General features: G+C 55.7%; 52 protein-coding genes, 1 tRNA gene and 1 riboswitch (2 of these 54 running past the window's edge). Of the genes, 26 read left to right on the top strand and 27 right to left on the bottom strand.

Annotated features, from left to right (window positions below; all coding sequences use genetic code 11):
• From ACR0DU_RS01125 to ACR0DU_RS01140, 4 genes are all read right to left on the bottom strand, one after another.
• Positions 1 to 340, bottom strand: partial view of an FG-GAP repeat domain-containing protein gene (locus ACR0DU_RS01125; RefSeq protein WP_480872007.1) — the beginning only. The gene continues 365 nt to the left of window position 1, outside the view; the window shows 340 of its 705 coding nt (coding positions 1-340); its start codon is at positions 338 to 340; its stop codon lies beyond the left edge, outside the window.
• A gap of 17 nt (positions 341 to 357) precedes the next feature.
• Positions 358 to 681 carry a 2Fe-2S iron-sulfur cluster-binding protein gene (locus ACR0DU_RS01130; protein ID WP_010439247.1) on the bottom strand — a complete coding sequence of 108 codons (324 nt, stop codon included), beginning with the start codon at positions 679 to 681 and terminating at the stop codon, positions 358 to 360.
• 158 nt (positions 682 to 839) lie between these two features.
• The gene (locus ACR0DU_RS01135) at positions 840 to 1,544 is read right to left on the bottom strand and encodes a creatininase family protein (protein WP_480872009.1); all 705 of its coding nucleotides are present in this window, start codon (positions 1,542 to 1,544) and stop codon (positions 840 to 842) included.
• A gap of 188 nt (positions 1,545 to 1,732) precedes the next feature.
• A complete protein-coding gene (locus ACR0DU_RS01140; protein ID WP_480872011.1) occupies positions 1,733 to 2,422 on the bottom strand; it encodes a glutathione S-transferase N-terminal domain-containing protein in 690 nt (229 codons plus the stop codon).
• Positions 2,423 to 2,551: 129 nt separating this feature from the next.
• Positions 2,552 to 2,629, top strand: a riboswitch (SAM riboswitch).
• Between the two features lie 62 nt (positions 2,630 to 2,691).
• Between ACR0DU_RS01140 and metZ the strand changes: the two genes are divergently transcribed.
• The 5 genes from metZ to ACR0DU_RS01165 all read left to right on the top strand — a co-directional run bounded on the left by metZ (position 2,692) and on the right by ACR0DU_RS01165 (position 9,290).
• A complete protein-coding gene (gene metZ, locus ACR0DU_RS01145; RefSeq protein ID WP_480872013.1) occupies positions 2,692 to 3,882 on the top strand; it encodes an O-succinylhomoserine sulfhydrylase in 1,191 nt (396 codons plus the stop codon).
• Positions 3,883 to 4,063: 181 nt separating this feature from the next.
• The gene (gene folE2 / locus ACR0DU_RS01150; RefSeq protein WP_480872015.1) at positions 4,064 to 5,167 is read left to right on the top strand and encodes a GTP cyclohydrolase FolE2; all 1,104 of its coding nucleotides are present in this window, start codon (positions 4,064 to 4,066) and stop codon (positions 5,165 to 5,167) included.
• Between the two features lie 281 nt (positions 5,168 to 5,448).
• Entirely contained in the window at positions 5,449 to 6,216 is a 768-nt protein-coding gene (locus ACR0DU_RS01155) for a hypothetical protein (protein ID WP_480872016.1), read from the top strand.
• A 51-nt stretch (positions 6,217 to 6,267) separates the two neighbouring features.
• A complete protein-coding gene (locus ACR0DU_RS01160; protein WP_319546907.1) occupies positions 6,268 to 7,716 on the top strand; it encodes a TrkH family potassium uptake protein in 1,449 nt (482 codons plus the stop codon).
• Positions 7,716 to 9,290, top strand: a complete 1,575-nt coding sequence (locus ACR0DU_RS01165; protein WP_480872018.1) for a thiamine pyrophosphate-binding protein — start codon at positions 7,716 to 7,718, stop codon at positions 9,288 to 9,290. The genes ACR0DU_RS01160 and ACR0DU_RS01165 overlap by 1 nt, the downstream gene beginning before the upstream one ends.
• Positions 9,291 to 9,346: 56 nt before the next feature.
• Here the strand turns inward: ACR0DU_RS01165 and ACR0DU_RS01170 are convergent, their stop codons facing one another.
• A complete protein-coding gene (locus ACR0DU_RS01170; protein ID WP_480872020.1) occupies positions 9,347 to 11,086 on the bottom strand; it encodes a serine protease in 1,740 nt (579 codons plus the stop codon).
• Between the two features lie 207 nt (positions 11,087 to 11,293).
• On the opposite strand from ACR0DU_RS01170, the gene ACR0DU_RS01175 reads away from it, so the two are divergent.
• The gene (locus ACR0DU_RS01175) at positions 11,294 to 12,235 is read left to right on the top strand and encodes a glycine--tRNA ligase subunit alpha (RefSeq protein ID WP_480715163.1); all 942 of its coding nucleotides are present in this window, start codon (positions 11,294 to 11,296) and stop codon (positions 12,233 to 12,235) included.
• On the opposite strand, the gene ACR0DU_RS01180 is transcribed toward ACR0DU_RS01175, so the two are convergent.
• Entirely contained in the window at positions 12,232 to 12,864 is a 633-nt protein-coding gene (locus tag ACR0DU_RS01180) for a MarC family protein (protein WP_480872022.1), read from the bottom strand. The two genes, ACR0DU_RS01175 and ACR0DU_RS01180, sit on opposite strands and share 4 nt — an antisense overlap.
• A 78-nt stretch (positions 12,865 to 12,942) precedes the next feature.
• Here ACR0DU_RS01180 and ACR0DU_RS01185 point away from each other — a divergent pair, with 78 nt between their 5' ends.
• The 9 genes from ACR0DU_RS01185 (at position 12,943) to glmM (ending at position 25,171) form a co-directional block, all read left to right on the top strand.
• On the top strand, positions 12,943 to 13,464 hold the full coding sequence (locus ACR0DU_RS01185) for a DUF6446 family protein (protein ID WP_480872024.1): 522 nt from the start codon (positions 12,943 to 12,945) through the stop codon (positions 13,462 to 13,464).
• A gap of 5 nt (positions 13,465 to 13,469) precedes the next feature.
• Positions 13,470 to 14,678, top strand: a complete 1,209-nt coding sequence (gltS, locus tag ACR0DU_RS01190) for a sodium/glutamate symporter (RefSeq protein ID WP_480872733.1) — start codon at positions 13,470 to 13,472, stop codon at positions 14,676 to 14,678.
• Positions 14,679 to 14,687: 9 nt separating this feature from the next.
• Positions 14,688 to 16,907, top strand: a complete 2,220-nt coding sequence (glyS, locus tag ACR0DU_RS01195) for a glycine--tRNA ligase subunit beta (protein ID WP_480872026.1) — start codon at positions 14,688 to 14,690, stop codon at positions 16,905 to 16,907.
• A gap of 12 nt (positions 16,908 to 16,919) precedes the next feature.
• Positions 16,920 to 19,505 (top strand): putative PEP-binding protein, encoded by a 2,586-nt coding sequence (locus tag ACR0DU_RS01200; RefSeq protein WP_480454634.1) that lies wholly within the window; start codon positions 16,920 to 16,922, stop codon positions 19,503 to 19,505.
• 186 nt (positions 19,506 to 19,691) lie between these two features.
• Complete coding sequence (locus tag ACR0DU_RS01205; RefSeq protein ID WP_029621754.1) at positions 19,692 to 20,330, top strand: cell wall hydrolase; 639 nt, start codon at positions 19,692 to 19,694, stop codon at positions 20,328 to 20,330.
• Between the two features lie 73 nt (positions 20,331 to 20,403).
• Positions 20,404 to 21,777: a multicopper oxidase family protein gene (locus ACR0DU_RS01210; protein WP_480872029.1), complete on the top strand. Its 1,374-nt coding sequence runs from the start codon at positions 20,404 to 20,406 to the stop codon at positions 21,775 to 21,777.
• A gap of 102 nt (positions 21,778 to 21,879) precedes the next feature.
• Positions 21,880 to 22,800, top strand: coding sequence for a dihydroneopterin aldolase (locus ACR0DU_RS01215; RefSeq protein WP_010439296.1), 921 nt, complete (start codon positions 21,880 to 21,882; stop codon positions 22,798 to 22,800).
• Positions 22,797 to 23,795: a dihydropteroate synthase gene (folP, locus tag ACR0DU_RS01220; protein WP_480872031.1), complete on the top strand. Its 999-nt coding sequence runs from the start codon at positions 22,797 to 22,799 to the stop codon at positions 23,793 to 23,795. The genes ACR0DU_RS01215 and folP overlap by 4 nt, the downstream gene beginning before the upstream one ends.
• 32 nt (positions 23,796 to 23,827) lie before the next feature.
• Complete coding sequence (gene glmM / locus ACR0DU_RS01225; RefSeq protein ID WP_480872033.1) at positions 23,828 to 25,171, top strand: phosphoglucosamine mutase; 1,344 nt, start codon at positions 23,828 to 23,830, stop codon at positions 25,169 to 25,171.
• Here glmM and ACR0DU_RS01230 read toward each other — a convergent pair.
• Positions 25,168 to 26,070, bottom strand: coding sequence for a DMT family transporter (locus ACR0DU_RS01230; RefSeq protein ID WP_480872034.1), 903 nt, complete (start codon positions 26,068 to 26,070; stop codon positions 25,168 to 25,170). The genes glmM and ACR0DU_RS01230 overlap by 4 nt on opposite strands.
• Before the next feature lie 78 nt (positions 26,071 to 26,148).
• On the opposite strand from ACR0DU_RS01230, the gene ACR0DU_RS01235 reads away from it, so the two are divergent.
• A complete protein-coding gene (locus ACR0DU_RS01235; protein WP_480872036.1) occupies positions 26,149 to 26,460 on the top strand; it encodes an ArsR/SmtB family transcription factor in 312 nt (103 codons plus the stop codon).
• Positions 26,457 to 26,912, top strand: coding sequence for an SRPBCC domain-containing protein (locus tag ACR0DU_RS01240; protein ID WP_480872037.1), 456 nt, complete (start codon positions 26,457 to 26,459; stop codon positions 26,910 to 26,912). Before ACR0DU_RS01235 ends, ACR0DU_RS01240 begins: the two co-directional genes overlap by 4 nt.
• 45 nt (positions 26,913 to 26,957) lie before the next feature.
• On the opposite strand, the gene ilvC is transcribed toward ACR0DU_RS01240, so the two are convergent.
• Positions 26,958 to 27,980 carry a ketol-acid reductoisomerase gene (gene ilvC, locus ACR0DU_RS01245; protein WP_170779055.1) on the bottom strand — a complete coding sequence of 341 codons (1,023 nt, stop codon included), beginning with the start codon at positions 27,978 to 27,980 and terminating at the stop codon, positions 26,958 to 26,960.
• Between the two features lie 132 nt (positions 27,981 to 28,112).
• On the opposite strand from ilvC, the gene ACR0DU_RS01250 reads away from it, so the two are divergent.
• The gene (locus ACR0DU_RS01250; protein WP_480872734.1) at positions 28,113 to 28,568 is read left to right on the top strand and encodes an Lrp/AsnC family transcriptional regulator; all 456 of its coding nucleotides are present in this window, start codon (positions 28,113 to 28,115) and stop codon (positions 28,566 to 28,568) included.
• Positions 28,565 to 29,023, top strand: coding sequence for an Lrp/AsnC family transcriptional regulator (locus tag ACR0DU_RS01255; RefSeq protein WP_010439313.1), 459 nt, complete (start codon positions 28,565 to 28,567; stop codon positions 29,021 to 29,023). Before ACR0DU_RS01250 ends, ACR0DU_RS01255 begins: the two co-directional genes overlap by 4 nt.
• Here ACR0DU_RS01255 and ACR0DU_RS01260 read toward each other — a convergent pair.
• Positions 29,020 to 29,721 carry a GntR family transcriptional regulator gene (locus ACR0DU_RS01260; protein ID WP_170469317.1) on the bottom strand — a complete coding sequence of 234 codons (702 nt, stop codon included), beginning with the start codon at positions 29,719 to 29,721 and terminating at the stop codon, positions 29,020 to 29,022. The two genes, ACR0DU_RS01255 and ACR0DU_RS01260, sit on opposite strands and share 4 nt — an antisense overlap.
• A 231-nt stretch (positions 29,722 to 29,952) precedes the next feature.
• On the opposite strand from ACR0DU_RS01260, the gene ACR0DU_RS01265 reads away from it, so the two are divergent.
• Entirely contained in the window at positions 29,953 to 31,080 is a 1,128-nt protein-coding gene (locus ACR0DU_RS01265) for an aminotransferase class V-fold PLP-dependent enzyme (RefSeq protein WP_480872736.1), read from the top strand.
• A 32-nt stretch (positions 31,081 to 31,112) separates the two neighbouring features.
• Here ACR0DU_RS01265 and ACR0DU_RS01270 read toward each other — a convergent pair whose 3' ends face one another.
• The 3 genes from ACR0DU_RS01270 to ACR0DU_RS01280 all read right to left on the bottom strand — a co-directional run bounded on the left by ACR0DU_RS01270 (position 31,113) and on the right by ACR0DU_RS01280 (position 33,362).
• Positions 31,113 to 32,309: a UbiH/UbiF family hydroxylase gene (locus ACR0DU_RS01270; protein ID WP_480872039.1), complete on the bottom strand. Its 1,197-nt coding sequence runs from the start codon at positions 32,307 to 32,309 to the stop codon at positions 31,113 to 31,115.
• A gap of 72 nt (positions 32,310 to 32,381) precedes the next feature.
• The gene (locus ACR0DU_RS01275) at positions 32,382 to 32,630 is read right to left on the bottom strand and encodes a hypothetical protein (protein WP_010439320.1); all 249 of its coding nucleotides are present in this window, start codon (positions 32,628 to 32,630) and stop codon (positions 32,382 to 32,384) included.
• An 87-nt stretch (positions 32,631 to 32,717) separates the two neighbouring features.
• Complete coding sequence (locus ACR0DU_RS01280) at positions 32,718 to 33,362, bottom strand: pyrimidine 5'-nucleotidase (RefSeq protein ID WP_319546920.1); 645 nt, start codon at positions 33,360 to 33,362, stop codon at positions 32,718 to 32,720.
• A 100-nt stretch (positions 33,363 to 33,462) separates the two neighbouring features.
• On the opposite strand from ACR0DU_RS01280, the gene ACR0DU_RS01285 reads away from it, so the two are divergent.
• Entirely contained in the window at positions 33,463 to 34,110 is a 648-nt protein-coding gene (locus ACR0DU_RS01285; RefSeq protein WP_170469329.1) for a GntR family transcriptional regulator, read from the top strand.
• Here ACR0DU_RS01285 and ACR0DU_RS01290 read toward each other — a convergent pair.
• Positions 34,067 to 35,971 carry a glycosyltransferase family 2 protein gene (locus ACR0DU_RS01290; protein ID WP_480872042.1) on the bottom strand — a complete coding sequence of 635 codons (1,905 nt, stop codon included), beginning with the start codon at positions 35,969 to 35,971 and terminating at the stop codon, positions 34,067 to 34,069. The genes ACR0DU_RS01285 and ACR0DU_RS01290 overlap by 44 nt on opposite strands.
• Positions 35,972 to 36,050: 79 nt before the next feature.
• Positions 36,051 to 37,217, bottom strand: a complete 1,167-nt coding sequence (carA, locus tag ACR0DU_RS01295; protein WP_480872043.1) for a glutamine-hydrolyzing carbamoyl-phosphate synthase small subunit — start codon at positions 37,215 to 37,217, stop codon at positions 36,051 to 36,053.
• Between the two features lie 183 nt (positions 37,218 to 37,400).
• Between carA and ACR0DU_RS01300 the strand changes: the two genes are divergently transcribed.
• Positions 37,401 to 37,883 (top strand): GatB/YqeY domain-containing protein, encoded by a 483-nt coding sequence (locus ACR0DU_RS01300; protein ID WP_170539063.1) that lies wholly within the window; start codon positions 37,401 to 37,403, stop codon positions 37,881 to 37,883.
• Here the strand turns inward: ACR0DU_RS01300 and ACR0DU_RS01305 are convergent, their stop codons facing one another.
• The 3 genes from ACR0DU_RS01305 to ctaD all read right to left on the bottom strand — a co-directional run bounded on the left by ACR0DU_RS01305 (position 37,884) and on the right by ctaD (position 40,821).
• Positions 37,884 to 38,369 (bottom strand): DUF2244 domain-containing protein, encoded by a 486-nt coding sequence (locus tag ACR0DU_RS01305; protein WP_170770412.1) that lies wholly within the window; start codon positions 38,367 to 38,369, stop codon positions 37,884 to 37,886.
• A 45-nt stretch (positions 38,370 to 38,414) separates the two neighbouring features.
• Positions 38,415 to 39,014 (bottom strand): 2-hydroxychromene-2-carboxylate isomerase, encoded by a 600-nt coding sequence (locus tag ACR0DU_RS01310; RefSeq protein WP_170539067.1) that lies wholly within the window; start codon positions 39,012 to 39,014, stop codon positions 38,415 to 38,417.
• 148 nt (positions 39,015 to 39,162) lie between these two features.
• Positions 39,163 to 40,821, bottom strand: a complete 1,659-nt coding sequence (gene ctaD, locus ACR0DU_RS01315; protein ID WP_010439338.1) for a cytochrome c oxidase subunit I — start codon at positions 40,819 to 40,821, stop codon at positions 39,163 to 39,165.
• 279 nt (positions 40,822 to 41,100) lie between these two features.
• Here ctaD and ACR0DU_RS01320 point away from each other — a divergent pair, with 279 nt between their 5' ends.
• On the top strand, positions 41,101 to 41,520 hold the full coding sequence (locus ACR0DU_RS01320; RefSeq protein WP_480872044.1) for an HIT family protein: 420 nt from the start codon (positions 41,101 to 41,103) through the stop codon (positions 41,518 to 41,520).
• 395 nt (positions 41,521 to 41,915) lie between these two features.
• On the opposite strand, the gene lipB is transcribed toward ACR0DU_RS01320, so the two are convergent.
• Together lipB and ACR0DU_RS01330 are read right to left on the bottom strand one after the other, a co-directional pair.
• The gene (lipB, locus tag ACR0DU_RS01325; RefSeq protein WP_480872046.1) at positions 41,916 to 42,572 is read right to left on the bottom strand and encodes a lipoyl(octanoyl) transferase LipB; all 657 of its coding nucleotides are present in this window, start codon (positions 42,570 to 42,572) and stop codon (positions 41,916 to 41,918) included.
• 39 nt (positions 42,573 to 42,611) lie between these two features.
• Positions 42,612 to 43,271, bottom strand: coding sequence for a DsbA family oxidoreductase (locus ACR0DU_RS01330; protein ID WP_480872048.1), 660 nt, complete (start codon positions 43,269 to 43,271; stop codon positions 42,612 to 42,614).
• 130 nt (positions 43,272 to 43,401) lie between these two features.
• On the opposite strand from ACR0DU_RS01330, the gene ACR0DU_RS01335 reads away from it, so the two are divergent.
• A tRNA-Leu gene (locus tag ACR0DU_RS01335) sits at positions 43,402 to 43,488 on the top strand.
• Between the two features lie 835 nt (positions 43,489 to 44,323).
• Here the strand turns inward: ACR0DU_RS01335 and ACR0DU_RS01340 are convergent.
• Positions 44,324 to 45,757, bottom strand: coding sequence for a sensor histidine kinase (locus ACR0DU_RS01340; RefSeq protein WP_480872049.1), 1,434 nt, complete (start codon positions 45,755 to 45,757; stop codon positions 44,324 to 44,326).
• Positions 45,758 to 46,142: 385 nt separating this feature from the next.
• On the opposite strand from ACR0DU_RS01340, the gene ACR0DU_RS01345 reads away from it, so the two are divergent.
• The gene (locus ACR0DU_RS01345) at positions 46,143 to 47,393 is read left to right on the top strand and encodes a cytochrome P450 (protein WP_480872051.1); all 1,251 of its coding nucleotides are present in this window, start codon (positions 46,143 to 46,145) and stop codon (positions 47,391 to 47,393) included.
• 63 nt (positions 47,394 to 47,456) lie between these two features.
• Here ACR0DU_RS01345 and ACR0DU_RS01350 read toward each other — a convergent pair whose 3' ends face one another.
• Entirely contained in the window at positions 47,457 to 48,593 is a 1,137-nt protein-coding gene (locus ACR0DU_RS01350; protein WP_480872052.1) for a response regulator, read from the bottom strand.
• A gap of 404 nt (positions 48,594 to 48,997) precedes the next feature.
• The gene (locus ACR0DU_RS01355) at positions 48,998 to 49,738 is read right to left on the bottom strand and encodes an acyl-homoserine-lactone synthase (RefSeq protein ID WP_319546932.1); all 741 of its coding nucleotides are present in this window, start codon (positions 49,736 to 49,738) and stop codon (positions 48,998 to 49,000) included.
• 565 nt (positions 49,739 to 50,303) lie between these two features.
• Here ACR0DU_RS01355 and ACR0DU_RS01360 point away from each other — a divergent pair.
• Positions 50,304 to 51,245, top strand: a complete 942-nt coding sequence (locus ACR0DU_RS01360) for a response regulator (RefSeq protein WP_480872054.1) — start codon at positions 50,304 to 50,306, stop codon at positions 51,243 to 51,245.
• Between the two features lie 760 nt (positions 51,246 to 52,005).
• Here the strand turns inward: ACR0DU_RS01360 and ACR0DU_RS01365 are convergent.
• The 5 genes from ACR0DU_RS01365 to ACR0DU_RS01385 all read right to left on the bottom strand — a co-directional run.
• Complete coding sequence (locus ACR0DU_RS01365) at positions 52,006 to 53,001, bottom strand: ABC transporter ATP-binding protein (RefSeq protein WP_170539088.1); 996 nt, start codon at positions 52,999 to 53,001, stop codon at positions 52,006 to 52,008.
• Positions 52,998 to 54,032, bottom strand: a complete 1,035-nt coding sequence (locus ACR0DU_RS01370) for a Gfo/Idh/MocA family protein (RefSeq protein WP_480872056.1) — start codon at positions 54,030 to 54,032, stop codon at positions 52,998 to 53,000. The genes ACR0DU_RS01365 and ACR0DU_RS01370 overlap by 4 nt, the downstream gene beginning before the upstream one ends.
• Entirely contained in the window at positions 54,029 to 54,868 is an 840-nt protein-coding gene (locus ACR0DU_RS01375; RefSeq protein WP_170393445.1) for a carbohydrate ABC transporter permease, read from the bottom strand. The genes ACR0DU_RS01370 and ACR0DU_RS01375 overlap by 4 nt, the downstream gene beginning before the upstream one ends.
• A gap of 10 nt (positions 54,869 to 54,878) precedes the next feature.
• The gene (locus ACR0DU_RS01380) at positions 54,879 to 55,793 is read right to left on the bottom strand and encodes a carbohydrate ABC transporter permease (protein ID WP_039534942.1); all 915 of its coding nucleotides are present in this window, start codon (positions 55,791 to 55,793) and stop codon (positions 54,879 to 54,881) included.
• Between the two features lie 67 nt (positions 55,794 to 55,860).
• Positions 55,861 to 56,524 carry the 3' portion of an ABC transporter substrate-binding protein gene (locus ACR0DU_RS01385; RefSeq protein ID WP_010439357.1) on the bottom strand. The gene runs 587 nt beyond the window's last position, so only the last 664 of its 1,251 coding nucleotides appear in the window; its start codon lies off the right edge, out of view — the gene reads right to left on this strand; its stop codon occupies positions 55,861 to 55,863.

Below are 56,524 nucleotides of genomic sequence, written 5' to 3' on the forward strand. Positions count from 1 at the left end.
CGGCGATCAGACCGCCGCCATTGTAGATTGCGAGCCGGGCACCTTTGTCACGATGGCTTTCAACCACAAGCGCTTCGCGACGGCCGTCATTGTCTATGTCGACAAGACGCGGCTTAATATCTTCAAAGACCCGTTCCATGGGCAGGCGGATTGTGTATCGCGCCGAGTTGGGTACGTATTGCAATACAAGCGCACCGTATTCGATCTGATCACCGAGCACGCCGTGCGGGTATCGAGCGGTGGGTTCGGCGTATTCCGCCGATTCCAATGGCTCATACTGCCATGGTTGCTGTGACTGAGCTCTGATCGGACAAATCCCCAGCGCGATTGCTAGGGCCATGACCGACCAGGAAGGCATCAGATTTGTTTTTCGGGCATCTGGACAACCAGCCCGTCCAGCGCATCGGTGACCTTGATCTGGCAGGTCAGGCGCGAGCGCTCAGTGTCGGGCTCATAGGCAAAGTCCAGCATGTCTTCTTCCATGTCGTCCTTGGCTGGGATTTTCTCGACCCAGTCAGGGTGAACATAGACATGGCAGGTCGAGCAGGCGCAGGCGCCACCGCAATCGGCCTCAATGCCGGGAATATTGTTGTCACGGGCCCCTTCCATGACTGTCAGTCCGTTGGCGACCTCGACTGTATGTTCGGTACCGCCATGCTCGACATAGGTGATCTTTGCCATTGCGTGCGTCTTCCTTTTTCGGTTGTCGAACTCTTCCTTAGTGAAGGGAGCCTGATGTTTCCAGTCTCATTTGCGTCTCATCGTATTGAGCTTGGATTCTCCTGGTGAGAATTCCATTTTTGTTCTCATCGCTGCTTTGATTATGAAAGGGTGCATTATTAATTTGCGTCCCTTCGGCGCTGTATCTGTTTCAACGCGGCGTCCACCTTAAGCTGAACCATTTGTTTGCCGATTTCGCGCGTCGCGAGGTCAGGTTGACCGTCGAATCCTGCGCTCCAACCAGGAGGAACCGGTGCTCGTGAGCGACCGACTTCATCTGCATTGACATACATGAGCTCGGAGGTGTCCCGCAACGCAGCATGATTGCCGATTTGCTCTGCACTGAAACCTTGATCTTCCAGAAATGCGATCTGGCCATTTTTCTCATAATAGTCAGAGACATGCTGAACGATTACCCCGGTTGTCGCTAATTCAAGGCTGGTTGAAGTGGCGGCACGGGACTGCGCTGCCTGATTTCCCCCGCTGTCGCCGATCAGGAGGATCTCCTTGAACCCGTGAGAGGCGAGGCTGCGGATTGTTGCTTCTAGCACCTGCTGAAAGACCGGTTCGGGCAATGAAATTGTACCCGGCCATTGCATGTGTCCTGTGGGGTTGGGGGCAACGTCACCTTCAGGTACATAGCGGATCACCGGTGCGATCAGAGTATTGCCCAGTTGTTCGGCAATTTCCCGACTGGCATATTCGACAACGAAATTGTGTTTTCCCAAAGTGACGTCGGGACCATTCTGTTCGGTTCCTCCTGTGGGAATGATGATTGTTCTGTAGCCTTCCTCAAGCGCGGCATACACTTCTGGCCAGGTCATATGTTCAAGAAAAAGATCGTTGGTCGGGTCTGACTTTTGCTGTATCCACATCAAGCTGGCGGTTATGAGCACTGCCCCGACAATGCACACCGCCCAAATGGTTCTGCGCAAACGTGCCTGGCACATATTCATTCCTTTTATAAATGATGATGGAACCCACTAATCGGGTCAGGACAAAGACAACGAATTCACCGATTGAACAAGATCCCCTGGGATTTTTTGTCCCCGTGATCCCCCCTTAGCTCGGCATGCAGCGCGCGACCTGCCTGAACGCCGGGGCGGGTGCCCATCATATCCAACCAACGAGCGAAATGCGGTTTGTCCTTCAGTACCTGCTGCTGACCCTCCCACAAGCTCGCCCAGCCCCAGATCGACATGTCGGCGATCGAGTAGAAATCGCCCGCAACAAATTCATTTTCGGCCAGGCGCCGGTCCAGAACGCCGTATAGACGCCCGACCTCGGTGCGATAGCGGTCTTTTGGATAGGGCAGGTCTTGCGGCGGCTCCAGTTTCGGGGCGTATTTCAGGAAGTGATGCGCCTGACCGGCCATGGGTCCAACGCCGCTCATTTGCCACATCAACCATTCCTCGACTGCAATCAGGTCGCGCTCAGTTTTGCCATAAAAGCGCCCAGTCTTGCGGGCGAGATACATCAGGATCGCGCCGCTTTCGAAAACGGAAACGGGCTCGCCGTCGGGGCCATCCGGATCGACGATAGCGGGCATGCGGTTGTTAGGAGAGATTTTCAGGAATTCAGGGTCGAACTGGTCACCTTTGCCGATGTTGATCAAGTGGGTTTTGTAGGGCAGTTCCATCTCTTCCAGCGCGATGGACACTTTCCAGCCGTTGGGCGTGGGCCAGAAATACAGATCGATCATGGGGCCTCCTCAGGTTGAAGCGATGATGAAGCTTTTTGAGCAAACGGCAAGAGCCTGCTCGGGCCATTTACGAAAGCGTGACCCGAAGCGGGACGGGCTTGACGAGGCCTGGGACGGGGCGTAAACGCATGCCTACCACGTGGCGATTTGTTACCGGATTGCGGGCCACGCTAAACAACACCGCTAAAAGGTCAGGATGAAAGACCCCTTTCGCTTGGCCGCGTCTGGGGTTTTTTGTTTGCCTCCCAAGCGGGGCTGAAAGGAATGAGATGAGCGAGAGCTGGAACAAACGCACCCAAGCAGTCCATGGCGGCATCCGTCGCAGTCAGTATAATGAGGTCAGCGAGGCGATCTTTCTGACCCAGGGGTTTGTCTACGAAAACGCCGAGCAGGCCGAGGCCCGGTTTATCGAAAGCGGCCCGGATGAATTCATCTATGCCCGTTATGGCAACCCCACTGTTTCGATGTTCGAGCAACGTATAGCATCTTTGGAAGGCGGCGAAGATGCTTTTGCCACCGCCTCGGGTATGGCGGCCGTCAATGGTGCGCTGACCTCGATGCTGCAGGCGGGCGACCATGTGGTGTCGGCCAAAGCGCTGTTTGGGTCCTGTCTGTATATCCTTGAAAACATCCTGACTCGGTTCGGTGTTGAGGTGACGTTTGTGGACGGTACCGATCTGGCCGCATGGGAGGCCGCGCTCCGACCTGACACCAAGGCGGTGTTCTTCGAATCCATGTCGAACCCGACGCTTGAGGTGATCGATATCGCCGGAGTGTCGAAACTGGCCCACGCGGTTGGTGCCGTTGTAATCGTAGACAATGTGTTCTCGACGCCGGTGTTCTCGCGCGCGATCGAGCAGGGCGCGGATGTGGTTGTCTATTCGGCAACCAAGCATATTGACGGGCAGGGCCGCGCGCTGGGCGGTGTGATCATCGGCACCAAGGATTTCATTCGTGGCACGGTCGAACCCTACATGAAACACACCGGCGGTGCACTGAGCCCGTTTAACGCCTGGATCATGGTCAAAGGTCTTGAAACCATGGCCCTGCGCGTGAATGCGCAGGCAGACAGCGCCCAGAAGATTGCTGAGGCGCTTGAAGGGCATCCCGCACTAGAAAGGACACTGTTCCCTGGTCTTAAGACGCACCCGCAGAACGCATTGGTGCAGGATCAGCTGGGCGGCAAAGGCGGCACGGTTCTGTCGCTGGATATCAAGGGCGGCAAAGCCGCAGCGTTTGCGTTCCTGAATGCGCTAACGATCCCCGTGATCTCGAACAATTTGGGTGACGCCAAGTCGATCGCGACGCATCCGGCCACCACCACGCATCAGCGCCTGAGCGAAGAACAGCGCGATGAGTTGGGTATTACGCCCGGCCTGATCCGCCTGTCGGTCGGGCTTGAGGATGCCGGGGATCTGCTGACGGATATCCAGCGCGCGCTGGAGGTATCTCAGGGCTAGCGCCGCGCCGGGAATTCATGGTCAGGCGGGTGTGAACCGCCTGATCCGGCGCTTTTGGTTGTAATGTGACGATTTCTCGCCTCGAATTTCGATCCGGGCTGCTATCCCGCGCGTATCGTTCAGGACTGGTAATTAAACCTCGGTGGTATATAACCGTCGGCCTAGCAAGGGATCCGTGCCAATGAACATTCATCCGCGCGACATCAACGAGACACCCGATCACGATCAGGCCGCCGCAGCGCTAAAGGTACTGCGGGAATGGGCGAAATCGGCCTCGGCGGTCGAAATCAGCCAGCTTGATCCTGCGGTGGCGCAGCTTGTTCCGGGGCTGTCTCAGGCGGAATATCCTGCTTTGTCGCGCGACTATCCCGAAAGCTTTGAGGCAGATGTAGCCTACAGGGCCAGCTTGCCCGATTTGCAGAACGGGCCGTCCAGCCTGATCCGGGGGTCGAAGCAGCAGATCCAGCATGTCGGCATCTCGAATTTTCGCCTGCCGATCCGGTTCCACCGCAAAAGCGGTGCCGAGCTGACACTAGAGACCTCGGTCACCGGATCTGTCAGCCTTGAGGCCGAAAAGAAGGGCATCAATATGTCCCGGATCATGCGGTCTTTCTACAAGCACGCCGAGCGTACCTTTAGTTTTGAGGTGATGGAGGCAGCGCTGAACGACTATCTGTCCGATCTGGACAGTTTGGATGCGCGGATTCAGATGCGGTTTTCCTATCCCGACCGGATCGAGAGCCTGCGTTCGGGATTGTCCGGTTACCAGTATTACGACATCGCGCTGGAACTGGTTGATCGGGGCGGAGAGCGTCTAAAGATCATGCATCTCGACTATGTCTATTCGTCCACATGCCCCTGTTCACTGGAACTTAGCGAACACGCACGCGCCACACGTGGGCAGTTGGCAACGCCGCACTCGCAGCGTTCAGTCGCGCGCATTTCGGTCGTGGTAGATTGCAACGCGGATTGCCTGTGGTTCGAAGATCTGATCGCGCTCTGTCGCCGTGCGGTGCCGACCGAAACGCAGGTGATGGTCAAGCGCGAGGATGAACAGGCATTTGCTGAGCTGAATGCGGCCAATCCCATTTTCGTTGAAGATGCCGCGCGTCTGTTCTGCGCCGAGTTGCAGGCCGATCATCATGTCGGCGATTTCCGCGTGATTGCCAGCCATCAGGAAAGCCTGCACAGCCATGATGCGGTCTCGATTTTGACCGAAGGTCCAACGTTCGAAACGGCTAGTCTGGACCCGCGTTTGTTCACGACGCTGTTTCATGTGGGCTGACTGACCCCACGGAAGCTGCTGGAAAAACGATCATAAATCCCGCATGGGCGCTTTTTTGCCGCAATGCAGCAAATAATGCTGCATTTGCACCTCAATTTGCGATAGGTTGCCCCTGAGTGCAGCTGCTGCGCCTCCGCAAAATCCGGATGGTGCAGCCCGAAAGGAAGCCGGGACGTGCAACGCCTTGGACCGCCAACCTGCAAATCCGCCCGGACGATTGGGGCGGGTGGAGTCTTTTACTCATTTTCCCGCTGCCTCGGTTTTATCAGGAGAGACATGCAATGAATCCGATTACTCAACCGCTTGAGTTTCATGCAGCGGCCATCCGGATGGCCGGTTACGCAATGGCCAGTCAGATTGAGATCATGCAGATCATGACCCGCGCCGCTTTTGATCTGCCGATGACATCTCTGCACGGACTGAAGACAGTCGAGGCACCCGCACCGGTTGCCCGCAAAGCGGCGACACCAGCAAAACGAAAGCCAGCCAGGCCGGCTGCTAAAACCAAGGTTGCAGCAAAGCATAAAGCCGAGCCGAAAACCAAAGCGGCACCTAAGCCAAAGGCAGCGGCTAAGTCTGCGGTGGTACCCGTGCCGAAAGCGGCGGCTCCTAAGGTTGCGGCCGCTGCACCCATGGCGACCCCTGCGGCCAAGCCGGCTGTGAAAACAGCACGGGCCAAGGCCATGATGCCTGTGAAACCCGCCTCGAAATCGGCCAAGCCAGTATCAACGGCGGCCAAGGCGGTCGCGGAGTTCAAATCCTCCGCGCAGGCCAAGGCACAACCGGTCGCCGCAGCGCCGAAAGCGTCGGCAAAAACGGCAAAAGCTGGGCCCAAGGCACCTGCGGCAGCTAAGCCTGCCCCCGCAAAGCCCGCGCCGGCCAAAGCTGCGCATCAGGTCACAGTGGCCCCGAAACCTGCCGCAGCAAAGCCTGCGCCGCAGAAACCGGCAGCTGCGTCGGCTGAGCAGGCCAAACCAGCGCAGCGTCGTGCACGCGCCCCGTCGAAGCCACCCGCGATGCCGGGCTCTGAGGCAAAATCCGACAGTTAACGCCGATCATCTGCTTGACACCGTCGGGTTGGCGCGCCAACGCTGCCCGCCATGATGGATCTTCGCCCGGTCGGATATGTGATTGGCCTGCTGGTCGCCATTCTAGGGGCGACCATGCTGCTGCCCATGCTTGTCGACATGATCGAGGGGCGGGGCGAGTGGCATGTTTTCTTTGAAAGCGCGATCATCACACTGCTGACCGGCAGCGTTCTTGCGATGAGTTGTTCGAACGGGGTGGGCGAAGGTCTGACCATCCGTCAGACCTTTTTGCTGACTTCGGGCGTCTGGGTGGCGTTGCCGGTTTTTGGCGCCATACCCTTTGTATTCGGCGAGACCGAGCTCCGCTTTGTTGATGCTTATTTCGAGGCGATGTCGGGGCTGACCACCACCGGGTCGACTGTGATCTCGGGGCTGGATGATCTGCCACGTGGCCTGTTGTTGTGGCGGGGGGTCCTGCAATGGCTGGGTGGCATTGGCATCATCGTTGTCGCAATGGTGTTCCTGCCCGAACTGCGCGTAGGCGGAATGCAGATCTTCCGCTCGGAAGGGTTTGAAACCATGGGGAAGATCCTTCCTCGTGCGCAAGAAATTGCAGGTCAGATTTCCCTGATCTATGTCGTTCTCACAGTGGTCTGCATCCTCGTATATGCCGGTCTTGGGATGAACTTCTTTGACGCTCTGGTCCATGCGCTGACCACGATTTCCACCGGCGGGTTCTCTAACTATGATGCATCATTCGGGACTTTTTCGGGACCTGCCGAATACGCCGCCGCCGTTTTCATGATCCTCGCGGCCTTGCCATTCGTACGCTATGTCCAATTTGCCAATGGCAATACGAGTTCGCTTTGGCAAGACAGTCAGATCAGGGCATTTCTGGCAACGATTGCGGTTCTTGTGGTTCTCATGTCGATATTCCTGACATCGGTCTTTCCACACCATTGGGAACAAGCGTTCCGCGAGTCGCTGTTCAATATCACTTCGATCATCTCGGGTACCGGCTATGCCAGCGTTGATTATATGGGCTGGGGCAGCTTCCCGATCATGCTGTTCTTCCTGATCGGCCTAATTGGCGGTTGTGCGGGCTCTACCGCATGTTCGATCAAAGTGTTCCGCTATCAGTTGCTGTTTGCCTCGATCAAAACGCAGATCAGCCGCATCCGGTCTCCGCATGGTGTGTTCGTGCCGCGATATGACGGGCGACCCATCGGGCGCGATGTTCTGACCTCGGTCATGAGCTATTTTATGTTCTTCGCACTTTCGATGGGGGTGCTGTCATGGGCTCTGGCATTGACTGGACTGGACTTTATAACCTCGGTTTCGGGTGCCGCAACTGCACTGGCCAATGTGGGTCCTGGGCTGGGTGATCAGATCGGCCCTGCAGGAAACTTTGCCGGGCTCAACGACAGCGCGAAATGGATGCTTATTGTAGGTATGTTGGTTGGGCGGCTAGAGCTGCTTGCCGTTTACGCAATATTTACTGTTCAATTCTGGAGAGACTAATGAAGCGACCGCTTGGTGCGCAGATATCGCATATGTTGAAAGATCGCGGCGTTGATGTGATTTTTGGAATTCCCGGCGTTCATAATCAGGAAATGTACCGTGGTATCGAAGAAGCTGGCATAACGCATGTACTGGCGCGCCACGAACAAGGCGCTGGGTTCATGGCTGATGGATACGCGCGCGCTTCTGGCAAGCCTGGTGTGGCTTATGTGATCACCGGTCCTGGCCTGTGCAACATCATGACGCCAATGGGCCAGGCCTATTCGGATTCAGTTCCAATGCTGGTGTTGTCCTCTTGCCTTGACGATGTTCAGTCACGGCGTGGACAGTTGCACCAGATGAAAGATCAACGCGGCGCAGCGGACACCGTGGCAGACTGGTCCTGCCAGGCAGACGATGCTCAGGCCGCATATCTGTTGGTTGAACGAGCGTTCGAAGACTTTGAGTTGTCGCGACCACGGCCCAAGCATATCCAGATCCCGATCGCTCAGCTGGAAGCTGAAGCTGAGCCGGCACCATTCCCTAACCAACCAGCCTTGCGTACCAAGGCGTTGCCGCCCGATGTCGCTCCTGTTTTGTCTTTGCTCAATATTGCGCAGCGGCCATTGTTCATTCTAGGCGGTGGTAGCCGCTCCAACCTGTGGCGGCAGATCCTGACGGAGCTAGGTGCTGCCTGTTTCACCACATTTGCCGGACGAGGGCTTGTTGGGGCCAACTATCCGCTGGATTTCGGATCGATGTTGCCTCGTCCGGGCAGCGCCGAGGTCATCGCTTCGGCCGATCTTGTAGTTGTTGTCGGGGCAGAGCTGGGAGAGGTTGATTTGTGGCGTGATCGATTGGGCCATTCCGCCCAGCTGGTACGCGTTGATATCGACCCCGAAGTGTTGTCCGACCACCATAGGGCGACAGTCAAGATTCAGGCTGATGGCGAAAGCTTCGCATATGGGTTGTGGCAATCCGTCGAAAAGGTTCAACCGGCAGGCGGATGGTCCCAGGATGAAGTAAGTGAGGCACGCGCGCGCTGGCGTGCGGAAATAAACGCCGAACTACCGGGCATCGTTCAGGTGTCCGACGCGCTGTGCGAGGCGATGCCGGTCGAGACGATGATCTATTCGGATATGACGCAGTTCGCTTATGTCTCGAAAGAAATCTGGGACATGCATTATCCTTATCACTGGCATCACCCGACTGGGTTCGGCACGCTGGGATATGCTCTACCCGCAGGCATCGGTGGCGCCATGGCGCGACGTGGAAAACCCACAGCGGTGATCGCGGGCGATTATGGTTTCCACTACACGATGCAAGAGCTTGGCGTCGCAGTGGAGTTGGGCCTGCCTCTGCCGATTATTCTGTGGGACAATGGCAAGCTGAAAGCGATCGAAGACAGCATGGTGCGCAGTCAGATCGCGCCCAACGCCGTGATCGCGCGCAATCCGGATTTCTGCAAACTGGCCGAGGCCTTCGGGGCCCGATCGGCAGAACCGGGTAATCTGGATGAGATGCAGGCGGCAGTTCGCAAGGCGTATACTGCTGACGGTCCAACTCTGATCAGAATTACGCCGGAAATTCTGTGAGGCATGAAAAAAGGCGCTGCACCTCGGTCCAGCGCCTTTTCAGTGATGTCAGATATTCAGTCCCAGCAATGAACTAATACAGTCATTCCACTGGCCCGGCGGCTTAGCTCGTTTGGTGAGATCTGGGTCGAGTTTTGTGCGGTTTGGCCGGAAACACCCGCCTTGTTCAGGACTTCTGTCAGGCGATCGACATTTGCCGCAAGGCTAACCGAGTCGGGCAGGGTGCGCCCCTCAGATGGGGTGGGTAGCAGCATGCCGACCACGTTGCCGCTGTCATCAAAGACCGGCCCGCCCGCATCCCCGGGCTGCGCGGCCAGCGCCAAACGTTTGACGCCATCTTCGCCGTTCAAGCCACGAATATCGGCGATCTCGCCAAAGGTCAGGGTGGGGGCGCCCAAAGCGCCCTCGTAAGAAAAGCCCGAAACCGCAACCTGAGACTGAATGCGGGGTTGGTCTGATTGGAATTCGGCGACGCTGATTGGGGCCAATGTCTGGCTGGGGCGCAGAACGGAAACGCCAAGATCAGCGTCTTGCCACGCGACCTGAACCTCCTGACCACCGTCCAGAGTGATGCGGCTACAGCTGTCGGAAGCCTCCGAAACAGTCAGGACTGTCCCGTTGTTATCGGCGTAGAATCCGGATCGCGACAGTCGCGGTTTGCGGACCTGAAGACCCGAGACCAGATCAATGCGTTGTTCGGCCTCCGCCCCGGCACTGGCATCGAGCACCGCATCCGTGGGGGTGAAGCTAGCGCGCATTGCGGCCATAACGCGGGCGCGTCGCGCTTCATCGCCTTCAGGCCAAACCAGAGTGAATCCCTTGATCTTCCCGTCCTTCAAGGCCGCCTGAGTGTACGAGATTATTCCCTGGCTGCGCCCCTCTATCGTAAAACTGTTACCGCGTAAGGCGCGTTCGCCATCAAGCGGAACAATCTCAAGCGATTGCATCACTTGATACAGCGCCCGAAGGGTGGCGGGTGAACCTTCCTGGCTGATCAACAGCGCTTGGGCGTCCAAATCCGAAGCGGGTTTGAAATGCGCAAAGGGGGCTTCATAGCGGTCAAATGCTAACACGCCCAGAGGCATGTCCAACTCGATCCCGGCTTGAACGTCGGAATATCGCGCCATGCCGACGCTGATCAGCGGTGCGTTGTAGTCGTCCATCAGCGTCTTGCGCTGCAATGTGGTCAGAACGCCAGTTGCCTCAAACCCGTTGAAGCTTTGCCAATCGCTCATCGAGCGACGGGTACCCTGACCAAACGCACCGTCGATGGTCGAGTTGTAGAACCCGGCCGCCTGCAGCGCAGTCTGCAGGTCCTTGCGTTCCTGAGCCGTCAGCAGGCGTTCACCCTGCAAGGCTTCCGAACGCGTTTCGTCTGCGTCCTGCAAGCTTAAACCAATCGCTGGCTGTTCTGGTTGCTGTTCCGGCTGTACGGGTGCGTTGATCACCCCCCGTTCAAGAATGTTGGCTCCAACAGGCCAGAATTGCTGAGCCAGCGCATTGGAGAAAGCGATGAAACTGTCTGACGGTATCTGGCGTTCAGCCCGGTAGACTCGCAATACCTGCTCGGCGTCATCGCGGAGATATGGCCCGATTACAATGGCATACCAGCCCGAGTTTAGGCGAAACCCGTTCACATCTGGCAGGGCGTTTGCGTAAGCCTGAGCACGCTCCTGCGCTTCGCGAAGCGAGGGCTGTGCCTCAATCTGAATCCAAACGCCGGCGTCTTGTTGGGCGAAAGCGGCGCGAAGACCGAAGAAGAGAAAGAATGTAATTACCGTAAATACGCGTGTCATTGTCTGCCCGTTTTATGCAGTGTTTTCACTTTGCCGCAGAGTACGCGGAATCGCGACCCGATGGCCATGCCCGGAATACGGGGAATTCTGGGTGTGGCTGCTCAGCGACAGCCAGTGCCGTTTGGCCCGTTGACGCCCCTTGGTGGCTTGCATAGGAAGGGCCAAACCCACTGAAACAGGGCGCAAATGGCGTCCAAGGGAAATGTCATGACCGAACCCAAAAGCACTCCTCGTTCATTTCAGGAGATTATCCTGCGGCTTCAGACCTATTGGGCGTCGAAAGGCTGTGCGATCCTGCAGCCCTATGACATGGAGGTTGGCGCGGGTACGTTCCATCCGGCAACCACCCTGCGCGCGCTGGGATCCAAGGCTTGGGCCGCGGCCTACGTTCAACCCTCACGCCGCCCGACGGACGGGCGCTATGGCGAAAACCCAAACCGGTTGCAGCATTACTATCAGTATCAGGTGTTGATCAAACCCAGCCCGCCGGATCTGCAAGAGCTGTATCTGGGCAGCCTTGAGGCCATCGGTATCGACATGGACCTGCACGACATCCGGTTTGTTGAAGATGACTGGGAAAGCCCTACTCTGGGCGCGTGGGGACTGGGCTGGGAAGTTTGGTGTGATGGCATGGAAGTCAGCCAGTTCACCTATTTCCAGCAGGTCGGGGGCCACGACTGTACGCCGGTTTCGGGCGAGTTGACCTATGGTCTGGAACGTTTGGCGATGTATGTACTGGGCATCGATCATGTGATGGATATGCCGTTCAACGATCCGCAATCACCCAGTCCGCTAACTTATGGCGACATCTTCAAGCAGACCGAAGAGGAATACGCCCGCTGGAACTTTGATGTGGCCAATACCGAGGTCCTGCTGCGCCACTTCGAAGAGGCCGAGGCCGAATGCGCGTCCATTCTGGCGCAGGAACATGATGACCCGAAGACGGGCAAGCGCATCATCATGGCGCATCCTGCATACGATCAGTGCATCAAGGCCAGCCACATTTTCAATCTGCTTGACGCGCGAGGCGTGATCTCGGTGACCGAACGGCAGGCCTATATCGGTCGCGTCCGCGCATTGGCCAAGCAATGCGCCGATGCGTTCGTGCAGACCGAGGCCGCCGGGTTCGAGGTTTTATGCAACGCCTAGGCCAGACCGGGCAACAACGCCTTCAGGCCGTCTGCGATCATGCTGATTGCGATGGCCGCAAGGATCATGCCCATGAAGCGGCTCATGATCACGCGGGCATTGTCCGACAGCCGCTTGGCCAGCGCCGAGGCGTTCCAGAATGTACCCAGCAGCAAAGCGACGACAAACAGAAATACACCTGCATAGACAATGGCTTCGACCGGTGTCTTGATGTGATGCGCGTAGAGGACCAAGGTCGTGATCGTGCCGGGGCCGACCAGTATCGGAAAGGCCAAGGGATAGAAGGCAACCGTTTCGGGGGCCGGGTAGGATTTCTTTTCTCCGTCGGTCCCATGGTGCGAGCTGCTTTCGTTTCCGTTCAGCATGTTCAGCCCGATCATCAGGACGACAAGGCCACCGGCGACACGCAGGTCATCGACACTGATGCCAAACAGCCCAAGCGCTTGACTGCCAATTGCGGCGAAGGCTCCACCAAGGATCAAGCAGTAGAGCGCGGTTTTCACAGCCACTTTGCGTTGATCCGAAACGGGCAGGTCTTGCGTAACACTCAGGAACACAGGCAGGTTGGTGATCGGATTCATGATCGCGAACAGCGCGCCGAAAAATCCGACGGCAAGGGTGGTTTCCATGCGTGTAGCCTCGTTTCTGCTCGTACTAGTTTGAAACCTGTCCTATTTTCTGTGAACTTGAAAGAGGCGGCGTAAACGATGACTGGAAAACTGCTTGCGCTGATCCTTGTGATTTCTGCCGTTCTGGCAGGGGCCGGGATGTATTATCTGCAGGTCTATGGGTTCTATTATGAGGTCGAGCCACGCCCGGGCCAGGATGTGGTATTGCTGGCGCGAGGGGCCGAGGCGCCCGAACCCATCGCTTATACTGCGTTCCAGGCCATTGACGCCGACAGCTCTCCGATCCGGTATAGGGCCTGTTTCGAAACTGAGATGATGCCGGATCAGATGGTGGATTTCATCCCTGTCGAGAACCCCGAGCCATTGACTGCGCCGGGATGGTTTGACTGCTACGACGCGGTCGCGCTTGCCGATGCGTTGAAAACAGGGCAGGCGCAGGCCTTCATGGGCGCCAAGAACATCCATTATGGTGTCGATCAGATCGTCGCCATTACACAGGATGGTAAAGGCTACATCTGGCACGCACTGAACAATTGCGGTGAAAAGGCCTATGACGGCACGGTTGTGGGCGAGGAATGCCCACCCAGACCCGAGGGTTGACGCAGATGGGTACGGTTGTTGAAATTCCGGAGTTCCTGACCGCAACGCTGGGCTTTGCGGTTTACCTGTTGGGGGCCGAGATTAACGCCCGCGTTGCGCCCTTGCGCAGCTTCAACATCCCCGAGCCTGTGACCGGGGGCCTTTTGGCCTCGCTGGTGGTGTTGGCTCTGTATCTTGGATTTGGCATTGAGCTGTCATTTGGCTTGACCGCGCGAGATTTCCTATTGGTTCTGTTCTTTGCCGGGATTGGTCTGAACGCCCGTCTGTCCGATTTGATCGCGGGCGGCAAGCCATTGCTATTGCTTCTGATTTTGACACTTCTAACCATCGTCGCGCAGAATGTGATCGGCGCTGCGGGGGCCGTGATGTTCGGATATCCGGCGCAAGCCGGGGTGCTATTCGGGTCTGCTGCGTTGATCGGGGGGCATGGGACCGCGATCGCCTGGGCACCCGAAGTTGCGGATGCCACCGGGCTGAGTGGTGCAACCGAGTTGGGTGTGGCCGTGGCCACATTGGGTCTTGTGTTGGCCGCCTTGGTCGGTGGACCGATTGCGCGGCTGCTGATCGAGGGGCGCGAGCTCAGCCCCGAACGGCCGGGGGAAGAGCATACGGTGGGCTTGCCAAATGAGGTCGACCAGAAGTCCGAGATTGATCATCTGACAATCATGCGGGTTCTGCTGTATCTCAACCTCGCGATCATTTCCGGCGCGATTTTGAGCGAGGCGATCAGTGCGGCTGGGTTAAAGCTGCCCTTGTTCGTGCCCTGCCTGATCATGGGGATCGTGATCGCCAATCTGCGCAGCATGGTCGCACCGAACGCAAAGCCGGTTTCGCGCACACCATCGCTGGCATTGATATCAGAATTTGCTTTAGGCGCATTTCTGGCGATGTCCTTGATGAGCTTGCAACTATGGACCATCGCTGAGCTGGGCCTTGCGATCGCGGTGATCATGACCGCTCAGACGCTGTTTGCAGTCGTGTTCGTGATCTGGGCACTGTTCCCGCTGATGGGATCAAATTACCGCGCCGCCGTTCTGGCCGCCGGGTTCGGAGGTTTCGCATTGGGTGCAACCCCGACCGCTATCGCGAATATGACCGCCGTAACCAAGCGATATGGCCCTTCACCTATTGCCTTTATCGTGCTGCCCCTTGTATCCGCATTCTTTGTGGATATCGCCAATGCCATCGTCATCCAGACGATTGTCAATTTCTAAGGACCGACTATGCCCGACCTGCTGATCGAACTGTTCTCCGAAGAGATCCCCGCGCGGATGCAAGCCCGCGCCGGTGAGGATCTGAAAAAGCGGATCACGGACTGTTTGGTCGAGGCTGGTTTGACCTATGCCTCTGCCGCTGCACTGACGACGCCGCGTCGCCTGACGCTGGCTATCGAGGACCTGCTTGCGGAAAGCCCTACGATCCGCGAAGAGCGCAAAGGCCCCAAGGTCGGCGCGCCTGACAAAGCCATTGAAGGTTTTCTGCGCGGCGCTGGTCTGACCCGAGATCAGTTGGAAGAGCGCGACACGCCCAAAGGCGCAGTCTATTTCGCCACCATCGAAAAGGCGGGCCGCCCGGCCGCTGAAATCATCGCTGAGGTTTTGGAAGCTGCCATTCGAAACTTTCCCTGGCCCAAATCGATGCGCTGGGGGGCTGGATCGATGCGGTGGGTACGGCCTTTGCACTCGATCCTGTGTATCCTGACAGATGAGGCAGGCGCGCAGATCGTGTCGCTTGAGGTCGAGGGGATCACATCCGGTGACACGACTGAGGGCCACCGTTTCATGGCCCCGAACCGGTTTTCTGTGACCTCGTTCGAGGATTACGCCGCCAAGCTGAAACGCGCCTTTGTGGTGCTGTCGCCCGAAGAGCGTGCCGAGCATATCTGGAACGATGCTCAGAACATGGCTTTTGCCGCCGGTCTGGAAGTCGTCGACGACAAGGGCCTTCTGGCCGAGGTGGCCGGTCTGGTCGAATGGCCCGTTGTGCTGATGGGGCAGATCGATGAGGAGTTCCTTGAGCTACCGCCTGAGGTGCTGCAGACCTCGATGAAGGAGCATCAGAAGTTCTTTTCCGTGAAGAACCCCAAAACGGGACGGATTGAACGGTTCATTACCGTCGCCAACCGCGAAACCGCCGATAATGGCGCGACCATTCTGGCAGGGAACCAGAAGGTTCTATCGGCGCGTCTGGCCGATGCGAAATTCTTTTGGGAGAACGATCTGCGCGTTGCCAAGTCGGACATCGCCCAATGGACCCGCGCGCTGGAGAATGTGACCTTCCAAAACAAGCTGGGTACACAGGCCGAGCGGATCGACCGCATCGCCGCACTAGCCCGCGAACTGGCTCCGGTAACCGGAGCGGATGCCGATCAGGCTGAGAAAGCCGCGCGTTTGGCCAAGGCTGATCTGAACTCCGAAATGGTCTATGAATTCCCTGAACTTCAGGGGCTTATGGGGCGGTATTATATCGAAGCGGCTGGCGAGGACGCTGCTGTCGCGGCCGTGGCGCAAGAGCATTACTCGCCGCTGGGGCCGTCGGATGACGTGCCAACCGCTCCGCTTTCGGTGACCGTGGCGCTGGCCGACAAGTTGGACACGCTGACCGGATTCTGGGCGATTGATGAGAAGCCGACTGGCTCGAAAGATCCGTTTGCGTTGCGTCGTTCGGCGTTAGGGGTAATTCGACTAATTGTGAATAACAATCTACGCCTTCGGTTGGACCGTTTCTTCGATAGCCAACTTGTTCGAGCAGAAAGCGCTATCAATGACGCCTTGCCCGAAACGAATGTCCGCGATCTCTTGGAAGAAATCGCAGAACATGGTGTCTTTGGTGCTTCATTCCAGACAGTCAAAGAAAAGCTTGAAGGACTGCCCGCAACAGCATTTCTTGAGCTTGAGAAAAAGGTTCCTGACGCGTCTGACGATCTCCTTTCTTTCTTCCACGACCGCCTCAAAGTCTTCCTCCGGGACGAAGGCATCCGCCATGATGTCATCGACGCCTGTATCGCGATGGAGGGGAATGACGACCTCAACCTGTTGGTCAAACGTGCGCGTGCTCTGAACGCGGTGATCGCGACCGAGGACGGAGAGAACCTCGTGCAGGGGTTCAAGCGGGCCAACAACATCCTGTCTCAGGCGGAAGAGAAGGATGGGGTGGAATACTCTTACGGCGCGGATGTGAAATTTGCCGAGACCGACAGCGAAAAGGCGCTGTTTGCGGCGCTTGACGCGGCAGAGGTCAAGATCGATCCTGCGCTGAAGGCCGAGGATTTCCCAACGGCGATGGCGGCAATGGCCGAACTGCGCGGGCCGGTGGATGCGTTCTTTGAGGACGTGCAGGTCAATACCGATAATGACATTCTGCGCCGCAACCGTCTGAACCTGCTGAGCCAGATCCGCGAGGTCTGCTCCAGCGTGGCTGATCTGACTCGGATCGAGGGATAACGCCCTTGCGCCATGGGCGCAGGGCCTTATGCTGCGGGCAAACCAAAAGGTGCCGCAGTGCAGAATAATCCGCATACCACGCTTATCACTCCGAAAGCGCCCGTTGCCGCCAATACCCATGGCGGCCGGGCGAAGTGCCTGCAAAGACTGGTCCGACTGGACATGCCGGTGCCACGCACGGTGGCGCTGTCTTTTGACGCGGTGCAGCGCATCGCGGAGGGTCAGGTGCCTGACATCGCCGCCATTCTGGAACAATTCGATGCCGAGGCGCTGCTGTGTGTACGGCCTAGTTCAGAAGACCCAGATTGGGGTGGCCCGGGCGCAGTGCTGAACATCGGTATGAATGATGCGCGTTATCTCGATCGATCGGCGGATATGGGCGCAGAAGCGGCGGCGGCGCTCTATCTTCGGTTCGTGCAGAGCTACGCGCTGCATGTGGCCCGTCTGGACCCGGATGTATTCGATGATATCGAGACGGATGGTCGCGAAGGGCTGAGCTTGTCTCTGCGCGCGTATGAAGATGAAACCGACGAGGTCTTCCCTCAGGATCGGGGTGAGCAGTTGATCGGTGTCTTGCGGTCGATGGCGCGGGCGTGGGATGGAACCTCGGCCCGGTTGCTGCGACAGGCCAAAGGGGCACCCGCAGATGCCGGGCTTGGACTGGTGATTCAGGAAATGATCCCGGGCGTGGGGCAAGGCGAATGTGGATCGGGCGTGCTGCAACTGATTGATCCGGCAACGGGCATGCCTCAGATCACTGGGCGGTATCTGAGCCAGAGCCAGGGGCGCGATGCGCTCGGCGAAGGCGTTGCTGCGCTGTATCTTGAGAAGGATGAGCGCGGACCATCACTGGAAGATGTGGCTCCCGAAGCTTTCGCAGATCTCAAGGCCAATGCTGCCTTGATGCGAGAGAAGCTGCGCGAAGAGATGCAGGTCGAGTTTGTCGTTCAGAACGGGCAGGTACATATTCTGGATGGTGTCCGGGTGCCACGCGGATCGCGAGCAGGCATGCGGATTGCGGTGCGTTTGGCCGAGGACGGGATCATCCCGCCGCAAGAGGCTGTGATGCGCATCGACCCGCACTCGCTGAATGAACTGCTGCACCGTCAGGTTCACCCAGACGCTGAACGTGATGTTCTGGCCACGGCCATCGCCGCAAGCCCAGGCGCTGCGACAGGTCGGATTGTATTTACCGCCGCCGAAGCGCAGGCCAGCGCTGCACGGGGTGAACCTTGTATTCTTGTGCGCCGTGAAACTTCGCCCGAGGATGTGCGGGGAATGCATGCCTCGGTTGCGGTGTTGACCGAAAAGGGTGGGATTACCAGCCATGCGGCGGTGATCGGCCGAGGTTTGGGACTGCCTTGTATTGTCGGCGCGTCCGAGATGCGGTTTCAAACCAAGAAAAAGCTGCTGAACGCTCCGGATGGGCGGGTGTTCAAAACAGGTGACATTCTGACCATCGACGGCACGTCCGGGCAGGTTCTGGCAGGCCAGCCGGAAATGCTTGAGGCAGCGCTGGATGATTGCTTTCAAACCTTGATGGGGTGGGCCGACGCCGAGCGGGACATTGCGATCCGCGCGAATGCCGATACGCCTGCCGATGCACAGACTGCGCGGAATTTTCAAGCAGAAGGGATCGGGCTTTGCCGGACGGAGCACATGTTCTTTGATCCGGGTCGTCTGACCGTGATGCGCGAGATGATTTTTGCGCAAACGCCCTCGGGGCGTGCTGCGGTGCTGGAACGCCTGCTGCCGATGCAGCGGCAGGATTTTGTACAGCTGTTTCGTATCATGGAGGGGCAGCCGGTTTGCATCCGCCTGTTCGATCCGCCATTGCATGAATTCCTGCCCACAACCCGTAGTGGACAGAGAGAACTGGCCGAGGCGCTGGACCTGCCCGTTTCTGATGTCGAGCGTCGGGTCGAGGCGATGAGCGAATACAACCCCATGCTGGGGCTGCGTGGCGTACGTTTGGGCGTGACTGTACCCGAAATCTACGACATGCAGGCGCGCGCGATCTTCGAAGCAACGTTGGAGGCCAGCAAGGAAGGCGCGCCCGTGGTGCCCGAGGTGATGATCCCGCTGGTTTCGGCCAAGCGCGAGGTTGAGCTGGTTAAAACCCGGATCGATACGGTCGCGGCCGAGGTTGCCTCGGAGCAAGGGCAGGAATTCGACTATCGGCTGGGCGTGATGGTGGAAACGCCCCGGGCCTGTCTGCGCGCGAATGAGATTGCCCCGCATTCCGCCTTTCTTAGCTTTGGAACCAACGATTTGACTCAGATGACCTATGGATTGTCGCGCGACGATGCGGGGCGGTTCATGTCGGCTTACGTGAATTTGGGGGTCTTCAATGAAGATCCATTTCACGTTCTTGATGGGGACGGGGTTGGCGAACTGCTGAAGCTTGGGGCCGAACGTGGTCGGGAAGCTCAGCCGGACGTTACGCTTTCAGTATGTGGTGAACATGGTGGTAACCCCGAATCAATCGCCATCTGCCGAGCTTTGGGGTTTGACTACGTGTCCTGCTCTCCCTTCCGAGTTCCGGTCGCTAGGCTGTCTGCCGCTCAACTGGCGATTTCGTCCAAACTTGGGGGTTGACTAACTGTCCACTACCTAGAAATAGTGGCGAAGTAATTGCCCCGCTGTCGATGAAAATCGGTGGCGTAGGCGATTTTTTACTTGCATTTATTTGAAAACTGGACGTCTGCCTCGAAGTGGGGTATGTGCCTCGTCGCGCCCGCCGGGGGAGGGTATGGCGCGTTTGTGCCTGTGCGAGGTTATCTGATGAGACGCTACATAATGGCTGTCGCCGTGGGGGCCGCAGCCGTGCTGCCAAGTTTGTTGTTCGCCGAACGGCAGAACGACGAAAAACCTGTTGAACTGGTTGCCCGTAACGAGCTGCCAGCGCAGAACTTTCGCGACTATCTTACGCTGTTCAAGCCGCGTAAGGCACCGGAAAAGGTTGAAATCTCTTACACCAAAGGTTGGTTGGATCAGCAGCCCAACGCAAACGGAGATGAACATTTCCGTTGTCTTGCAGAGGCGCTGTATTTCGAAGCCCGTGGTGAAAGCGTACGCGGGCAATTTGCCGTAGCCGAAGTGATCATGAACCGCGTCGAAAGCGGACGCTTTCCGAATTCACTTTGTGGTGTGATCAAGCAGGGAACCGGTAAGAAGTATCAGTGCCAGTTTACTTACACCTGCGATGGCCACAAAGAGGTCATCCACGAAAAGCGTGCTTACGAGCGTGTCGCCAAGGTTGCCCGTGCGGCGATCGATGGCGTTGCTGAAGAGATGACAGCGGGTGCTACACACTATCACACGAAGGCAGTTCGCCCGTCTTGGTCACGGGTTTACAAGGAAACTGCGCGGATTGGTGTGCATATTTTCTACAAGCACAACTATCGCACTGCCAGCAACTGATTGACGCACCAGCGCTGGAAGGGTGCTGGCTCTAGGCGTTTTACCGACTATGTTGCGAGCCAGGAGGCTCGTAATGACCATATCACGCCGACAGTTTCTACAATCGACCTTGGCCTTGTCGATGATGCCACGCGTGGCGATGGCATCAGCCTCCGAGTTGGTGGCGCAGACTTCCATGCAGCAGATCGCGCCCCAAGGGTATCCGAAAACTCCGATCTGGAGTTATAGCGGTGGTGTTCCGGGTAACGAAATCCGTGTTCCACAGGGCGCCCGGGTGCGTCGCAAACTTGTTAACAAGCTGCCCCAGCCAACGACTGTTCACTGGCATGGCATCCGGATTGACAATGCGATGGATGGAGTGCCCGGTCTGACGCAGGAGGTTGTGCAGCCGAAGGCTAGTTTTGACTATGATTTCGAGGTGCCTGATGCAGGGACCTATTGGTACCACGCGCATAATCAATCTATGGAACAGGTCGCGCGAGGGCTTTATGGCCCTTTGATCGTCGAAGAGGCCAGCGGACCCGATGTTGATCAAGACCTGAGCCTGATGCTGGACGATTGGCGCCTTGACCCCGAAAGCGCAGAGATTTCAGACGATTTCGACAATGGTCATGATCTGAGCCATGCGGGTCGGCTGGGCAACCTTATAACGGTGAACGGAAGGTTTGACCCTTCTTATCCGGTAAAGACGTCTGAACGATTACGCTTACGGCTGATCAATGCGGCGAATGCCCGGGTATTCGACGTCACGCTCGACGGGCTCGCCGGCTGGATCGTGGCGCTTGACGGTATGCCGCTTAAGGTTCCGTTGCGGGTTAAAAACAGTTTCCCATTGGCACCCGCGCAGCGGGCCGACCTGATCGTTGATGTTTTGGCGAACTCGGGACAGGCGGCGAGCATTGTCAGCGTGGAGCGGGACGGCGCATACGGATTGCTCAAGTTTGACGTGTCAGGAGTTTCATCACGTGTTGCGCGCACTGAAATTGATCCGCTACCGGTAAATCGGATGCCCGAAATTACACTGCAGAACACTCCGCTGCATCGTATGACGATGCAAGGTGGGGCAATGCGCTGGCTGGAGAGCGCCAACTTGGGCGATGCGGAGCTTTCAGGTCGTGAGTTGGCACAGCTAGGGAGATTCTGGGCATTGAACGGATATGCAGAGCGGCCAGATGATCCGTTTCTGGATGTGCGATTGGGATCGGTTCATCGGATTGAATTTGCAAATGAAACGGCATTTCCACATGCCATGCATCTGCATGGCCACCATTTCCGCATAATCTTGCAGGATGGTACGCTGGGGCCGTGGCGTGACACTGTTCTCGTTGAGCGTGGGCAGGTGCGGCGGGTGGCGCTTGTCGCCGACAATCCAGGTAACTGGCTGTTGCATTGTCACATGCTAGGCCATGCGGCATCGGGAATGATGAGCTGGTTTCGGGTCACGTAACGCCGCAATCGATAGCTGGAAAGGCGCATGTTACGGTGCTATACGCCCGCGAAACGCCTAAAGTGGGCTGATCAGTCCACCGAGCCCGAAAAGGTCCGACGTATGAGCTCTGAAATCCGCCTTGCCTTCGCGCATCCCTCTGAGCGGTCCGAGGCAACCGCACCTCGCGGTCCTTTGGATCGTATTTCTTTGCGGGATCACATTGTCGAAGTTGAGATCGGTGCCTTCCAGGCTGAACGCGGCACAACCCAACGTATCTGTTTCAACATCGTCGTTGAAGTGCGTCCGTTGAGCGATCCTATTGATGATGATGTGGATCGCATTCTGTCTTATGACAGAGTAACCGAAGCGATCGCGTTCGAATTGGCGGCTGAGCGGTTGAATCTTCTAGAAACACTGGCTGACCGCGTGGCTGAGCGAATTTTGCATGAGCCTCAGGCCGTAAGAGCTTTTGTTCGAATTGAAAAATTGGATCGCGGCCCCGGTGCGCTGGGGGTCGAGATCGTCCGCGGAAAGGATGCGGTGCATCACGACGTGACCGAAGAAGAGCGGCCTCATCCGCGGCTTGTTTTCCTGTCAAATGCCGCGATTGAATCCGAAAATCTGACTGGCTGGATCGATCAGCTCGAGAACCGTCAGCGCCCGCTGATCTTGTGTGTTGGTGCCTCTGATCTGGCGGTGCCGCAGACCGGCCATGCCATGACGCAACGCAGGATTGATCTGCTGGCGATCGAGCAGAACGCCTGGGTGTTGGCCGCAAGGGATTTCCGTTGCGTAGTCGTCTCGACACGGACCGAGTTGGATTGGGCGATGAAAAACGGTCAGATATGCGTTTGGGCACCGTCGAAAGTAGTGTTGGATGCGGTAGATGGCCCGTCTGCGGCACCGTCGGATGCAGTGGCGCTGGCTGCGTGGTTCGCGGCAACATTTGAAGCCAGCGAAATGCTGGTGATCGGCGGAGACCTGCCCGAGGCCCCTAAAACGCCGTTGCGTGCAGTTCCGGTCGAACAGGCGCAACTGTGACTGTCTATTATCGACCATTGGTTCAGCACGGCTCCTTGCGTCCTCAGGGTTCAGTACCTCTGGCCGGTCAGAATCTGTGGTTTACGCAGGCCGAAAAGATCGAGCGGAACAACGTCAGGAAGATCGTGAATGTCGTTGATATTCCTCCGGAATATCTGGATTCGTTGACGCGCGCGCGTTCAACAGTCGCCGGGCTTGATATGGCGCAGCCTCAGATCATGGGCATTCTGAACGCAACGCCCGATAGCTTCTCGGATGGAGGGGTGCATAACTCGGTTGACACAGCGCGCACCGCTGCAGTCGAGATGGTGGCGCATGGTGCAAGCATTCTGGACATCGGCGGCGAGTCCACACGCCCCGGAGCTGATTTCGTGCCGGAGGACGAAGAAATTGCGCGTACGCGCCCCCTGATCGAGGCGATCCGCTCCGAAACCGATGCGTTGATCTCGATCGATACTCGTAAAGCCAGCGTTGCCAGAGCCGCGTATCAGGCAGGCGCAGGGCTGATCAATGACGTGTCGGGGTTCACTTTCGACCCGCAACTTGCGCCATTTTGCGCACAGATCGAGGCTCCGGTCTGCGTAATGCATATGCAGGGTGATCCGGCCACGATGCAGGATGACCCGCAATATGACGACGTTTTATTGGACGTTTACGATTTCCTAGATGGGCAAATCACTGAATTGGTAGGGCAGGGCCTGAACCGCGATCTGATTATCGTCGATCCCGGCATCGGGTTTGGCAAAAACACAGATCACAACCTAACCCTTTTGCGTAATCTCAGCCTGTTCCACGGGTTGGGCTGCCCAATCCTGTTAGGCGTTTCGCGCAAAGGGTTCATTGGCGAGATCGGCAAAGAGTCGCGCAAGGATGCCCGCGCGCCGGGATCAATCGCGGTTGCTCTGGCGGGAATATCACAGGGCGTGCAGATTGTGCGGGTACATGACGTGGCCGAGACGGCTCAGGCCTTGCGTCTATGGGCCGCCGTCCGGTAATTCGGACACAAGGAATTTCAGGAGAACGACTTATGCGCAAGCTGTTTGGAACCGACGGAGTGCGGGGCACCGCCAACACGCACCCGATGACGGCGGAAATGGCATTGCGTATCGGTGCTGCTGTGGGTCGGTATTTTCGCCGGGATGCGTCAGGCGTGCATCGGGTGGTCATTGGTAAGGACACAAGGCTGTCTGGCTATATGCTGGAAAACGCGTTGACGGCGGGCCTGACCTCTACGGGCATGAATGTGCTGTTGCTGGGGCCGGTGCCGACGCCCGCAGTCGGGTTGATGACTCGTTCGATGCGTGCAGATTTGGGCGTGATGATCTCGGCCAGCCACAATCCGGCGATCGACAATGGTATCAAGTTTTTTGGGCCAGATGGCTTCAAATTGTCTGATCAGGCAGAGATTGAGATCGAACGGCTGATCGAAGAAGGCGTAAGCCCCGCGCAGGCACAGAATATCGGCCGTGCGCGTCGGGTCGATGATGCGCGCTTTCGTTACGGAGAGCGGGTGAAATCCTCGTTGCCGCGCGATCTGCGGCTGGGCGGGCTGAAGGTCGTGATCGACTGCGCAAATGGGGCGGCGCATCGGACAGCGCCCGAGGTTCTGTGGGAGCTGGGTGCGGATGTGATCCCGGTTGGGACTGCACCTGACGGCAAGAATATCAACCTCGATTGCGGCTCGACACAGCCCCGCGTTGCGGCCGAGACCGTGGTGTCGCATGGCGCCGATGTCGGCATCTGTCTGGATGGTGACGCCGACCGGGTGGTTGTGATCGACGAAACCGGCACCGTAGCTGATGGGGATCAGCTGATGGCCCTTTTGGCTTCCTCGTGGTCCCGCGCTGATCAGCTCAAAGGTGGCGCACTGGTGGCGACGGTGATGTCAAACCTCGGGCTGGAACGGTATCTGGCGGGCCAAGGGCTGCGGTTGGAACGCACTGCCGTTGGTGACCGGTATGTAGTCGAACGGATGCGCGAAGGTGGCTTCAATCTGGGCGGTGAACAATCGGGCCATATTGTTATGAGTGATTATGCCACAACCGGCGACGGGCTTATGGCAGGGCTCCATTTTCTGGCCGAGATGGTACAGACCGGAAAGAAGGCCTCGGAACTGTCGCGCCAGTTTGAAACGGTGCCGCAACTGCTGAAAAATGTGCGTTTTGGTGCCGGTCAGGCGCCGCTTGAGGCCGCCAGCGTCCAAAGTGCTATTTCCGACGCCGAAGCACGCCTGAACGGTCAGGGACGCCTGTTGATCCGCAAATCGGGAACCGAACCTTTGATTCGGGTCATGGCTGAATGCGAAGATTCCGTCCTGCTGAACCAGGTTGTTGATGGGATTGTGGCCGAGGTCGAGGCCGCCACTGGCTAACGCCCGATCAGCATTTTGCGCAGGCTGAACCATTGGCTGATCGCCAAACCGCTTAGAATCATGAGTAGAGCGATGTAGAAGCGCAGAGGCAAAGCCTCGGACAGAATCCACGCTCCGAATACCATTGACCAGATGGGCACCTGATAATTCACCAAGGTCATAAAAACCGATCCGGCGCTACGGATGATCGACACGCGAAGCAGTGTGGCGAAGGCTGTTGGTATCAGCCCCAGAATTATGATGGCAAGTCCTGAGCGTGTGCCTTTCCATGTGGGTGTTCCTTCAGTCATCAGCATGATCGGCAATAAGATCACTGCGCCAACGACCAGTGTCAGTGCAGACAACGTTATCGGGTCAATTGGCGGACAACGGCGTGTGATAACGGATGAACTGGCATAGCAGAATGCCGCGCCGATACAGGCAAGCTGGGCCAGTGGCTCGGCCCCTTGGCCCAGCTGTGCTAGGCCGGGGCCGATCAGAACAAGCGCACCGGAAAATCCCAGCGACACCCCAACCAAGCGGCGCAGGTTCATAGGCTCATCCGAAAAGAAATGTGCCAATGGCAGCACCATGAGTGGAACTGCGGCCATCGACAGGCCCGCAAAGGCCGATGGCACATATTGTTGGCCCCAACTCAGCAACACAAAGGGCAGGGCAGTAGAAAGCACTCCGATAACAGTGACGAACCACCAAAGTTGAGCACTCATCGCGGGCATTTTGCGCCGTGTGATCCGCATCAACAGCAGCAGTGTGACCGCGCCCAGAGTTGTGCGCGCGGTGGCTACAGTAATGGGGCCATAGCCTTCAAGAGCTATGGCCACGACCATGAAAGTGGCCCCCCAGATGAGGCCGAGTGCTGCGATGCCGCTCCAGTCGCGGTGGTCGGGTTGTTGAACCATTCCATCCCCTTATCCTGCGATCAGGTCGGTGTCACGATGCGATCTTGACTTTATGTAAGTATATGCTTACCGTTAGTCATGACTTACCAAGATACGTTCTATGCACTAGGTGATCCGACCCGTCGGCAGGTGTTCGAAGCGGTAGCTGACAGGCCCCGTGCAGTAGGTGAACTGGCAGGTGAATTGCCCGTTAGTCGCCCTGCAGTATCCCAGCATCTGAAAGTGCTTTCCGACGCCGGTTTGGTCGAATGCCGCGCTGAAGGCACCCGACGGATTTATGCGGCGCGGCCCGGCGGGCTGAATGAAATGCGGGCGTGGTTAGAGCGCTACTGGTCTGATGTTCTGGAAAGCTTCGCAATTGAGGTAAATGAAGGGGGGCAGGACATATGACGGATCCAATCATCAAAACTGTAGTTGTAAATGCAGCGCCACAACAGGCTTTCGACATATTCGTCAAGCGCACAGCATCATGGTGGCCACTGAACCGGCACGCGGTATCAGCAGGGGCGGGCAAGGCGGCTTTGGGTGTCGTGATTGAAACTGAAGTTGGCGGCGCAGTCTATGAAGTGATGCATGATGGCGCACGGGCCAAATGGGGGGAGGTTCTGGATTATGAGGTCGGTCGCCACTTTGCTATGAGCTGGCATCCGGGCACTGATCCAGACAAACAGACCCGCGTCGAGGTGAAGTTCGAGGAACATGGGCAGGGACAAACCAAAGTTACGTTGACCCATTCTGGTTGGGAGGTCTGGGCCGCTGAGGCGCAAACCAAGCGAGATGGCTATAACAGTGGCTGGGATTATGTATTTGCGACCTGTTTTGCCGATGCGGTGAGCAAATGAAAAGGGCGGCCACATGGGCCGCCCTTTCACTAACAGACGTCAGGCCTAGTTCTTTTCTTTGTCGACCATTTTACCGGCCGAGATCCAAGGCATCATACCACGCAGTTTGGCACCGGTTTCTTCGATCATGTGCTCGTCATTGGCGCGGCGGGCCGCTTTGATGGTCGGCTGACCAACGGCGTTTTCCAGCATGAAGTCACGAACGAATTTGCCCTGCTGGATGTCGTTCAGAACCTCTTTCATTCGTGCTTTGGTCTCGTCGTATTTCAGGATACGCGGGCCGGTGACGTACTGGCCGTATTCGGCCGTGTTCGAGATCGAGTAATCCATGTTGGCGATGCCGCCTTCATAGATCAGGTCAACGATCAGCTTCACCTCGTGCAGACACTCGAAATAGGCCATCTCGGGCGCGTAACCGGCTTCGACCAAGGTTTCAAAGCCGCAGCGGATCAGTTCGACCAGACCACCGCACAGAACGGCCTGCTCGCCGAACAGGTCGGTTTCGCATTCTTCGCGGAAGTTGGTTTCGATGATGCCGGAACGACCGCCGCCGATGGCCGAGCAGTAGGACAGGCCGATTTCCAGCGCTTTACCGGTCGCGTCGCTGTGAACCGCCACCAGGCAGGGCACGCCGCCGCCTTTGGTGTATTCGCCGCGCACGGTGTGGCCGGGGCCTTTGGGGGCCATCATGATGACGTCGACGCCCTCTTTTGGCTCGATCAGGCCGAAATGCACGTTCAGGCCGTGGGCAAATGCGATGGCGGCACCGGGCTTGATGTTGTCATGCACGTATTTCTTGTACGTCTCGGCCTGCAGTTCGTCGGGCATGGTGAACATGATGACGTCGCACCAAGCGGCGGCTTCAGCGATGCCCATCACTTCCAAACCTTCCGCTTCGGCTTTCTTCGCTGAAGGCGAACCTTCGCGCAGCGCTACGACAAGGTTCTTGGCGCCCGAGTCACGTAGGTTCAGAGCGTGGGCGTGACCTTGCGAGCCGTAGCCCAGAATGGCCACTTTCTTGTCTTTGATCAGGTTGATGTCGCAATCGCGATCGTAATAGACGCGCATTTTGCCGGTCCTTTCTGTTTCGATTGTGGTGGTTTTTACTTTGTATTTCCAAGGATAGCGATGGCTCTATCCTTGGAAAATCAAGAATAAATGCCTTGTCCATTCTTGAAAAATGCTATTCTTATGAAATTCATGTTAGATGATCTGGATCGCCGAATATTACGCCATCTGCAGGCCGAGCCGAGCTTGTCCGGTGCGGAATTGGCCGAACGTTGCCGCAGCACGCAGGGAGTTTGCGGGCGACGGATCGAAAAGATGCAGGCGGCGGGTATCATCGAAGGGCATGAGGCGGTAATCGATTGGACCGCTCTGGGATATGCGGTAGAGGTGTCGCTGCGCGTGACCTTGGACAAGACGCAGGCACGGGCCTTTGATGAATTTACCGAGGCTGCCCGTGAAGTGGCCGAGGTGATCGAACTTCAGACCTTTCTGGGGCGAGTCGATGTGCGCCTTTCAGTCCTGGCGCAGGACATGAGCCACTACCAAGAGGTCTATCGGGATCGAATCCTGACACTGCCGCATATCGCAGATATTGAGGCCTTGATGCACATTGCCCGACTCAAACAAGATGAGGCATTGCCGATATGATCGAATTGGACGAAATCGATCGAAGGATTTTGCGCGCTTTGAGGCAGGATGCCACCCAAAGCGCAGGCGCATTGGGGCGCAAATTCGGGTTGTCTCAGCCCGCCACCTGGCGCCGAATTAAGCGGCTGGAAGATGCGGGTGTGATCAAAGGTCGACGATTGCGGCTGAACGCCGAAGCGCTCGGGTTCGGGGTAACGGTGTTTTTGGGCGTGAAACTAGCGCGAAAAGGTCAGGTTAGCCTTGAGGATTTTGAACGCGCCGTCAGTGCCATTCCAGAAGTGCAGACGGTCGAGCATGTGCTAGGGCTCTACGATTATCGCTTGCGGGTTGTGGCGCGGGACCTGGCTGATTTCGAAAGAGTCTTGCGGAGACGCGTTATGACTCTGCCCGGGGCCGGGGAAGTCGAGGCCAACGTATTGCTAAGCGAAGAGCGCCTTCCAGGACCGATTGGTTAGTACTTTGAGCGGATTCGAAATCCCGGATGATGGGTCATGCGGGCAAAAGTCATGGGGCGGCCGTTTTTCCATGTGGTCCGCTCGAGCTGGATCATCGATGTCCCAGTCGTGGTGCCCATGAAATCAGCTAAGCGCCCATCTGCAGAGATGGCGCAAAAGGCGATCTCAGCTTCGGTAAAAGGTGCTGCGTTCAGCAACCATTCATGAGGGCCGCTTTTGTTCAGATCGGCGTGTTCAACCTCGGGAACGGCTTCAATATTGATCCAGCGCTCTTCAAGCTGGAAGGGACGATTGTCAGCATAGTGCATACAAATCACATGCAAGACACGCGCATCCGGCTCGACATTCAATTGAGAGGTCAGCCAGCCGGGGCTGTAGACCACCTTACGTTCCACCAGTGCGTAGCGATAGGCCGAGTTCTGATTCTCAACTGCCTGACGTGCCAGCGAAATCTCAAGTTTGGCTTGTTTGCGCGGCTCTTTTTTAACCCGTGTCCCGCTTTTGCGCTTACGCTCGACAAAGCCCTGTTCTGCAAGCTCCCGCAACGCCCGGTTGACTGTAGCGCGGGCGCAATTGAATTCTTCCGCAAGTTGGGTTTCGGTGGGCAGAAGTGAGCCCTGTGGCCAAATACGTGATTCAATCCGCCGTTTAACTTCGTCCCGGACGACCTGAAAATTGATCCGCTTTTGCGCAGTCACGAGCTAAAAAATCCATTCTTGTTCAAAGTGAGTGTATCTGGTCAGAAACACGTCAGGGTGTAAAGAGATGGTGACACTAGTTGGCGTCATTTCTGCTAATTGTTGCATGTTAAATCTCAAAGTAAAACTTAAGGTTGCGGGTTACTTAGGGTCAACCAATCTCGGTGCTTTGAAGCTTTACCCCGAGGCAAGGAAAAGGCAGAAACAAGTGGCGATAGGAAAGGACGCATGATGCCTGCATTACTTGGAACCGTTGATCCCAATGGCCTTGAAGAGTTCTCGGTCGTATTTACTGATCGCTCGCTCAACCATATGTCCGCAAACTTTCAACAGGTTATGCGCGATATCTCTGATATGTTGCGCGAGGTATACAATGCTGAAGGTGTCGCCATTGTTCCTGGAGGCGGGACGTACGGGATGGAAGCGGTTGCGCGACAATTTGCACGCGGAGCAAATGTTCTCGTGGTTCGCAACGGCTGGTTTTCCTATCGCTGGAGCCAGATCATAGAATCAGGTGAGTTGACCGGTTCGACGACGGTTTTGAAAGCCCGAGAGACCGGGAATGCCAGCCCTTCGCCCTTTGCACCTGCTCCGATAGAAGAAGTTGTCTCGACAATCCATGAGAAACGTCCGGATGTCGTTTTTGCCCCGCATGTCGAAACCTCTGCTGGGGTGATTTTGCCTGATGACTATGTAAACGCAATGGCAACCGCCGCGCATGAGGTGGGTGCGCTTATGGTACTGGATTGCATCGCGTCGGGCTGTGCTTGGGTCGATATGAAGGCAACCGGTGTGGATGTGCTGATTTCGGCTCCGCAAAAGGGGTGGAGTGCGACGCCCTGTGCCGGTCTTGTCATCCTGTCCGAGCGGGCCGAAGCACGGTTGACCGAAACCACATCTGACAGTTTTGCGATTGATCTGAAGAAATGGCGACAGATCATGCAGGCCTATGAAAATGGCGGCCATGCCTATCACGCCACGATGCCCACGGATTCTCTGCGTGCCTTTCGCGATACCATGCTTGAAACACGTGAGTATGGATTCGAAAAGTTGCGTGCGGCGCAGTGGACTCTGGGGGATGGCGTACGGGCTTATCTGAAGGATAAAGGCGTGATGTCGGTGGCAGCCGAAGGATTTGGCGCGCCCGGAGTGGTCGTCAGTTACACTGCCGACCCCGAGATTCAAAACGGTAAGAAGTTCGCGGCTTTGGGCATGCAGATCGCGGCAGGTGTTCCGCTTCAATGTGATGAACCGGCTGGGTTCAGCACATTCCGTCTGGGGCTGTTTGGCTTGGACAAACTTTATGATGTCGACGGCACGATTTCGCGCCTGACACGCGTTTTGGATCAGGTATTGTAACCGGCAAGGCGGGCAGAAGCCCGCCTGACGGATCAGCGGACGCCGAGGCCCATTTGCATCAGCGTCTTCCGCACTGTTGGTAAGGAATAGAGCGCATTTAGCCCCATCGCCCTTGCGTCACGCAGCGGTCGCGCCTCGATCATCGAGGCGCGGTTCAGCAGATCGATACCTTTGACGCGCAGTCCGATCTCAGTATGGCGGGCCTTATGATAGGCATCCAGCATTTGTGCGTCGCCCAAGCCTTCGGGCCGGGCCTGCGCTAGTTCCATCAAACTACGAAGATCGCCGAGCGACATGTTCAGCCCCTGCGCGCCGATAGGGGGGACCACGTGTGCGGCTTCGGCCATCAGGGCAATGCGTTCACCAGCCAGACGTTCCGCCGACTGGCTGATGATTGGCCAGATTGTCCTGCGCGAAGCGAGTTTCAGCGGTCCGAACAGCCCGCAGGAGCGTTCAGTCATCGCAGCCTCGAATGTCTCGGCTCCGAGGTTCAGCAATTCGACCGCGCGTGGGCCGCGTTCCATCCAGACAATCGCAGACGACGGCTGACCCTGCCAATCGGGCAGGGGGACCAAGGTGAAGGGTCCACCGGACCGATGGATTTCGGTCGAAACATTGTCGTGCGGGATTGGGTGAGTAACGGCGAAGGCCAGAGCTTTCTGGCCGTAGCGGGTGGTATGCACGCTAATTCCGGCGGCTTCCCGCATCGGCGAGTTTCGTCCGTCTGCGGCGATGACAAGTTTGCAGCGGACGCGGCTGCCATCGCTCAGACCAACACGTGCTTCATTGGTGCGGGTGAACAGGCTGATCGTGGCAGTACCGGGTCGGAAATCGACGTTTGGCAATTCCCCCAGCCGTGCCACCATCTCACGCCGCAGCAGCCAGTTGGGCAGGTTCCAGCCGAACGGTTGATCCGAGATATCAGCGGCGTTGAAATTGCGTACCACGCGGGGTTCGGGTACATCACCGCCTGCGTCCACAATGCGCATGATCTGCAGAGGGGCAGCATGTGCATCCAAACGCGCCCAAAGTCCACATTGCTCTAGCAACCCATGGGCGGGCTGCAAAAAGGCAGTAGTGCGCAGATCCGAGCCATCCACGTCGCGTTCTGTGATCGGTGGTGAAGGGTCGACGCAAATCACGTCAAACCCGGCAGCACCTAAGGCGGCGGCGGCGGTCAATCCGGCGATTCCACCGCCAGAAATCAGGATGTCACAGCTGTCGGTCATGAATATGTCTCCGTTGCCGCAGACACTAGTGCTGTTGCGAGGTGGGTGCCAAGTGACATCCTGTCTCGTGCCTTATCCGCGAGAGATCAAAATCAGGACAAGGAACATCGTCGGCACCATCATCAGTGCAGGGATGTAAAGGCCAGGCAGGCCGAACAGAAGGATGGAACACCCCCACATACTGACGAGTGCTGCGGCCGAGTAGTACAGGTCTTCGGCCTCGGCATTGGCCACATCCCGGGCCATCCAGCCAAAAAGCGGGATTGCAAACAACAGGCGCTGCCACAAAGGCGGGCGCGCTGGGATATCGAGCGCAGTCATTGGGATCTCCGATTCTGTTCGTCGCTGAGCTGCATATGGGGCTGATGCTGCGACTGCGAAACGCACAGATCGTCGCAGTGTGACAGCCTATCGCAGGCGGCCCAGAAATCCGGTCAGATCGTCCGTGTGATGGTGAATGTGATCTGCATGGTGTGGATCAGGGGCGACGTGAACGGTACGCATTCCCATCTCATGCGGCGCTGCCAGGTTGCGTGGATCATCCTCGAACATGGCTGCTTGTGTGGCTTCGATTCCGTCCTGAGCAAAGATGGCTTGGAATGCAGCCTTTTGCGGTTTTGGGCGATAGCCCGCATGCTCAATTCCGTAGATCGCATCGAATAGCCCATCCAGCCCACGTGCAGCCAAAACACGCTGTGCGTAAGGCGCTGACCCATTGGTATAGACGATGCGGCGGCCCGGCAGCGCACGAATGTGATCGGCCAATGTCGAGTCAGGCTCCATATGGCTCATATCCACCTGATGCACTGCGTGCAGATAGGGATCTGGGTCCAGATCGTGTTCGGCCATCAGGCCGGCAAGCGTGGTGCCGTATTCACGCCAGTAGTGCGAACGGAGCCGATCGGCCTCGGGGCGGTCGACGCCGATCGCTTGCACCACGTAATCCGTCATCAGCACCTCAATCTGATCGAACAGGCGCATATGCGGTGGGTAAAGTGTGTTGTCGAGGTCGAACACCCATTGGGTGACGTGAGTAAAGGCAGGTTTGACCATGGTTTGGGTTTAGGGCGATGAACGATGGTTTTCAATGCCGCACTTGATTGCCAGGGTGTGAGGCGGCTAGACATGTCCGAACCAGGAGACATAATAACCGATGCCCCAATCCAAACAGTCCAATACGGATGCCTATAGCCTGATACTCGAAGCAATCGATGTGGGCGTCTACAAGCCGGGCGACCGGTTGGTGGAAAGCGAGCTGGCCGAGCGTTTTGGCGTTTCGCGTACACCGATCCGTGAAGCGTTGCAGCGGTTAGAGACGCAATCGCTGCTGGAACGGGACGGGCGGTCTCTGATCGTGGCGTCGCTGGACCACAATCAGATGGCAGAACTATATGTCGTGCGACGTGAATTGGAGGGGCTCGCCGCAAGGCTGGCGGCCAAGCATGCGACCGAAGAAGAAATCCGGGTCCTTCAAGATATGGTAGATGCCGATGATGCGCTGGTGAATGACCCGTCTGCGCTTTCGCGTGCTAACCGCAGGTTTCACGAGCAGATTCATCTGGCCTCGCACAATCGCTATCTGGTGCAACAGCTTGATCTGGTGCACAGGACCATGGCGTTGATGGCGACTACATCCCTTGCGGCTGAGGGGCGCGGTGAAATCGCGCAGAATGAGCACAAAAACATCGTCGACGCGATTGCTGCCCGTGATGAGGCAGGAGCCCAACAAGCCCTGCAGGACCATATCTCGGTCGCGTTCATGACCCGGCTGAAACAGGATGCGATCCGGCGCGAGAAATAGCAGCCTCGCTTTCCTCGACCGCATGACCGTGCTGGGTTTTGTCCCAGAAGAATGGCCGTACCGCTAGTTCCCATAAGCCCTTATAGGCCGCCAGAACACCCAGTGGAAAATAGAGGACCATCATCGGAACCCAGGGCAGCAGAAAGCGCCTGTTGCCCGCGATGACGCCCAGCATGCCAACCAAAAGATTTGCAGCCTCTGCAGCGAGCAATAAGTAAATGCAGTTTCGCAGAAAGTCAGGTGTTGTGATGTGCTGAAAGGGGTGCGGCAAATCGAGAAATGTCAGCCAGAATACCCATAACACCGGGGCAAGTAGAAACTGCCCGAGCGTTCCAAGAAAAAAGGCCTGAAAGCCCAGAAAACGGAGCGGTCCCAGATCGCGCAGCAACCTTAACGGCGCGCGCATATGGACCAGATATGTAACCATGAATCCCTTTAGCCAGCGCGAGCGTTGTTTGACCCAGGGCCAGGCCCGAAAATTAGCCTCTTCATAGGTGGCAGTGCTGACGATTTCAGTCTTGTAGCCAGCCCGGCAGAGACGAACGCCCAAATCTGCGTCTTCAGTAACATTATGGGCATCCCATCCGCCCAGCTCGACCAGTTTGTCTCGACGAAAAAAGAATGTGGTGCCACCCAGCGGAACCACAAGGCCCAATCGGGCGATGCCGCTGAGAATCACCCGAAACCAACCGCTGTATTCGATGGTAAAGCACCGCGACCGCCAGTTGGTGCTCGGGTTATAATAGTCCAGGACGCCTTGCAGGCAGACAACATCTTCGGGCGCGGCCGCAAAATGCCGGACAACGGATTCGATTTGATCTGGCATCGGGGCGTCTTCGGCATCCCAGACACCCAATATATCCCCACGGCAGAAATCCAGCGCATAGTTCATCGCACGAGGCTTGGTCGTTAGTTTACCCCGCGTCGGCACCTCAAGTACCCGTACCCAACTGGGAAGCTCGATGTTATTCAGTGCAGCTTTGGTGACTTTATCCTGCTCTTCAAGCACCAATATGATATCGAGCAGCGCCTTTGGGTAAGTCAGCCGTCGCAGACGGGCGATCAGGATTTCTGCGATTTCTTTTTCTTTGAAAAGCGGCACCAGTATCGACACACAGGGCAGGCGGATCGGTTCTGCTGTGACAAGACGAGGGTTTCGAAGTGTCAAATGGGCAATCAGCCCCGAGACACGAAGGAGGAGGAACAACGCCAATGTCGCAAGCGTTGTCCAAAGCAGAGCAGTGAGACCCAGCATTGGGAATAAGCTGCATAAAATGATTAGCAAAACGACCAACGTGATAGGTCTGGCCCGAGCCGTTGCCGACCAGTTGCGACAGCTTTGTTGCGGATCGACGCGTGTTTCAGCCGCCTCCGTCAGATCGGCGGCAAAATGGCGCGCAATGGCGGTATCAATCTGTTCGGCCCCGGCTAGAACCGGGACGATCGTATAGCCTGTATCACTTAACGCACTTGAAACCGTATCGAACCGGTCGGGCCGCGCCGTTGCAATCAGCAGAATTGGTCCAACTCGCATCCAAGGCAGAACGTTGTGGGTTAGCCAAAACTCCAATGGTTTCAGCGCGCAAAGCTCTTCGGGAGGCGGAGATTGTTCTAGATCGGCAATTTGCAAGCCTGTTTGTTCGGACAAGGCAGAGAGAACTTCGGCCCGACTGGCCCAATCTTCACCAACAAGGATTTCCCCCAACGGGGCATTCTGGCGGGTTTGCAATTGCAACGCTTGTTGGAGCTGAGCCTCTGATATCACCCCTTGATCCCGCAGGCAGGCCCCAAGAGGTTTGCGTGAATGGGGGCCGGGAACCGGTTCCGCCGGTATCTGGCGTTTCAGATTCAGTTCAACCATAAGAATACCCTGCCGCGCTTCACAGGCGGCAGGGTTGCTCAAACAGGGTTAACGCCGAGTTAACTCGACTAAATCGCTCTTAGGCCTGTGTTTTTTGATCGGCCATTGCAGCGGCGAAACGTTCGAACAGGTAGAAACTGTCTTGTGGTCCGGGTGAGGCTTCGGGGTGATGTTGCACCGAATAGACTGGGCGACCCGTCATGCGGATGCCGCAGTTTGAGCCGTCAAACAATGAACGATGCGTCTCGATCACGCCGTCGGGCAGGGATTGAGCATCTACGGCAAAGCCGTGGTTCATCGAGGTGATTTCGACCTTGCCGGTTTCCATATCCTTGACGGGATGGTTCGCGCCGTGGTGGCCGTGGTTCATCTTGACGGTCTGCCCGCCCAAAGCCAGCGCGAGCATCTGATGGCCAAGGCAGATGCCAAAGACCGGCAGGTTAGTGGTTTCCAACACTTCCTTGATCATCGGCACGGCGTATTCACCAGTGGCCGCCGGGTCGCCTGGGCCGTTGGACAGGAAAACACCGTCGGGCTTATGGGCAAGAACTTCTGCTGCTGTCGCGGTCGCAGGCAATACGGTCACGTCACAGCCTGCCGATGCCAGGCAGCGCAGGATGTTTCGCTTGGCACCATAGTCGATAGCGACCACCTTATGTGACGGAGCTTCCTGTCGCTGGTAGCCGTCAGGCCAGGCCCAACGCATCTCATCCCAACGATAGCTTTGTGCGCAGGTAACGTCCTTAGCCAGATCCATGCCCTCAAGTCCGGCAAACCCGCGCGCAGCCGCGATCAAAGCTTCGATGTCGAAGTTACCTTCGGGGTCATGCGCCAGCGCTACATGCGGTGCACCTTGCTGACGGATAGCGCGAGTCAGGCGGCGGGTGTCGACGCCCCCAATCGCAATGCGGCCGCGACGGGCCAGCCATGCTTTTAGCTCTTCGGCAGAGCGCCAGTTTGACGGTCCGGTCGGGTCCCATTTGACCACCATACCCGCGGCAACTGGATCGCCAGTTTCGTCATCCTCCGGGTTCACGCCAACATTACCGATATGCGGGAAGGTAAATGTCACGATCTGGCCCGCGTAGGAGGGGTCTGTCATGATTTCCTGATAGCCGGTCATGGCGGTGTTGAAGCACAGCTCGGCCACCGTCTGGCCGGTGGCGCCAAAGCCAATACCGTAGAACAGCGTTCCATCGGCCAATGCCAGACATGCGGTGGGCTTGGACGGGGCGTTCTGGGCCATGGCGCGACTCTCCTGCAAGGTAAACGGACGCATACCTAAGGGGGTTAGCGCGTCGGGTCAAGCCTGTTCAAATTTTAGGCTATTGTTTAAAATCAATAACTTAGGAAAGTATCGCCCCTGTTGTGCCCGCCTTTTTGTTTCGATATGGTCGAGGTTCCTTTGCCATGGGGATGGACAGACCATATGGATATGCGATCACGGGTGAATGCCGCCCTGAAGCAAGCAATGAAAGACAAAGAAGCCGAGCGCCTATCGACGCTGCGCCTGATCAATGCCGCGATCAAGGATCGTGACATTGCTTCGCGCGCATCCGTAAATGAAGAGGCCAAAGGCTGTGGCGATGCCGAGGTGCTTGAGATCCTTGGAAAAATGACCAAGCAGCGCAAGGAAAGCGCGCGCGCCTATGAAGAGGGTGGGCGCCTGGATTTGGCCGAGCGTGAGCTGCGCGAAGTCGAAGTGATCGAGGAATTCCTGCCCAAGCAGCTGGATGATGACGAGGTCAGCAAAGCTATTCAGACGGCCATCACGGCCACCGGCGCGGGGTCAATCCGCGATATGGGCAAGGTGATGGGCGAATTGAAAACGCGCTATACCGGTCAGATGGATTTCGGCAAGGTCGGGCCAATGGTCAAAGATCACCTTTGCGCCGCATCAAACGGCGGTTAATCAAGCAGAATCGCGCAGTTTCCGGGTTAAGTCATCGAACAGCGCGATCCGTTCCTCTTCAGTGAGGAATGCACCAATTTCGACCTCCCGGCCGTCTCCGACCAGTGTCACGTAATGGGGCACCGGACCACCGCTCGCGTGCATTTCGGGGCGCGCCCAATATCGATTGCAGGACCATTCCAGATCGTCTTTGCGTGGATTGCGGTGCACGAGGCGCGCCTGCGTTTTATCCAACGTGAGAACCTCGAACACGCTGCGTGCGCGATAGTTCATCTCAAATGCCAGCCAGAGACCTAGTACGGTCAGCAACAAGAAGGGCAGCAAGCCCCACAGCAGAACAGATCCCAGCACCGCAAACAGCGGAATCAGGCCGAACAGAAAGACCGCGAGAACAACCCCCATTGCGCCACGCGGCGGTAAGGAGTTATGCGGCCAGAGGCGCAACTCCTGCTCAGTATCTGAATTCTTGGTCCATCGATAAGGCATGGTTGAAACCTAGCGCAGCAACTGCCTGAATCGAAGTGCAATCTGTCACACAACGTGTCCGACACGCACCCATGACAACGCGTCGTCCAGCCGGTCATCACCCCAAAACACCTCGCCGCGCACGACAAAGCTGGGTGCGCCAAACACACCCAGTTGGATGGCAGTGTTGGTCTCGTTTTCGAGAGATTGCACAATGTCCGGACTGCGCGCACGTGCGAGGGCTAGGCGGGGGTCCTGCTGACAACGATGCAGGGCTTCGGTGATGGCTGTCTCGGACCCGGCTTCTATGCCGTCTTCAAACCAGAGAGCATAGAGCGATTGTGTATACGTCTTTCCCCAGCCTTCTGTCATTCCCAGTAGGGCGACCTGATTAGCCAATGCGAGGTCCGAGATTGGGTAGGGCGCAGGCAAGTTGGCGTGAATATGATACTTGGCCGCCCGGCGTTCGATATCCCGCCACATGTAAGCGGATTTAATCGGTTTGCCGGCGAAGGGGATGTTCTGCTGTTCTGACATCACGGTCCGCACATTGAACGGCCGCCAGTTCACGGTGGCATCGTGTTCGGCACTCCAATCGTCCAGGCGTTTGATCGTCAGGAAGCTGTAGGTGCTACCTATTGAGAACCAAAAGTCGATCTCGGGCATCGTAAATCCCTTTCGGTTGGCCGGGTATTTTGCCCGGACCAGAATACTCTATTTTTGCTGTTCTGGCGACTGCCCCGCTTACACAGGTCAGGCAGGAACAAAAAACCCCGCCTAAATGGGCGGGGTTTTCTTGTCATTCAGGTCGGGATCAGTGCGCGTGGCCTTTATCCCAATCCTCCTGCTTCGGCAGCTGCTCGAACGTGTGTTCAGGCGGCGGCGTTGGCAAGGTCCATTCCAGCGTATCCGCGTATTCGTTCCACGGGTTCGGCCGCGTCTCTTTCGCGCCACGCAGCAGGGCGTAGATCACGATGCCAAAGAACAGCAGGAACGAAGCGAACGAGATGAATGCACCAATCGACGAAACAAAGTTCCACTGCGCGAACGCTTCGGGATAGTCGATGTAGCGACGTGGCATGCCCTGACGACCCAGGAAGTGCTGCGGGAAGAAGGTCAGGTTGGCGCCGATGAAGAACAGCCAGAAATGAACCTTGCCCCAGAACTCGGAATACTGACGACCTGTCATCTTCGAGAAGTAGAAGTATACGCCAGCGAAGATCGCGAAGACTGCACCCAAGCTCATCACATAGTGGAAGTGCGCCACGACGTAATAGGTGTCGTGATAGGCACGGTCCACGCCGGCCTGCGACAGCACAACGCCGGTCACACCGCCAACGGTGAACAGGAACAGGAAGCCGAAGGCGAACAGCATCGGGGTTTTGAACTCGATCGAGCCGCCCCACATGGTCGCAATCCACGAAAAGACCTTAACCCCGGTTGGAACCGCGATCACCATCGTAGCCAGCATAAAGTACGCCTGCTGACGCAGCGACATGCCAACCGTGTACATATGGTGCGCCCAGACGACGAAGCCCAGAACACCAATCGCTATGATCGCCCAGACCATCGGCAAGTAACCGAAGATCGGCTTGCGTGCGAAGGTCGCGATGACATGGCTGATAAGGCCAAAGCCCGGCAGGATCACGATATACACTTCGGGGTGGCCAAAGAACCACAGGATGTGCTGATACAGGATCGGATCGCCGCCACCGGCCGGATCAAAGAAGGTGAAGCCGAAGTTGCGGTCCATCAGCAGCATGGTGATCGCGCCCGCCAGAACCGGCAGCGACAGCAGAATCAGCCACGCGGTGACAAAGATCGACCAGCTGAACAGCGGCACCTTGAACAGGGTCATGCCCGGGGCACGCATGTTCAGGAAGGTGGTGATCATGTTGATCGCGCCGAGGATCGAGGAGGCGCCCGATACGTGCACGGCAAAGATCGCAAGGTCCATGGACATGCCGCCCTCGGTCGTGGACAGCGGTGGATACAGAACCCAGCCGACGCCCGAACCGAGCTGATCGTTACCACCGGGGCTCAGCAGCGAGGCGACGCCCAGCGAGGTCCCGGCGACGTACAGCCAGAAGGACAGGTTGTTCATCCGCGGGAACGCCATATCCGGCGCACCGATCTGCAACGGCATGAAATAGTTGCCAAATCCGCCGAAGAGGGCCGGGATAACCACGAAGAACATCATCAGGACACCGTGATAGGTGATCATGACGTTCCACAGGTGTCCGTTGGGGGTACATGGATCGGCCATGAAACCTTCGAGGCACATGTACTGAACACCGGGGTGCATCAGTTCGAGCCGCATGTAGACAGTCATCAGAACCGAAATCAAACCGGCCAGCGCCGATACGATCAGGTACAGAATCCCGATATCCTTGTGGTTGGTCGACATGAACCAGCGGGTAAAGAACCCACGCTGGTCTTCATGCTCGTGACCATGAATGGCTGCGTCTGCCATTAGGTGCCTCCTGTTGCAACTACACCGCGCAGTCGGACCTCTCCAACGCGCGGGATTCCTGCTGGTTTTAGATTGCAAGGGGGCGACCTTCAATGGCCGAGTTTGATCTGGATCAAGATTAATTGTCGCGGGCAGCCCATGCAGCCCGGCATTTCAACCTCTGATACTAGCGATTTGGGGGGGCAGTCCACGAATTCAAGTGGTGATGGGGGAATCCCGCTTGACCCGCATCGGGGGGCGGCACAGAACAGCAAAGAAGCGCAATACCGGAGGCCCGTGATGACTGAATATGATCCCGAAAACGTCTTTGCCAAGATCTTACGTGGGGAAATCCCGTCGAACCGAGTTTATGAAGATGATGAAACAGTCGCCTTGATGGACATCATGCCGCGCACTGATGGGCATGTGTTGGTCATCCCAAAATCACCGTGCCGCAACATGCTGGACGCGTCGTCCGTAGAACTTGCGGCAGTGATAGCGACGGTTCAGAAAATAGCACAGGCCGTGAAGGAAGCGTTTGAAGCTGATGGTGTAACTGTTCAGCAGTTCAACGAAGCTGCGGGCGGGCAGGAGGTGTTTCATCTACATTTCCATGTCCTGCCCCGTTACGAAGGCGTATCGATGCGTCCACCGGGCAAGATGGGTGATTTTGATCTGATTGCCGAACACGCTGACAAAATCCGCGCAGCATTGGGTTGAATTCCAAGAAAGTTCCGCTGGCACGTGGGGTCGATAAGCTGCACGAAGGGCCGCAAAGGCAAGGGATTTACAAAATACCGAGGCCCTAAAACGAGAATTGCCGTTCCGATTATGGGGTCGGAACGGCAGACTCGTAACCAAACACTTCTCGGATTTCGCTGGGCAGCCCTGCGATCACCGGTTAACACACCACTCACTCATGAACGGTCATTACATACTACGTGGTCAAATGGCGTTTGTAAGGAGTGGATGTGAAGAATCCCTGAATTTGAGGCGAATTAGGGCGATTTGAAGGACAACCCACTATGATTTTCGAAACAGAACGCATCGAAATTCAGCATTGTTGTTTGGGTAATGTTTCCGGATCGTTCCGAGTACGTGGAATCACCTAGTTTTCAAACGCCTTCGGAGGCGAACACATCATCAAAGGTCTTTTTTAGTGCCACGTCGACGTCATCCATAGTTACGGGAAGCCCGAGGTCGACCAAAGATGTCACACCGTGTTCCTGTATGCCGCAAGGTACAATCCCACCGAAATGAGACAGATCTGGTTCAACATTGATTGATATTCCGTGGAAACTAACCCACTTCCTCAGACGTATTCCGATGGCTGCTATTTTATCCTCGGCGGTCTGTCCTGCTATCGTTAGCGGCTTGTCTTGTCGCTGCACCCAGACGCCGACGCGGCCTTCTCTTAATGCACCCGTGACATTGAATTCTGCCAGTGCGGCGATCACCCAGGCCTCAAGCTGCTGAACAAAGTGGCGCACATCATGGCCGCGTTTGCCCACATCCAGCATCACGTAGACCACACGCTGACCGGGTCCGTGATAGGTGTACTGACCACCACGTTTGCTTTCATAAACCGGAAAGCGGTCCGGATCGGTCAGGTCTTCTCGCTTGGCAGAGGTCCCAGCGGTATAAAGTGGCGGGTGCTCTAACAGCCAGACGCATTCATCCGCTTCGCCCGCCGCAATCGCTGCAACGCGTGCCTCCATGAAGGCGGTGGCCTCGTCGTAGTCGATCAGCCCGTCAGTGGTTTTCCATTCCATGTCGGTTCCTTAGACCTTCTGAGGGGCAGGGGGAAGGGGTCAGGCGGCCTCGGCCAGGCAACGTTGCAGAACCTGCGCATAGGTGTCCGTGCCTTGCGCGCCGGTCAGCAGGTATTTCCCGCCAAACACCATCGAAGGCACGCCCGAGATACCTCGGCTGGTCCAGAACTGCTGTTTCTCACGCACCGGCTGGGCATATGCACCCGATTCAAGCGCCGCGCGTGCCGCCTCCGGGTCGAGCCCGGCCGCCTCGACCGCGCCCAACAATACATCGACGTCAGAGACATCCTGTTGCTTGGTGAAATAGGTATCGAACAGCACCAGCTTGAGCGGATGCTGACGCCCCTGCGTTTCCGCCCAATCAAGCAGTTGATGCGCGGCAAAGGTGTTCACGATTCGGCTGTCATCGGTGAAATTGAAGGCGAACCCAAGCTCGACCCCTAACGCGGTCAACCGCTCGCGCGCCTGCTGGCTTTGTTCGGGCGTCGAGCCATATTTCTCGACAATATGCTCGCGTAGGTTCTGCCCCTCTGGCCCCATGTTGGGGTTCAGTTCGAACGGATGCCAGCGCAACCGGGCCAGCACATTCTCTTGCTTCAGCGCGACATCGAGTTGACGAAAACCTACGATACACCACGGACAGACCACATCCGAAACGACATCAATCTGCACGGTAGGGCGGGGATCGAGCGAGGGCATGGGCTGCTCCAGATTGCATTGTGTCGCGTTTAGATATGGCTAAAACGCGCGAATTCAATCGGCTGTGTTTTTGCCTCTTCACATCGCGTGGCACAGCGTCTATACGCCCCTCTATCAAGTCATTGGCAGTGCGGTCGTGGCGGAATTGGTAGACGCGCAGCGTTGAGGTCGCTGTGGGGTAACACCCGTGGAAGTTCGAGTCTTCTCGACCGCACCAAATAATTCGTCTCGTTGTGTAATTTCAATTTATTATGTTGGCGTGAACGATCTTGGTCCACCTAAAGGCTTGTGATTTGGTCATCAGCGCAACGTAGTCGCTTTCGCTGCTTCTGCACGCGTGCGCTGATACCACCGATCGTCGAGTAGAGTGCCTGACAACCGATCAAGTACATAAATGGCTTCCACCATTACTGTTTATCGAGGATGAATCTCGACTGCTGGTTAAATGGCTGTATGAGTGCGTCAACGAAATTAGCTGCCGCACTTGTGAAGGCTGATTAGCCGCGAATATTGAGATAAACGTGCAATACGGGCTTAAGAACTGTGACGACCATACAATCAGAGTTGGGCGTCAAAATTTGAGTGAATTAGTTCAAATAGAGTGCGCCCAATCGATGAAGAAGCTGAATATGTTGACAGTCCGGCGGTCATTGGCTTCTTTGTTTCCGGTTTACATCAATTAGAACAACTAAAACGAGCAAAACACGAGAATTTCTCGGTGCTTGGACAGCTCATCCCTTATGATGTTCGTAGTAACATCGCGGCCTGCAAGTAGTAGGCCTATTTGCCGAAAGTTGTAAATCTACTGCATCTTCGGAAGTGTATTTGGTAACGAGTGTGCTGTTTCGATCGTATGATCGGGACAGCATTTTCTTTTTGGAGCTGCTTTGGCAATATGCAGGCTCCCTCATTTTACCACTGACGATCTCGAGTGTGCCACGAGGTCTTGTGATCATAGGGATAACTTCACCACCGAAAATCCGCTACTGAATCACGGGATTGCTTCAAAGATGCAAAGTGATGTGCCATCGAAATTGCTTGGCAGGAATTCGTTATCGTTGCTCCGGTTGCGTGGCGCAGGGTAGTGAGGTGTGCTCTTCTCCGGTGGAACCTACTTCATGTCCGCTTATCGCAGGGAATTTAATGAAAAACTCTGTGCCTTCACCAAGTTCGCTTCTGTAGTCTATTGTTCCGCCAAAATGCTCAACAATTTCCTTTGAAATGTGCATCCCGAGCCCTGTACCGCCTGCGTGACGTTCATCGGAGGAGTCTATCTGGGAAAATCGATCGAAAACTTTGTCATGGCTCCCCTCAGGTATCCCGATGCCATGGTCTTTGACGAAGAGGCGAATATTCTCGCCGACTTTCTCGCATCCGACGGTTATCTCGCCTCCATCAAGGGAGAATTTAGCTGCGTTGGAGATAATGTTGGCCAACACCTGAAGAAGGCGGGAGGGATCACCTTTAACGTACAGATCATTGTTTCCCCTTAAGTCTTCTACAATTTCTACGTTGTGAGCACTGGTGTATCCCATGTTACAGGCGATCGCTTCCTGAATCAGCGCACGTACATCAACAGTTCCTTCACGGTAGTTCATCTCGCCCGCTTCCATTTTTTGAATGTCCAGCACATCATTGATTAGGGATGCGAGCCGTTCGCAATTTTTACCTGCTAAATGAATGAGGCTTTGCATTGATTCTGGAGCTTCACCCAATGCGCCTGTGTTGATTAGGTCAAGTGATCCCTTGATCGAAGTGAGAGGCGTACGCAGTTCATGGCTAACTGTCGATATGAACTGAGTTTTCGCAATGTAGGCCGCTTTTGTTCTTTCGTGCTCTGCTTTGAGCTTTTCGAGTTGTTCCAAATTCCTGCGGTAGAGCTTCAGAAACACCACCGAACAGTCAATCAGAAAATACATTACAAAGATAACGGTGAAGAAGTGCAGCCAGAGTTCAGATGAAAGCTCGGGGCGTTCGATCCAGATATCCTTGACGACAATCAACATGAACGATACGCCGTACATGGTCAGACGGATAATCATTGCCCACAGAAACTGATGGTTGTTCATTGCTGCAAACAACGCCGCAGCAAACAAGAAGAACATTGGAGTAAAGTGACCACCGGCGGGCTGTGCGAAAGCAACTGAAACAGCATACAGGCAGATTGCAGCTGCGCTGAGGATCGTGTTCAACAGAATCCAAACAACCATCATACTAATTGCTTTGTGCTGGTCTGGCTTTAAGCGCGGTACACGTTTGGCCAGCAATAAATCTTGCGCTTCGCAAATGAGGATTGTCCCATAGAACAGCATGGCGTTAATGGGATCGAAGAAGAACGCAGTCAAAATGGTTGTGGCCAGATAAATAGCCTGCCGCTGCCACAGAAGCGCAAAGCTCATGGCAGTATAATCTATGATGTTTTGCAGAAGCCGGTTTTCCGTTTCACCGGAGTCCCGGTCCGGCAGATTGGCGTCGATGGCTGTCATCTAGATGTCTTCGTTTTTAGCGCTTGGACAGTACCATTAGCGGCACAATGAGGACTTAGTTGGTCTGAATTGGGTTCACAGTTTGGCGCTAATCCTTTGAGGGCCACCGTGATTGTTGGCGTTTCACGCAAGATTCTGGTGTGAGAGGTTGAAAAATTTTTGTTGCGCAAATGCAGTGTGGGGCGCCCAAATTTGATGATCTCGTTGCTAAGTGCATTTTTTTTTATCTTAATGTGCCAGAAAGAAGGAGAAAATCTAAAAGGGTTGGGGTTTGACTGCAGTTGAATTTACGAAGTTGGGGCAGGGCGCTGTCGCTCCTGTTTCGGCTAGGCTTGCAAAAAAGCCGGTGACACTGCTTCAGTTTGCAAGGTCCGCTGGTCGAAACATGTTTGAAGTCATCCCGGCCGAAACTCTGCGTGAAACTTATGTTCGCGGGCCTTTGAACATACACTATATCTGCGATCCTGAAATGATAACCGAATTACTCGTCGGGCAGGGTCGTTCGTTTCCCAAAGCCAAGTTCACTAAAGACATTATTGGATCGGCTGTTGGCAACGGGTTGATACTCTCTGAAGGGGAAAAATGGCGTCAGCAGCGGCGTAGGTATTCTCCACTATTCGCCGCCAGGAACCTCCCGGTTCTGGCTCGGCATTTTGCAGAGACTGGTGTCGAGATTGCAGATTCATTGGCGGAACACGAAGGCCCCGTAGATGTTGCACAAATTGCGCCTGCATCAACGTTGACGAATATTTCTAGGGTGATTTTTTCGGGTAACAAGAAAGTCAGTTCAGAGCAAATACGCGTGGGGCTGATCAAGTATTTTGAGTACATTTCTGATTTGTCTCTTTTCGACTTAATGGGATTGCCAAAGTGGGTGCCGCGCAAGAATTGGCTACGCAGCCTGGCCCCGGTCACTAATATGCGGAACCTCGCCAGACAGGTCATTGATCAGCGTCGCGCCGAATGCCGCAGCGAGCCACAGGATTTCCTCGATTTCATGATTGAGGCGTTGAAAACAGATTTCGAAGATGAAGCGACAACCGTCGACAACCTTTTAACCTTTGTTGTCGCTGGTCATGAAACTTCCGCCAACGCTCTGGCCTGGGGGTATTATCTGCTGGCGCTGCACCAAGATATGCAAGCTAGGGTTAGACAAGAAATTCGGTCGGTTCGCCCAAAAGGCCCAATCGAGTTTTCTGACCTGGAGGCAATGCCACTCCTGCGCGCCCATGTAAAAGAGACGCTGCGGCTTTACCCTTCAGCCGCGTTCTTTGCTAGAGACGCATCTGCCGACCTTGAAATCAAAGGGGTAAAGATTGCAAATGGTGACGCGCTGTTCTTCCCAGTTTACTCTTTGCACAGAAACGAAAAACTATGGGATGCTCCTGACCACTATCGACCGGAACGGTTCTTGGGATCTACACTGCCTCGAGGTCAGTACATTCCATTTGGAGATGGTCCCAGAATCTGCATTGGTGCTCAGTACGCTGAAACTGAAATCATGGTACTTATGGCTTCGGTGCTCCGCCAAATAAATTTTTCGATTACAGAGTCTGAATTACCGGAACCAGTTTTGACATTCACCATGCGTACGAGTGGCCCACTCATCCTCAATGCCGAACGGGTTCGCGAATAAAGTCGATATTTACACTCCAGTGCCTGACCTTTGATCGACGTCAGGCCTGGCGACAGAATTAGCTTACTGCCGGCGAGTGAGGTAAGTGTTATCGCCGTACAGCTCACGCAAGACTACATCAAACAATCTATCGTTGACCATTTCTTTGCGATCCGGTGTGGGCTCTGAAAATGTGGAGGAAGTTGTAACCAGGCCCTTTCTGAGATTGGCCTCGCGATGATTCACTTTTTTGATAGCCATGTCCAAAGAGGCGAATGCTCCAACCTTCGTAAATGAACGAAGCGATACCGGTGTACCTTTCACCACTTTAAGATGGACAGATGCGCAGCGGTTGCTGAGAACAGTCCCTAGTTCTTGGTTTAGGAAAGCTTCGGTCGGAATATTCTGGGTGCGTTCCCGCCCATGTGTAACAACGAGAAATGTGCCACTCCCGCGATAGGAATACATTCCTCCAGCAGCCTGTGTTGTTCTTTCAATGCAGAATCCAATGTCGGAAACAGATCGCCGAAAATCACCAAAATTTCCCAGATCAAAGTGATACTCGGCGTCACGAAATTTGATTGCAGTGACCCAGGTGTCAAATCGACGCCTCCGTGAAAGCTGCTCGACATAGTTGTCGAATTCGACATACCCCAAGCATTGTTCCTGCTCGTCGATAGACAAAGGATCCTTGAAATTGAATTTCTGGTTGAAATCCAATTCACTGCGAAGATTTTCTATCGACGCCGATGAGGATTGGGTTTTCTTTCTCTCCATCATCAGAAGGTGAGCAGCGTTCATACGGCTGCGCAGTTCAAAGAAGTCGAAGGGTTTAGTTACATAATCAAACGCGCCTTCTAAAAATGCCTTCTCGATGTTCTGCCTGTCATCCAGTGCAGTCAGCATTATGACAGGTGTTTCCAGATTTTCCGGCAGGTTCCGGATTTGTGAAAGCAACTCTATCCCTGAGGTTCCAGGCATCTGAATGTCAACAAGCAGACAGTCGAACGGGGATTCTGCTGCTTCTATCATCCCTAGCGCTTCATCAGCTGAACTGGCAGCAGCCACATTGCAGTTTTCGAGTTCAGGAAGCGCTGATTGGAGCAATTTCAAGATGTCAGGATCATCATCAACCGCCAGTACAGTAAGTGCGGTCTTTCTTTGTGCTCGATGCTCTAGATTTCTTTGGAACCGATCACTGCCAAATGTGGAATGTCTCATAACTGGTGAACCGCCGATATCCTCATAACGGGTTGAACCTATGAGGTGAGTGGGTCGAAACCGCGGCAAAAATTGAGAAATTCTTCGTAGAAAGGGGTTTTTTCTTGACCTTTGTTTGGCGCAAACGGCCTCAGCGACGAGTTGCCTGTTTTTTGTTTTGAGCGGCCGTGGCGCTTTTTTGGTGCTATTTATTCGGCAATTTGTTTGTGTCTAAGAACAATTCACGATCTCAAAACAACGGAATTGAAATGCGATAGGGAATTTAAGCATCAACTCTGGTAGCGCTGCTAACATGCATTATAGCCACGGTTTCCCTATAGCCTGAAAATAAACCCCAGTCGCAATGAAGTCAGTGTCGGGCGTTAGAAATTACAATAGACCATCCAGCGGCGGGGTTAATCAATTTACTTGTAGATGTTGAACAAAACCGACTGACTGACGGTGCCATCGATAGAGAACTTTGCGCCGACAGGCGAGGCATTGACACCCAGACGCCGTGACCACCGTGCCCAAACTGAAGGAACGATGCCCAATATGCTGGATGCACCACCTTCCATTGCGACAGTAGTCATCTGGTGAAACAACTCTTGTTGAACCTGCTGCCTGCGTGATGAAGCGACATCTTTTGTCACGAAGAAACGGGATGCTTCCCAGACAGATTGCTTTACCGGGGCTTCAACAAACAGAACGTCAGATGGGATATCTTTAAGAATACCTCTTTGTGCGTCGCGCAGCATATAACTGTATACCCCGCATTGTGCAGTCGTGGGCAGAAGTCGTACACCTGCCAAAATTTCACCAAACTCGTGCAGCACAACCCACCGACAGGCTGGCGTGTCGTATTGGTCGAATTCCATCCCGTCAGCTTCGCCGACTTGCCACTTTAGCTGATCTATAAAAATTGACTTTCTGGTTTCGAGGTATTTTGCCAGCAGTGGGCCATACTCGTGAATATTGCGAAAGCTAAGCGTAGTCGCACGAATATTGCCAACATCACTACGTGGCATTGGCTGGCTACTTCTAACCGCGAAAACTTCTATTCGCGCCGATTTACTCGGAGCGCTTGAAGTGGCGTTAGCGGGTGTCAGTTCCGGAAATCCCTCCGGGACCGAGTATGTCTGCTTAAACCTGAGTGGACGGTCCATATTTTGCTCATATTATTGACGCACTTATGACAAGATTCAGCTCGGCAAGTCCACCAACCTATGCGGTAGTTAACCGAATTGATGAATGGGTGTGTCCAAATCTCCTCTCTCCCAATGGTTGAGTTCCCTGACAGATCAATTACGCAAGTTTTTTTAACTTTTCTTTTCAACCGTAGGCTTCATTCATTTCCGCGTGTGCAGCAACATTTTGAAAAGAAGCTTTTTTTTGCTCTTTCAATTAGAGCTTACGCTGGATCAAGTGCCGTCTCGCTGTCTGATGAAATTTCAAGGCAACCCTGACTGCTGATAAAAGCAGTCATCAAAATGACATCCAAATTTGGAGGTAGTTACTTTTCTAATTGCGTTCTCGGGCTGAGAAATTTGTACAGATTAAAAAAAATGTGCAGACATAAGGAAGTCCGCCTAATGTCACCGTTTTGCCACCTTCGTAAGAGAAAATAAGAGAGGATGAGTAATCCCTGAGTGTTTTATGCGCCAACCAGCCGTTGCCTTAAAGTCTGCAATGCCCAACGGTTGGAGAGGTGTAAGAGATTGGTGAAAAGTTATGCGTATACTTGCTGTAGACGACGATCCGAGCATCCTGGAGTTGCTAGATAAAGTTCTAGACGCGTTCGGTTATAAAGACGTCGTCACCGCCAGAAGTGGGCCAGAGGCCATTGAAATACTGTCACGACCTAACGAAGCGTTCGACTGCTTGCTACTGGATGTGCAGATGCCGCAGATGAACGGCATAACTCTTTGCGAAGAAGTGCGAAAATTACCAGAATACACGTACACGCCCATTATCATGGTGACCGCCATGGTGCAAAAAGAGTACATCGACGAAGCATTCGGAGTTGGGGCAACGGACTACGTTACAAAGCCTTTTGAGTTCTCGGATCTGAAGCAGAGGTTGTCTGACGCCTATAGAATGGCAGCGGAACGCAGAGCCGCAATCGAAGTGCTGGAAGCTGAAGCGGATTCTGAGTTGTGTTTTGGCAATAGTCCGGACGTTCGCTTAAGTGATCCGCAATGTTTCGGAGATTTGCCCGGTTGCATTGGGTTAGCTGAATTTGAGAACTACGTAATTCAGCTTTCAACGATGCACTCCATGGCTGCAAAGCTTGTGGCGGTGAAATGCATAGGCGCCGAACAAATCTATGAGACGAGCACGGTCAGTGAATTCCGTAGTGCCATGACTTTAGCTGGTACCGCGCTTCTGACAGCCAATCAGCAAGGGCGCAAAGTAGCGACCTATTGGGGAAATGGCGTATTCTTGATGATCTATGACAATCAAATTGATTTGAGTGTGGACCAGTTGGGAGCACCGCTTCCGGAGGCATTGAAAGAAATTTCCAGTGACACCACTTCAGGTCGGCCAATTGGCTTCCAAGTTAGCGAAGAAGTTATGCTTAAAGCCAAAACCAAGATGGAGGCGTTGTTCTTGATAGACAAGGCCGTCGAAATGGCTGAAATGTCGGAGCGTCAAGCGGCGAATATCGGTTGAAAAACTGCATATATGGATGGTGCTTAAGGCCAGGCTGTTGGTTTAAAAATACATTTGAACGCCCTGAGTTTTTCATTTTTCTGGTTTAAGTAGATCCGCGCGCTCGTTCATCAGACGTTCAACCTTTGTGCTTTTGGCCTACTTCGTCCGATCTCAGTGCCTACCCGGCGGCAACAACTCTGAGAAAGAACCCGTAAGCTTCTTCTCGAAATTTGATCTGATGCGAGATCTGGCGTATTCGCCTCTCTCTAATTTCCTGAAGGTTTCTTTCGCGACCACGGTCAAAGCGTGATCGGTCTAAGCAGCTTACCGGTGTATCCGTTCTTGTTCTTTGATCGGGTTTTTGCCTTGACGGGCTACGGGTCGCCATTTCTCTGCTTCTTGGCGTGAATCTTCAGAGCTATGGCTGACAGAGCGCCCAAACCCATCTCTCTGCGACGCCTGTAGACATGGACCCGAAGCAACTACTTGCCAGCATCACTGACCTTTTTGGCAGCCAGAGGTTCTCGCCATCCAAGTACTAGCCGGTTTGAGTGTTCTTCACTTGCAAAGATAACAGCTTGTTGACTGCTAGAATTGGTCCACCCCAAGGTCCAACTTTTACTGTGAGACACAGTGATCCATTTAGAGACTACTGGAAGCCTCATTATGTTGTTTTAAAATTATTCTTCTGGTTTTTCGAGGAGTCCGGAAACAGGCGTGTTTAAGTTTTCAATACATCTCGACCGCACCAAAATCCTAAAATCTTTACCCGATATTGTCAGGTGAGACGGGCGCCCTGTGGGTTGAAGCGATAGGTTCGATCCTGAGCATAGCCGAAATGTACAGATTCACCTGCATTAACCTGATGTTGGCCGAATAAGCGCGCGGTGATCTGATGGTCTTGCATCATCGCGATCACGTTGGTGTCTCCGCCCAGATGCTCGACATGAGTCACGTTCGCGGTCAGGGGGCCCTCATCGGTCAGGTATAGGTCTTCGGGGCGTATTCCCAGTGTCGTGTCCGCGCTGTCGCCGATCACGCTGGCGGGGAAGAAATTCATCGAGGGCGCGCCGAGGAAACCTGCGACGAACTGGTTGGCGGGATTGTTGTACAGCTCCATTGGGCTGCCGACTTGCTCAACGCGCCCGTCGCGTAGGACGACGATCTTATCCGCTAGGGTCATCGCCTCCGTCTGGTCGTGGGTAACGTAGATCATTGAAGCATCAAGCTGCTGATGCAGATTGGCGATCTCAAGCCGCGTATTCATGCGCAGGGCGGCGTCCAAATTGGACAAAGGCTCGTCGAACAGGAACAGTTTGGGTTCGCGCACAATGGCGCGGCCGATAGCGACGCGTTGGCGTTGTCCGCCGGATAGCTCAGAGGGGTAACGGTCGATATAGGGCTCAAGGTTCAGCATCTTGCTGGCCTTGGTGACCCGTTCTTCGATGACCTGCTTGCTCTGACCTTCCTGTTTCAGCGCCAAAGACATATTTTTGCGCACGTTTAGATGGGGGTAGAGCGCATAGCTTTGGAACACCATCGCGATGCCGCGTTTGGAGGGCGGGGTTAGGTTCATAAGTTCTCCGCCGATGCGAACCTCGCCCGAGGTCACATCTTCGAGCCCCGCAATCACGCGCAGCAGAGTGGATTTGCCACAGCCCGAAGGTCCAACGAAGACGACGAATTCTCCGTCTTCGACTTCGATGTTGATATCCTTAAGGACTTCGACGGAGCCGAAGGACTTGTTCACGTTCGTTAGCGTCAGGGCGGTCATATGTTTGCCTCTTTCAGCGAAATTGGTTGGCCGGTGCGGATACTTGTATCGGCAGCCAGACAGATGGCCAGCGATTGCACGGCGTCGTTCATGTGGCGGGTCAGGTCGATGTCTTCAGCAATCGCGCGCAGCATATAGGCTTGTTCGGCATCGCAGAGCTCCTGATGGCCGGGTTCATCCGGCATGTCGATTGTCTGATCGCCGTCAGGGCGGTGTACCAGAATACCGCCGACCTTGGTGTGCCCGTCGATATCGGCGGATGCGCCCTTGTTTCCGTCGGTTATCGAGACTGATCCGTTGGGCGAGACGATGTCTTTCACGAAGAACGCGGTTTCGGACATCATCGGGCCCCAGCCAGCCTCGTACCAGCCTACCGAGCCGTCCTCGAAGATCACCTGAAACTGGCCGTAATTGTACATGTCTTCGGCGATCTCATCGCTTAGGCGCAGACCCATGCCATGGACTCGCACGGGGTCGGAGTCTGTGATCTGACACATCACGTCGACATAATGCACACCGCAATCGACGATGGGCGAGGTGGTCTGCATCAGGGCCTTATGCGTCTCCCACTCGGCCCCGCTGCTTTGTTGGTTGAGGTTCAGGCGGAACACGTACGGCCCACCCAGGTCGCGCGCCTCGGAAATCAGGCGCATCCATGAGGGGTGATGGCGCAGGATGTAGCCGATGACCAGTTTGCATTTGGTTTCAATGGCTTTCGCTACAACGCGTTTGGCATCAGCCACAGTCGTCGCGAGTGGTTTTTCAACGAAGACATGCGCTCCGGCCTCCATCGCTTTGCAGGCGTAATCAGCATGGCTGTCAGAATAGGTGGCGACGACCACCAGATCAGGGTTGGTCTCAGTCAGAGCTGCCTGAAAGTCTGAATAGGCCGGATAGCCTGACAGATCGGGATGGTCCACGTGACCGGAACGGTTCACCAATCCCACGATCTGCGCGTCCGGGTGATGGTGGTGGGCTAGCGCGTGGCTCAGCCCCATATTGCCGAGGCCAGCGATCAGAACTTTGGTCATTTGACAGCTCCTGAAGTGATGCCGCGGATCAGTTGGCGTGAGAAGATGACGTAGAGCACCAGCACCGGCAGGATCGCCATGCTGAGCGCCGACAGAACCGCGTTCCAGTCGGTGACGAACTGACCGATGAAGACCTGACTGCCCAGCGTCAGAGTTTTGGTTTCCTCGGCCGGTGCGAGGATCAGCGGGAACCAGAGGTCGTTCCAGATGGGGATCATGTTGAACACGGCGACGGTCGCCATGGCAGGGCGGACGAGCGGAAGAACCAGTCGGAAGAAGATGGTATATTCCGATAGGCCGTCGACGCGGCCCGCGTTTTTTAGATCGTCCGAAACCTGTCGCATGAATTCGGACAGGATGAACACGGCTAGGGGCAGGCCCTGTGCGGTGTAGACAAGGATTAGTGCCCAGAGGGTGTTCACCAACCCTGTAGCAACCATCATCTCAAGTATCGCAACGGTGCCGATGCGGATCGGGATCATGATCCCAAGTGCCAGATAGAGGCCCATCAGGGTGTTGCCTTTGAACTTGTACTCGCTCAGCGCAAAAGCTGCCATGGCGCCGAACAGTAGGACGAAGGCCAGCGACACCACTGTCACGATCAGCGAGTTCTGGAAGTAGAGGAAGAAATCCCCTTGTTTCATAACCGTCTGGTAGCCGATCAGCGAGAAGCTTTCGGCATCGGGCAGGGCGAGTGGTTCGCGGAAAATCGAGCGTCGGGTTTTGAAGCTGTTGATGATGATCACAAAGACCGGGAAGAGGGCGATTAACGTGTAGAGGATCAGCGCCCCATGCATGGCGGCCGTGTTCAGCGGGTTATGGCGTGCTTTGTTCATCCGGCGATCCTCACAGCTGATACCGGCGCATCCGAGTTTGGATGCCGAAGAGATAGATGCAGACACCCACAAGGATGATGGCAAACATGGCGCCAGCGATGGCGGAGCCCATATGCGGGTCGCCCAGTTGCAGCTGGAAGCCAAAGAAGGTGCGGTACATGAAGGTGCCCAGGATATCGGTTGAGAAATCCGGCCCCGCCAGCGCACCTTGCGAGACGTAGATCAGGTCGAAGGCATTGAAATTGCCTACAAAAGTCAGGATTGAGATGATCCCGATTGAAGGAATGATCAACGGCAGTTTGATCTTCCAGAATGCCGAGGCTCCGGTGATGCCGTCTATTTCTCCGGCCTCGAGGATCTCTTCGGGTATCGACAGCAGGGCGGCATAGATCAACATCATCGGGATGCCGACGAATTGCCAGACCGAGACAAGTGCCAGCGTCGTCAGCGCGTATTCTTCCTTGCCTAGCCATGGTGCAAACAGAGACTTAAGACCAACGGCGTCCAGCATCGAAGGTGCAATGCCCCAAAGCGGGGACAAGATTAGTTTCCACGCGAAGCCGACAATGACAAAGCTCAGAATGGTCGGAATGAAAATCGCTGACCGGTAGAGTGCCGCAAACCGCAGGCGGGGATGCGAAAGTAGTGCCGCCAGAGCGATACCGATGGGGTTCTGCACCAGCATGTGGATCAGGAAGAACCAGAAGTTGTTGCCCAAAGCGTTCCAGAACTGCTCGGACCAGATTGGATCGAAGAACAGGGTGCGGAAATTCTGCAGGCCCACGTAGATACGTGTCTGATCAACCTCGGTGAACAGTGCGAGGCGCAGAGTGTTGAACAAGGGGAAGATCATCACCGCCGTATAGACCAGCACCGCAGGGGCGAGGAAAACGGCAATGTGCCAGCGTATGCGGCGGGTCTGCATGGGAATCTCCGGGGAAAAAGGTCCGGACGCGACGCGGTGGCCGCGTCCGGTGTGAGTGGCCTAGGTGTTACTGATGCGGTGCGTACCAGCTGGCCAGACCGTCTTGCAGTTGCTGACCCAGCGCTTCGGGTGTCTCGGCACCCTTGATGGCTGCAACGGATGCACCCCAAGTCTCGTTTTCGAGGTTCGGCGTGCCGCGTGACAGGATTTGGTAGGTCGAACGGATCGTGCTTTCGCACTCCTCGCGCCAGCCAACGATTTCTTTGGCCAGTGGATCTTCCAACTCGACCGGAGTGCTGGATAGCGGGAAGAAACCGGGTAGGGCGTTACCGAATATGCTGGCAAACTCGGGGCTTGCGACCCAAGCCAGGAAGGTGCGCGCAGCTTCTTGGTTTTCGCTCGCCGCGTTCATGCCGATGCCGATATCGGTGTGGTCCGAAATATAGCAAGTGTCGCCTGCGTTCTGGACCGGCGGCTTAAAGGCGCCCATTTCAAAATCGGCCTGCGTGTTGAAGCCCGAGATTTCCCAGCTGCCTGCTGGATAGACCGCTGCACGACCCAGCGTGAACAGGTTCTGGCTGTCGGGATAGGTTTGCGCTTCATACCCGTCGCCCAGATAGTCCGCCCATTTGGCCAGTGTCGCATATGGGGCAACCCACTGGGGATCGGTCAGCTTTTGCTCGCCTTTGATCAGCGCTTGACGGCCTTCTTCACCTTTCCAGTAGTTCGGG

The sequence above is a fragment of the Ruegeria sp. G2 genome, assembly GCF_056533505.1.

Excerpts from the sequence above, each read along its gene's own strand:
- ACR0DU_RS01345 (WP_480872051.1), top strand. The coding sequence starts at position 46,143 with ATGTTTGAAGTCATCCCGGCCGAAACTCTGCGTGAAACTTATGTTCGC.
- ACR0DU_RS01310 (WP_170539067.1), bottom strand. The coding sequence starts at position 39,014 with ATGCCCGAGATCGACTTTTGGTTCTCAATAGGTAGCACCTACAGCTTC.
- gltS (WP_480872733.1), top strand. The coding sequence starts at position 13,470 with ATGGGTACGGTTGTTGAAATTCCGGAGTTCCTGACCGCAACGCTGGGC.
- ACR0DU_RS01350 (WP_480872052.1), bottom strand. The coding sequence starts at position 48,593 with ATGAGACATTCCACATTTGGCAGTGATCGGTTCCAAAGAAATCTAGAG.
- ACR0DU_RS01340 (WP_480872049.1), bottom strand. The coding sequence starts at position 45,757 with ATGACAGCCATCGACGCCAATCTGCCGGACCGGGACTCCGGTGAAACG.
- ACR0DU_RS01305 (WP_170770412.1), bottom strand. The coding sequence starts at position 38,369 with ATGCCTTATCGATGGACCAAGAATTCAGATACTGAGCAGGAGTTGCGC.
- ACR0DU_RS01320 (WP_480872044.1), top strand. The coding sequence starts at position 41,101 with ATGACTGAATATGATCCCGAAAACGTCTTTGCCAAGATCTTACGTGGG.
- ACR0DU_RS01360 (WP_480872054.1), top strand. The coding sequence starts at position 50,304 with ATGCGTATACTTGCTGTAGACGACGATCCGAGCATCCTGGAGTTGCTA.
- ACR0DU_RS01160 (WP_319546907.1), top strand. The coding sequence starts at position 6,268 with ATGATGGATCTTCGCCCGGTCGGATATGTGATTGGCCTGCTGGTCGCC.
- ilvC (WP_170779055.1), bottom strand. The coding sequence starts at position 27,980 with ATGCGCGTCTATTACGATCGCGATTGCGACATCAACCTGATCAAAGAC.
- ACR0DU_RS01185 (WP_480872024.1), top strand. The coding sequence starts at position 12,943 with ATGACTGGAAAACTGCTTGCGCTGATCCTTGTGATTTCTGCCGTTCTG.
- ACR0DU_RS01175 (WP_480715163.1), top strand. The coding sequence starts at position 11,294 with ATGACCGAACCCAAAAGCACTCCTCGTTCATTTCAGGAGATTATCCTG.
- lipB (WP_480872046.1), bottom strand. The coding sequence starts at position 42,572 with ATGGAATGGAAAACCACTGACGGGCTGATCGACTACGACGAGGCCACC.
- ACR0DU_RS01280 (WP_319546920.1), bottom strand. The coding sequence starts at position 33,362 with ATGGTCAAACCTGCCTTTACTCACGTCACCCAATGGGTGTTCGACCTC.
- ACR0DU_RS01380 (WP_039534942.1), bottom strand. The coding sequence starts at position 55,793 with ATGCAGACCCGCCGCATACGCTGGCACATTGCCGTTTTCCTCGCCCCT.
- ACR0DU_RS01135 (WP_480872009.1), bottom strand. The coding sequence starts at position 1,544 with ATGACCTGGCCAGAAGTGTATGCCGCGCTTGAGGAAGGCTACAGAACA.
- ACR0DU_RS01130 (WP_010439247.1), bottom strand. The coding sequence starts at position 681 with ATGGCAAAGATCACCTATGTCGAGCATGGCGGTACCGAACATACAGTC.
- ACR0DU_RS01370 (WP_480872056.1), bottom strand. The coding sequence starts at position 54,032 with ATGACCAAAGTTCTGATCGCTGGCCTCGGCAATATGGGGCTGAGCCAC.
- ACR0DU_RS01165 (WP_480872018.1), top strand. The coding sequence starts at position 7,716 with ATGAAGCGACCGCTTGGTGCGCAGATATCGCATATGTTGAAAGATCGC.
- ACR0DU_RS01265 (WP_480872736.1), top strand. The coding sequence starts at position 29,953 with ATGCCTGCATTACTTGGAACCGTTGATCCCAATGGCCTTGAAGAGTTC.
- ACR0DU_RS01375 (WP_170393445.1), bottom strand. The coding sequence starts at position 54,868 with ATGAACAAAGCACGCCATAACCCGCTGAACACGGCCGCCATGCATGGG.
- glyS (WP_480872026.1), top strand. The coding sequence starts at position 14,688 with ATGCCCGACCTGCTGATCGAACTGTTCTCCGAAGAGATCCCCGCGCGG.
- ACR0DU_RS01330 (WP_480872048.1), bottom strand. The coding sequence starts at position 43,271 with ATGCCCTCGCTCGATCCCCGCCCTACCGTGCAGATTGATGTCGTTTCG.
- ACR0DU_RS01270 (WP_480872039.1), bottom strand. The coding sequence starts at position 32,309 with ATGACCGACAGCTGTGACATCCTGATTTCTGGCGGTGGAATCGCCGGA.
- ACR0DU_RS01180 (WP_480872022.1), bottom strand. The coding sequence starts at position 12,864 with ATGGAAACCACCCTTGCCGTCGGATTTTTCGGCGCGCTGTTCGCGATC.
- ACR0DU_RS01215 (WP_010439296.1), top strand. The coding sequence starts at position 21,880 with ATGAGCTCTGAAATCCGCCTTGCCTTCGCGCATCCCTCTGAGCGGTCC.
- ACR0DU_RS01240 (WP_480872037.1), top strand. The coding sequence starts at position 26,457 with ATGACGGATCCAATCATCAAAACTGTAGTTGTAAATGCAGCGCCACAA.
- ACR0DU_RS01200 (WP_480454634.1), top strand. The coding sequence starts at position 16,920 with ATGGGCGCAGGGCCTTATGCTGCGGGCAAACCAAAAGGTGCCGCAGTG.
- ACR0DU_RS01365 (WP_170539088.1), bottom strand. The coding sequence starts at position 53,001 with ATGACCGCCCTGACGCTAACGAACGTGAACAAGTCCTTCGGCTCCGTC.
- ACR0DU_RS01230 (WP_480872034.1), bottom strand. The coding sequence starts at position 26,070 with ATGGTTCAACAACCCGACCACCGCGACTGGAGCGGCATCGCAGCACTC.
- carA (WP_480872043.1), bottom strand. The coding sequence starts at position 37,217 with ATGGCCCAGAACGCCCCGTCCAAGCCCACCGCATGTCTGGCATTGGCC.
- ACR0DU_RS01235 (WP_480872036.1), top strand. The coding sequence starts at position 26,149 with ATGACTTACCAAGATACGTTCTATGCACTAGGTGATCCGACCCGTCGG.
- ACR0DU_RS01250 (WP_480872734.1), top strand. The coding sequence starts at position 28,113 with ATGTTAGATGATCTGGATCGCCGAATATTACGCCATCTGCAGGCCGAG.
- metZ (WP_480872013.1), top strand. The coding sequence starts at position 2,692 with ATGAGCGAGAGCTGGAACAAACGCACCCAAGCAGTCCATGGCGGCATC.
- ACR0DU_RS01275 (WP_010439320.1), bottom strand. The coding sequence starts at position 32,630 with ATGACTGCGCTCGATATCCCAGCGCGCCCGCCTTTGTGGCAGCGCCTG.
- ACR0DU_RS01205 (WP_029621754.1), top strand. The coding sequence starts at position 19,692 with ATGAGACGCTACATAATGGCTGTCGCCGTGGGGGCCGCAGCCGTGCTG.
- ACR0DU_RS01155 (WP_480872016.1), top strand. The coding sequence starts at position 5,449 with ATGAATCCGATTACTCAACCGCTTGAGTTTCATGCAGCGGCCATCCGG.
- ACR0DU_RS01210 (WP_480872029.1), top strand. The coding sequence starts at position 20,404 with ATGACCATATCACGCCGACAGTTTCTACAATCGACCTTGGCCTTGTCG.
- ACR0DU_RS01290 (WP_480872042.1), bottom strand. The coding sequence starts at position 35,971 with ATGGTTGAACTGAATCTGAAACGCCAGATACCGGCGGAACCGGTTCCC.
- glmM (WP_480872033.1), top strand. The coding sequence starts at position 23,828 with ATGCGCAAGCTGTTTGGAACCGACGGAGTGCGGGGCACCGCCAACACG.
- ACR0DU_RS01255 (WP_010439313.1), top strand. The coding sequence starts at position 28,565 with ATGATCGAATTGGACGAAATCGATCGAAGGATTTTGCGCGCTTTGAGG.
- ACR0DU_RS01170 (WP_480872020.1), bottom strand. The coding sequence starts at position 11,086 with ATGACACGCGTATTTACGGTAATTACATTCTTTCTCTTCTTCGGTCTT.
- ACR0DU_RS01300 (WP_170539063.1), top strand. The coding sequence starts at position 37,401 with ATGGATATGCGATCACGGGTGAATGCCGCCCTGAAGCAAGCAATGAAA.
- ctaD (WP_010439338.1), bottom strand. The coding sequence starts at position 40,821 with ATGGCAGACGCAGCCATTCATGGTCACGAGCATGAAGACCAGCGTGGG.
- ACR0DU_RS01355 (WP_319546932.1), bottom strand. The coding sequence starts at position 49,738 with ATGGACCGTCCACTCAGGTTTAAGCAGACATACTCGGTCCCGGAGGGA.
- folE2 (WP_480872015.1), top strand. The coding sequence starts at position 4,064 with ATGAACATTCATCCGCGCGACATCAACGAGACACCCGATCACGATCAG.
- ACR0DU_RS01140 (WP_480872011.1), bottom strand. The coding sequence starts at position 2,422 with ATGATCGATCTGTATTTCTGGCCCACGCCCAACGGCTGGAAAGTGTCC.
- ACR0DU_RS01285 (WP_170469329.1), top strand. The coding sequence starts at position 33,463 with ATGCCCCAATCCAAACAGTCCAATACGGATGCCTATAGCCTGATACTC.